Here is a 56,085-nt window from a genome sequence, read left to right on the forward strand (position 1 = left end):
CGTTGTCCTTGTGGGCCCCCCCGTGCTTGTTCTGCTCCCCCTTTTGGTTTTTTTCTTGTGGGTGGGGGGGGTTGGTCTGTGTGGCGGGGGGCCCCCGCCCCCTCGGGAGAGCTGAGTGTGGGTCAGTCGCCGACCGCCACCCGCTCGGGCTCTTCCTGAACCGGCTGGCCGGAGGACTTCGCGACCAGGACACTCGGCACGGCACGGCGGGTCCGCAGCCCGGTCAGCGTGATCAGCAGTCCGGCTGCCGCGATCGCGGTCACCACCACCAGGCCGGGCCGGAAGCTGTCGAGCACCTCCTGCGGAGAGCGGCCCGCGTCCCCGCCCGCCGTGATCACCGCGGTGACGACGGCCAGGAAGATCGCGCCGCCGACCTGGATCGAGGTGTTCAGCAGGCCGGAGACCATGCCCTGCTCATGGTCCTCCACCCCGTTGGTGGCCTGGATGTTGAGCGAGGGGAAGACCAGCGCGCAGGCCGCGCCGAGCAGCAGCATCGACGGCAGGATCACGGCGGCATAGGTCGGCGTGAGGTCGATCTGGACGAAGAGCGCGTACGCGATCACCAGCAGCGTGAAGCCGGCGGCTATCACGCGCGGTGTGCCGAAGCGGTCCACGACCGAGCCGATCTTCGTCGAGGAGAGCGCCACCAGAGCGCCCGCCGGAAGGAAGGCCAGCGCCGTCTGCAGCGCCGACCAGCCGAGCAGGGACTGCATGTACTGCGTGACGAGGAACTGGAAACCGACGTACGAGCCGAAGAAGAAGGCCGCGCCGAGGTTGGCGCGGATCTGGCTCCCCGAGCGCAGCACCCCCAGCCGGATCAGCGGGTGCGAGCTGCGCCGTTCGATGCTGACGAACACGGTGAGCAGCACGGCGACGGCGAGGAAGGACAGCAGGGTGCGCGCCGAGGCCCAGCCCACCTCGGGGGCCTGGACGACGGTGAAGACGAGCAGCAGCATCGAGGCCGTGCCGGTGACGGCGCCCGGCAGGTCGTACCCCTTCCCGGAGTCCTCACGGCTGCTCTGCGGGATCAGCTTGATGCCGGCCAGCAGCGCGATCAGGGCGATGGGCGCGGGCAGCAGCATGGTCAGCCGCCAGCTCACCTCGGTGAGCAGTCCGGAGAGGACCAGGCCCATCGAGAAGCCGGTGGCGGCGCAGGTGGTGTAGATGGCCAGCGCGCGGTTGCGCTGAGGGCCTTCCTTGAAGGTCGTGGTGATGATGGAGAGTCCGGCGGGCGCGGTGAACGCGGCACTCAGACCCTTGATGAAGCGACTGGCGATCAGCAGCGGACCGGAGTCGACCAGTCCGCCGAGCAGCGAGGCGAGCGCGAAGACGGCGAGCGCGATCAGGAAGACCCGGCGCCGGCCCAGGAGGTCGGCCGCACGGCCGCCGAGCAGTAGCAGGCCGCCGTATCCAAGGATGTAGCCGCTGACGATCCACTGCAGGGCCGAGGTGGTCAGATGGAGATCGGTCGCGATCGAGGGCAGGGCGACGCCGACCATGGAGACGTCGAGGGCGTCGAGGAACATCGCGGCGCAGAGCACGAGGAGAGTGCCCCACAGTCGCGGGCTCCAGCGCTCCTGCGCTGCGGGGACGTTGAGCGGAGAGGTCATGAGGAGGACAGTACATGCACATGCATTGAGTGCAAGCGCATTTAATTCCGATGCAACAAAGTGCGTCTTCTCTGCTAACGTGCGGTCATGGCGGCGAAGAAGTCCGAGCGAGTGCTCGTCGAGGAGTGGCGGGACGTCCTTGCGCTGCACGCCCGTACGATCTGCGAGCTCGACCGCGAGCTGCATCAGCACGGGCTCGGCGCCAGTGACTTCGAGGTCCTCGACGTACTCGCCGAAGAGACGTCGGACGGCGGCGACTGTTCCTTCCGCGTCCAGGAGCTGGCATCCCGGGTCCACCTGAGCCAGAGCGCGCTGTCGCGCCTGGTGGCGCGGCTGGAGAAGGACGGGCTGGTCACCCGCGGGATGTGCAGCGAGGACCGGCGGGGAGTGCGGGTCGCGCTCACCGACGCCGGACGGGCCCGCCATGCCGAGGTGCAGCCGCTGCAGCGCGCGGTGCTCTCCAGGATGCTGTCGGGCCCTTCCACGTAACGCCGAGCTCTTTCATGTAGAGCCGGGCCGTCCACGTACAGCCGGGCCCGTCCACGTAAAGCCGGGCCCGTCCACGTAAATCTCCGTGGGCTTCCGTACGAGGGGCTGGGACCGCTAGGACCAGGTGATGGCGGACAGCTCGCGCCACAGTCGCGCGAGCTCCGCGTCGCCGGTGACGGACACGGTGGTGAGCGGCAGCCGGTTCCACAGCGTCAGATAGAGCTGCTCCGCCGTCCCCCTCAACTCGCAGTCCGCGGGCCCCTTTTCGGTGCGCTCCATGCGTGGAGCCTCGGCCGACAGCCGTACCGTCCACACGTCGTCCGTGTCGCCGGCATGTACGCGCAGGACACGCGGCTCCTCAGTGCGCACCCGGCTCCGGGAGCGGGCGTGAAAGGCGCCGAGCAGCTCGTCGATCCCGTCCAACGCGAGGTCCGCGGCGACCGGCCCCGGCTTCCCGCCGAGCGCCGACTCGGCGTCCGTGCGGTGGACGGCCGTCTCGTGCGCCTGCCGCCTGGCCCAGAACGCCAACGGTGAGGGCGCGGGCAGAAAGCTCCAGCACTCCACATCCGCGGGCGCCTCGCTCAGCGCGGCCACCAGGAGACCGTGCCCCTCCCGGAACCACTCCAGCAACTCGTCGCCGTCGAGCTCGGGCTGGTCGTCGGCGGGCTGGAAGCTTGTGTAGCCCTCGGTGATGAAGGCGGTCGCCCAGCGGTGGACCATGCTGATGTGCCGGAGCAGATCCCGCACCTGCCAGCCGGGGCAGGTCGGCACGCTCGCTTCGGGGCCTGCCTCGGCTGCGGCCGCGGCCAGCAGTTGGCCCTCCCGGACAAGGGACTTGATCAGCTCAGCGGTCTCCATGCGGGAGATTGTGCCAGCGCGGCCCGACCGGCGGCAGGACCGTCGTACGGATACCGCGGCGCATCAATGCCACAGGAACCCCAGCAGGCACTCCTGTCAGAACCAGCACGGCGACAACGCCGAGCGGATCCGCCTGAGCGGGCAGCAGGAGTGCTCAGTCGGCTCGGGGTGCGGACGCGTTCCGGGCCGAGTACCCGATGAGCGCCGCGCCACCCGCCAGCGCCGCCACCGTCGTCATCGCCACCGGCAGCGAGAACCAGTCGGCGAGGAACCCGATCGCCGGCGGCCCCAGCAGCATCCCGCCATAGCCGAGCGTCGACGCGGCCGCGACCCCGCCGGGACCGGCGAGCGCGCCCGCCCTGGCCACCGCCACCGGGAAGATGTTCGCGAGCCCCAGACCGGTCACGGCGAAACCGAGCAATGCCAGCCACACCGTCGGCGCGAGCGCGCCCAGCAGCATGCCGGCTGCCGCCGTCGTGCCGCCCGCGACGAGCGTGCGGGTCTGGCCGAGCCGCTCCAGCAGGGCCGTGCCGGAGAGCCGGCCGGCCGTCATGGCCAGGGCGAAGAAGGAGTATCCGGCGGCGGCGATGCCCGGGTGGGCGTGCAGATCCTGCTCGAGGTGGAGCGCTCCCCAGTCGGCCATCGCCCCTTCCCCGTACGCCGTGCAGAGCGCGATCACGCCGAAGAGTACGACGAGTTGGCGCGTACGGCCCTGGAGGCGGCGCGGGCCCGGCACCGCCGTGGTGCGCTCGGTGACGGGTGCGGGACGGCGCAGCAGCACGCGCCCGGCGGCTGCCGTGACCAGCAGGCCGATGCCGGTGAGGCCGAGCAGATGAGCGGTGGGGGAGAGGCCGCCGGCGACCAGGCCGCCGAGGCCCGCGCCGATCATCCCGCCGAGGCTGAACGCGGCGTGGAAGCTGGGCATCACGGGCCGTCGCATCGCCGCGACGAGATCGACCGCGGCGCTGTTCATGGCGACATTGATCCCGCCGTACGCCGCACCGAAGACCAGCAGCACAAGACCGAGGGCGAGCGCCGAATGCGTCAGTGGCGGGAGCGCGATGCTCAGCGCCAGCAGTGCGCCATTGACGACCGTCACCGGATGGCTGCCGAAGCGGCGGCAGAGCCGCCCGGTGAGCGTCATCGTCACCACCGCGCCCGCCGACACTCCGAGCAGGGCGAGGCCCAGATCGCTCGCGGACGAGCCGGTCTGCTGCTTGATGGCGGGGATACGGACCACCCAGCCGGCGAAGATGAAGCCGTCGAGGGCGAAGAACACGGTCAGCGCGGTACGGAGGGGGGACAGGGAGGGTGGGGCGGTGTTTCCGCCAGGTCCCCCCGGTACGGCCGTCCGTAGTTTGTTTAGAAGCGGCACAAACTCAGGATAGGGGTCGGGCCCGATCCGTACAAGGCGGCTGCTCAGCCTCCGGATCATGGGAGACTCGCCTGCATGAACGGCAAGGCGATGACCACCAGGACGAGGCTGGAGAGAGGCCGCAGCGCGCTCGGCCCCGCGCTGGAACTGGTTCATACGGGCCGGGCGCCCACCCGCGCCGTGCTCACGGCCGAGCTCGGCGTCACCCGCGCCACCGCCGGCGCGGTGGCCGCCGAACTCGAAGCGCTCGGGCTGATCCGGGTCGACTCGCGCCCGGGCGCCGCCGCCGGCTCGCAGGGCCGGCCCTCGCACCGCCTCGCTGTCGACGACGCGGGCCCGGTCGTTCTCGCCGCGCAGGTGCACGCCGACGGATTCCGCGCCGCGCTCGTGGGGCTCGGCGGCCGTACGGTCGCGACCGCGCCCGGCTGCGTCACCGTCTCCGAAGACCCGGCGCAGGTGCTCGGCGAGGTCGTCGAAGCAGGCGCGGCCCTGCTGCGCGAGAGCGGTCGGCGGTGCGTGGGCGCGGGTCTCGCCGTGCCCTCCGCCGTCGCCGAACCGGAAGGCACCGCCCTCAACCCGCTGCACCTCGCCTGGCCGGCCGGGGCTCCCGTCCGCGACATCTTCGCCGAACGCGTCCGCGCGGCGGGCATCCAGGGCCCCGCCTTCACCGGCAACGATGTCAACCTCGCAGCGCTCGCCGAGCACCGCCACGGCGCGGGCCGTGGCGCTCAGCATCTGCTCTGCGTCGCCACCGGCCATCGCGGAGTCGGCGGCGCGCTCGTCCTCGACGGCCGTCTGCACACCGGCAGTTCGGGCCTCGCCCTCGAGGTCGGGCATCTCACGGTCAACCCCGAGGGCCGCCCCTGCCACTGCGGCGGCCGCGGCTGCCTCGACGTCGAGGCCGACCCGCTCGCCTTCCTCACCGCCGCGGGCCGCCGCCCGGGCCCCGAGGTCTCGCTGCTGCAGCAGTCCCGGGATCTGCTGCGCACGGAGTACGACGACCCGGCCGTACGGAACGCGGCCGAGGAGCTCATCGACCGGCTCGGCCTCGGGCTCGCCGGGCTCGTCAACATCCTCAACCCCGACCGCATCATCCTCGGCGGACTGCACCGCGAGCTGCTCGACGCCGATCCCGAACGGCTGCGCGCCGTGGTCGCCGACCGCAGCCTGTGGGGGCGCAGCGGCGGTGTGCCGATCCTCGCCTGCACGCTCGACCACAACAGCCTGGTGGGGGCGGCCGAGTTGGCGTGGCAGCCGGTACTCGACGACCCGCTGGGTGCGCTCAGCTGACGGCGGCCGGCGTATGGCCCGGCGGACTGTGCGTCGGCGTACCCGGCTCACACACGACGGCGGGCGGGGACGGGGGGCGGGCGTCGACCGGTCGGTACGGACGGCCTCCGCCGTTCGTCGGGGCCGGCTCAACGACCGGCCGACGGCGCGGGCGGCACCACCCGTCCGGGGGCACAATGGACACCTCTGAGTGCACTTTCGGGTAATCGACAACCTATGACCCATAAGCCCTCCGGCGCGGATCACCATGCGCACCGGCTTCAGGACCTGCGCCGCAGGTTTTACGCGTCTCCCATCGGCCTGGCCTGGGAGCGCGGCCGTGAGCTGGAGCTGATGCACCGCGCCATGGGTTTCGCCGCACTGGGCTTTCTGACACTCGTACCCCTTCTGGTCGTCGTCGCGGCGGCGGACCCGGCGAGTGGACAGGGCTTCGCCCGCTGGCTGGGCCAGGCACTGGGGGTCTCGGAGTCGTCCCTGGACGAGGTCGAGCGGCTGTTCGGCGTGCCTGGGCAGGCGCTCCAGCGCACGACCGCGTTCGGTCTCGCCGCCCTCACCGTCTTCGGCCTGACCTTCGGGTCGGCCGTTCAGACCGGCTACGAGAAGGTGTGGGATCTCCCGACGGCCCGCTGGCACACCATGTGGCGGCATGTCGTCTGGCTGGCCCTGCTCGTCGCCGCCAGCCTGGCCTTCGTCAGTGCGCCGCTGCCGGCCGACTCCGCCCCGGCCACGGTGTTCGGCGGCCTGGGAGACCTGATCGGCACGGTTCTGTTCTTCTGGCTTTCCCAGCGCGTGCTGCTCGGCGGCCGGGTCCGCTGGCGCGCCCTGCTGCCCGGTGCGGTGGCCACGGCCGTGGGGATGCTCGGCCTGCGGGTCTTCTCACAGCTTGTCTTCTCGCCGCTGATCGCCTCCAACGCCGTCACCTACGGCCCGTTCGGGACCGTGCTCGTCATCCAGTCCTGGCTCGTGGGTGTCGGCTTCGTCGTCTACGGGGGCGCGCTCGTGGGACGCCTCATTCACGAAGCGCGCGTACGCCGACGGATGGAACACGAGCTGGAAGACCTGACCTAGGACCGGTGGAGGGCGAAGGCGCGGGCCGGATTCCGTACGAGGATCCGGTCCATGACGTCCTTGCCGAGGGCCGGTTCGAGCCGCGGCCGCAGTCTGCGCAGCAGATACGGCATACCGGGGGTTTCCGGGGTCGTCGTGTCGCCGCCCAGCAACAGCTGACCGGCGTAACCCGCGTCCGCGAGCGCCGCCAGCTCGTCGGGCAGGCGCCAGTCCGTGCCGTGATGGGCCCGCGAGGGGCCGTCAAAGACGAGATAGGCACCCGTCGCTGCCGCGTCCCGCTGGCCGGCCAGGTCCGGAGAGCGGCCGAGATGGCCGAGGATCACGTGCTGCGGCAGAACCTCCAACGCGCCGCAGAGCAGATCGAGTACGTCCAGCGCTGCCGTGCCCAGTTCCAGATGGACGGCGATGGGCGCGCCCGTACGGTGATGGGCCAGGGCCGCGGCCGTCATGGTGAGCCGGGCATGCGCGTCGACGCCGTGGAAGGCGCCCGCCACCTTGATCAGACCGGCCCGGATCCCGGTACCGCCGATACCCTCGGTCACTTCGGCCGTGAAGAGTTCGGCAAGGTCCTCCGGGAGGCGGCCGAGCGTCTCAGGGGCGTAGTGCACGGCCTGATGGAGACCGGTGGCGGCCACCACATGGGCGCCGGTCGCGCGGGAGAGCGCTGCCAGCTCCTCGGGCCTGCGCCCCAGGCCGTACGGAGTCCACTGCACGACCGACCGGCCGCCGAGCTCGCGGAAGGCGCGCAGTCGCACGGCCGCGTCCGCCGGATCGTCCAGCTCCTGTCCCGGCAGCCGCGGGCTGCGCAGGAACAGATGATCGTGGGCGTCGCAGATTCCCAACCCGCCGGCCGGGATGTCGCCGAGCACGGTACGGACGAGGCTCACCACTGCTGCCCCCGCGGCAGCTCCGTACGGTGCGGGGCGGAGAGATGCAGAACCTGGAAGACGTCACCGATCGCCTCGGGCGCGTTCTCGGCCCACAGTGCGAAGTGCAGCAGCTCCCAGTGCCGCGGATCGATGGCGACGGCGGCCGCGACCACTCCGTCCGCGCGCGCCAGCTGTTGATGCGCGGCGAGCGCCTTCTCCACGGCGAAGGCGGGCCGCTCGTCCTCGCGTATCCGCACCCGACGACGCGTGGCGGACCGGGGCACGGCCCCGCCCCCCGGGCCCTCCTCGTACGCCAGTCCTGTCCAGTGCTGGACCACGGGACGTCCGAAGTCGTTGACGATGCCCTGGAATCCGGGGCCCCAGAGGAAGGAGTTCATGCCTTCCGGCGCGGTCCACAGGTAGAGCGGTGCGTACTGGTTGACCGGCGAGCCGTCGACGCGTTCGCGCATCAGATAGGCCTTCAGACCGAGGCCGGGAAAGTCGTCGAGCAGATGGCCCTTCGTCGCCACCCGCTTGCGGATGATCTCCATGTCGTAGTCGGCGGGCAGCGTGATCTCGTACTGCATGGCATGCATGAAGGGCTCCTCGGTATGCGGGGTCGGGCGGGGCGCTCGTCGGCGCGGACTTCCTTTAGGCGTCAGTGGTGTTACGAGGGGTGAGCAGCGCGAGCAGTCCGCCGACCGCTGCGTCGAAGGCGGCCGGAGAGCCGGATGCACGCGCCAGCACGTAGCCGCCCTGCACCGTCGCGACGATCGCCGCCGCCGTCCCGGCCGGATCGACCGGGGCCGTGAACTCGCCCGCGTCCAGGCCCTCCTGGACGATCCCGGCGAGGCGTCCGCGCAGCCAGTCGAGCGTCTCCTCGACCGGGGCGCGCAGCTCGTCGCTGGCGATGACGTCCGGGTCCATCGTGAGGCGGCCGACCGGGCAGCCGCGCAGTACATCGCGCTCGCGCAGCAGATACGCGTTGATCCGCTCGTACGCCGTGCCGTCGCCGCCGAGCGTCACTTCGGCGGTCGCGCGCATCTCCTGTGCGGTACGCCGGATCGCGGCCAGCGCCAGGTCGGGCTTGCCCGTGAAGTGGTGGTACATGCTGCCCTGGCCGGCGCCCGCCTGCTGCTGGATCGCCTTGGGGCTGGTGCCCACATAGCCGCGCTCCCACAGCAGCTCGCGGGTGGCCTCGATCAGCCGTTCAGGAGTGCTCATGAGCCCACTGTACATACTAGTAGGTACAGAAACCGGAGCGGCCCGGAGCAGCCGCGAAGGCCCCGCGTACTCCCCGGGTGGTACGTGCACTGCCGCTGGCCGTACGACGACGTGAGACCCGGTCGGCGGGAGCCTCGGAAGCGACGAGGAAACACGCACCACCATCGCCACTGAGGAGCTGAGCCGAGATGAACACGCTGGCCTACGACGGGCCCGGCCCGTGGATCCTGTTCTTCCCGCTGATCTGGGCGGCCGTCGTCATCGGCGTCGTCACCGTCATGCGCCGCACCGTATGGCGCGGCCGTCGCGGCCCCTGGCATCCGACCCGCGCGACGCACGGCGAGAGCTCGCCGATCGCGATGCTCGGCCGTCGCTTCGCCGCCGGCGAGATCGACGAGGAGGAGTACTGGCGGCGGCTGTCCGTCCTGGACGAGCAGTTCGGCCGTATCGGCAAGGACGGTGCGGCATGACGACAGTCAAGCCCTCTTCATTGGCCTTTCCGTCGAGCTGACGTCTCGCGGGGGTCCGAGCTGTAGACCTGGCGGCCCCTGGACGGAGCGTTGCCCGCCCGAGGCGTTTCTTCCGGATCTGAAACCAGGAAGCCGGCGGCGCTCGCCTCCCGGCAAGAGTGGACCCTGCACGGAATGCCGCGTGCATCCGACGTCCGGCCCGCGCAGCGGTGATCTTCAAGACAACGGCGGCTCGATACCCCCAACTTGAGGCGCATCTGCTGGAGCACCACCCGTGGAGGAACCCCGAGATGTGGCCGCGCGGTCCAGTACTCCGGCGACGGGCGTGATCGTCCGCTGCGGCTGAAGCCCCCTGTCGCCCGCACGCCGAAGCTGTGCTCATCCCCTGCCGAGCCAGGTCACGTCAGGCGGCCTGGCGCTCGGCGGACTGCTCGGCCGGGTGCCCGTCAAGGCGTCCGAGGGTGCGGGCGACACCGCCTTCGCCGTACCGGCGGTGCAGCTCCTGGCGGCCGCGCCGGCCGGTGTGCTGCCCGGCGGCCCGCGCCGCCCCGCACGCCTGGACGTACTGCGCGCCATCGCCACCGATGAGCGATTCCGAAGTGCCCGCCCCGGTCAGCGCGCAACAGCCGACCGGGCGGAGGCGCGTTGACGCGTCCCGTCCTGCGAACCCGCCGAACTCGCCGTACTCGGGAAGGGCTCGTCGGCCGTCGCCCCGTACACCACTGGATACGGCGGCAGAGCCACTGCGGGCGAAGGTGTGGAGAGCGTGAACCAGACGATTTTGCCCGTCTCGCCCTCGGGTCGTACGCCCCAGCTGTCACTCACCGCCGCGATCAGCCCGAGCCCGCGCCCGGAAGTGGCGAAGAGATCTGTGTCCCCTACGGTCGGAAGACGTGGATCGTTGTCATGGACGGAGACCGTGAGCCGGTCGAGCAGCAACTCGATCTCCACCGTGCACATCTTGTCCGGCTCGGCGTGCCGGTGAACATTGGTCAGCAACTCGGTGACGCCCAGCGCTGCCTGGTCGATCAAGGGATCGAGATGCCAGTAGCGCAATTGCGCCGAGAGAATTCTGCGGACCTGACCGATCCGCGACGGCAGGGCCTGGAGCTCCACCGTGCAGTGCCTGCTTGGCTGGCTGATCACGGCTGCGACTCCCCGAATGAGGTCCGGAAGAAGACGAGGATCCGATCCAGCAGTTGGCTGGCTGCTGATTTGTCCGGCGGGCTGGATCACAGCGTTACCGCCGGTGCACCCTGAGTGATGTGAGACAAGCGTGAACCACTGACCACGGCTCCGCAACTCGCAGCACCCGGGTGAGTGCTCTCAGCTCCGACGGCCACCGGCCCCGCGCACCGCTTCCAGGAAGCGCCCGGCCAGTGCCCGGCCCTCCGGCCTGCGGCTGCGCTGCCCCATCGTCAGCCGGTAGCGCTTGCCATTGAGCGTCGCCACCGTGCTCGCATCGTCGGCGAACCAGGGCTTACCAGCCCTGACCCCGCGGACGGGAGCGCTCTCGATCACCCGGCCGTAGCTGGTCAGGAGCGCCAGCGTGCCGTCCTTGATCAGCACTTGTCCGGCCCTCGTGAGCGAGCGCGGCCAGCGCTCGATCCGTACGCCTGTGGCGCTGAATTCGGTCTCTGTCATCCCCATCGTGCCTCTGCCCCCTTCGCACCGTTTCCTGTTGGCAGTCTGCACAACTACGGGCGCATGCACCAGTACGTGCGGTCGCACCGGCACAAGTCCCGGCCCACAAGTGACTCCTATGGACCCCCAAAGTGAACGTTTGTGCAGGTGGGGGGCTTACTGTTGCTAGTGGGGGCCGCATGTCGACAGGACGAGGAACGGCGCGCATGAGCACGAGTGAGAAGCCAGTGGCGGGAGAGGCGATCGCCACCATAGATGTGGATCGAAGCGATCCGGACTACCGGGCATGGCTGAAGGAGGCAGTGCGCAAGGTCCAGGCCGACGCCAACCGCTCCGCCGACACCCACCTGCTGCGATTCCCGCTGCCCGAGGAGTGGGGCATCGACCTCTACCTCAAGGACGAGTCCACCCATCCGACAGGCAGCCTCAAGCACCGGCTCGCCAGGTCGCTTTTCCTCTACGGACTGTGCAATGGCTGGATCCGGCCGGGCAAACCGGTCATCGAGGCGTCCAGCGGCTCGACCGCAGTCTCCGAGGCGTACTTCGCCAAGCTGATCGGCGTCCCGTTCATCGCCGTGATGCCGCGCACCACGAGCGCCGAGAAGTGCCGGCTGATCGAATTCCACGGCGGGCAGTGCCACTTCGTGGACGACTCGCGGAAGTTGTACCAGGAGTCGGCCGCACTCGCGGAACGGACCGGCGGCCACTACATGGACCAGTTCACCTACGCGGAGCGGGCCACCGACTGGCGCGGCAACAACAACATCGCCGAATCGATGTACCAGCAGCTGCAGTTGGAGCGCTACCCGGAGCCCGCCTGGATCGTCGCGACGGCCGGCACCGGCGGCACCTCGGCGACCATCGCCCGCTACGTCCACTACATGCAGCACGACACCCGCGTCTGTGTTCCCGACCCGGAGAACTCCTGCTTCTTCGAGGGCTGGACCCAGGGCGACCCGCTCGCCAGCAGCGACTGCGGCTCCCGTATCGAGGGCATCGGCCGGCCGCGTATGGAACCGAGCTTTGTGCCTGGAGCCATCGACCGGATGATGAAGGTGCCCGACGCGGCGAGCGTCGCCGCCGTACGCGCCCTGGACATGGCCATCGGCCGCAAGGCGGGCGGCTCCACCGGAACCGGCCTGTGGAGCGCGCTGAAGATCATCGCCGAGATGGTGGCCAACGGGCAGAAGGGCAGCGTGGTCACCCTGATATGCGACCCGGGCGACCGCTACCTCGACAAGTACTACTCCGACGCCTGGCTGGACGAACAGGGTCTCGACATCGCCCCGTACAGCGCGACGATCGAGGAGTTCCTCGCCACCGGCGTCTGGCCCGGCTGACCGCCGGGACCACTTCGCGGCTGACCACCCGGACCACTTCGCGGCTGACCACCCGGACCACTTCGCGGCTGACCACCCGGACTACTGCGCGGCGGACCGGGCGAGCCTTCGGTCCAGTCGGCGCACCGCGCCCCGGAACGAGGCGCCCAGGCCCGCCCGGCCCAGCCGCAGCACGATACGCATGAGTGCGGGGGCGTCCGCCGCGAAGGTCCACTGCACCCGGGTGCCGGTCGCGGTGGGCGTCAGCCGCCACTCCTCCAACAGGGCACGCAGACCTGGGGCGTTGGTCTCGTCGACGCGGTACGCGAAGCGATCCTCCGGCTCGGTCGCCATGATCGTCTCGGCGAAGAAGGTGCCGCCCCTGAGCCTGATCTCGCGGCCCGCGCCCCCGTCGGTGGGCGTGGCCGAGGTGACGGCGGAGAACCAGGACGGCCAGCCCGTCACATCCTCGGCGAGCGCCCGGTACACCGCTCCCGGCGAGGCCTTCACCTCGGCCGAGAAGACCAGACGCAGCGGGGCGGACTCGACGAAGTCGAGCTCCACGGGGCTCAGTCGGCGTGCCATGGGACCGTACCTCCAGCTGGGAGGGGTGGAGCGGGGCCCGCACACCATAGCTGGCGGGCCGTCAGTTGTCCGTAGCCGCTGCCGGTTTCACCGGCTTCCCGTGAGGCCCGCGAGCAGCCCGTCCAGCGCACGGCCGAACACCAGCCGGCCCACCCGGCGGACAAGCGGATCGAACAGCCGCGGCACCAGGCGGATCCGCAGCTCCTCCACCCAGACCACCACGGCGCCCGAACCCTCCGGGCGCACCTCGATCTCGGCCCAGCCGGTGATCACCCGGCCGCGCTTCTCCAGTCGAAGGCGTCCGCTCCCGCGCTCCCCGGGCGGCTCCCAGCGGACCACCTCCATCGGATCGTCGAAGCCGACGCGGCCCAGCCCGGTTCGCGCGACGAACACCGTCCCCACGCCCGAGCGATACGGCGAGGCCACAGTGATCGACGTCAGCGGCACCTGAGCGGTATGCGCGGGCCAGTCGGTGACGCGCGCCCAGACCTCCTCGGCGGGCCGCGGGACCACCCGCGTGATCCGGAAGACGGTCACCCGGCGTCAGCCGTCCTGCCCGTCGGCGCTCTCCGGACCGCCCGCCACGACCAGCCCCGGCAGATGCTCCGCGATCTGCTCGCGTGCCTCGGCCGACAGCCCCGCGTCCGTCACCAGCGTGTCGACCTCGGCCAGCCGCGCGAAGGAACTGAGGCCCACCGTCCCCCACTTGGTGTGGTCGGCGACCACCACCACGCGGCGCGCGGCCTGCACAAACCGGCGGTTCGTCTCGGCCTCCGCCAGATTCGGTGTGGAGAGCCCGGCCTCCACCGAGATTCCGTGCACGCCGAGGAAGAGCACATCGAAGTGGAGGGAGCGGATCGCCTGGTCGGCCACCGGCCCGACCAGCGAGTCGGAGGGCGTACGCACCCCGCCGGTGAGGACCACCGTGGCCGCACCCGGACGCTGATCGCCCGCCGCTCCCGCCCGCTGCGCCGCGTGGAACACATCCGCGACCCGCACCGAGTTGGTGACCACCGTCAGATCCGGCACCTCCAGCAGATGGTGCGCCAGGGCATAGGTCGTGGTCCCGCCGGAGAGCGCGATCGCGCTGCCGGGCACAGCCATCTTCGCCGCCGCCCGCGCGATGTCCTCCTTGGCGCTCAGCTCCAGCGCCGACTTGGCCTCGAACCCCGGCTCGTGCGTGCTCGCCTCGACCACCGGCACCGCGCCGCCGTGGACCTTCTCGACGACCCCCTGCCGGGCCAGGGCGTCCAGATCCCGGCGCACCGTCATATCGGAGACATTGAGCTTGCGGGTGAGCTCATTGACCCGCACTCCGCCGCGCCTGCGCACCTCGTCGAGGATCAGGGCACGCCGCTGCTCCGCGAGCAGGTTCTGGTTGTCGCTCACTGCCGGGGCCGGTCCTTCCATGTCGTCGTCCACCGTGTCGTACACCGCCTGTGGCCAAGGGTTTCTCATCCTCGCACGGGCTCGGCGGAACGGGCTCGGGGAGATTCCGTGAGAGCCGTGCGGCGAGCAGCCACGATCCGGGACTCTGGTACTGAACCGCCGCGCGACCGCGCGCTGACCGATCCTCCCATCGAGAGAGCGAGTCACAGAAGTGTCCCCAGGCACACCGGTCCCGCATGGCGGAGGACCCGCGCTCGAGCTGCTCGTCCACGGCGTCGGCGGAGCCACCCCGCAGGACATGCTCGGCGACCCCAGAACGGTCCGGATCACCGGTGACGAGAAGGCCGCGGTGTTCCGGCGCACCGAAGACGCGGAGGCGGAACTCCACCCCGAGCGCTACCAGGACCGGCCCATCCCGGAGGCGTACTGCTGGTCCAACCTCACCTCGGGCAACGGCGCACGGGCCCTGTGGCTGCTGCTGCTCCCCTTCATGGTCGTCAACCTCGCGCACTGGATGCGTCCCCGGGCCAAGGGCCGCCGAGGGACCACACGGCTGTACGGAGTGCTGGTTCGGTTCGTCGCACTCAGCCTCACCGTGCTCCTGACGGCTGCCGCCTGCGAGGTCGCACTCGACCTGGTGGCATGGCAGTGCGCGGGCTCGCCCGCATGTACCCGGGACAGGTCCTGGCTCGGCTTTCTGTCGAGCGCTCAGCACGGCTGGTGGTCGCAGCCCGGCCGACGCCTCTCGCTCGCCGCGGTGGTGCCGGCCGCACTCGTCGGCCTGCTCTGGTACCTCTCCAACCGCACCTGGAGCGCGTACGAGTCCCAGCGGCCGCCGACCGGCGAGGACGCGCTGGAAGGCGACGAGGCCACCGAGGAGGACGAGGAGGAGACCGAGGGGCCGAAGAAGGAGACCGTGCGGCCCGCCCTCGGCAGGCCGGGCTTCTGGTACGGCCGCCGGCTCGTCGCCCGGCTCCGCGCCGCGCACACCGCCGCCGGTTTTCTGACCGTGGCCGCCGCGGTCGCCGGGGCCGCCGCCCGCCACGACCGCGGCGCCGCCGGCGCCCTGCTGGAGGTCTGCGGCCGGCTCCTCGAGGCAACTCTCCTCGTGGGCGGACTGGCGGTGGTGTGGGTGGTCTTCCGCAGAGGCCGCAGCGAGAAGCGGCTCGACGCCCGCCTCGACCGTGCGGCCGTCCGCTATCTGCCCGGCGCCGCACTCGCGCTGCTCGGCCTCTCGGTGCTGTACGCCTCCTGGTCCCGCCCCGGCTGGGTCTCCACCGCCACCCTCCCCGGCGATGTCACCTTCCGCGTCATCGCACTCGCCCAGGGCGCCCTGGTCATCGCACTCGCCGTTGCCGCCTGCTTACTCCACCGCCGTGCGCGCCATGTGCGTGCGGCCCTGGCCGGCCTCGGCGGGCCCGCCGTCGCGATGCTCGCCTGCGCCCTTGGCGGGGTGATGACCGGCGGTGTGGCACAGCGCGTCGCGGACTGGCTGGACGGGCCCGGCACTCCGGGCATGGGCGGCGAAGGCTCCATCCCAGGGCCCCCGGTGCTGCTCAGCTGGCAGGCCTCCGTCATCCCGGTGCTGCTGATCGCCCTCTTGGTCCCGGCCGTCATCCTCGCCGTACGGACCTGGCTGGCCGCCCGCCGGCTCGCGGAGCCGGTCGAGGCGGACTACGCGGAAGGGCGCCCGGACGCCGTCCGTACGCGGCGGATAGCAGGCACTCGGGCCCGCGCCGCGCTCACCGACGTCGCCCCCTGGATCGTCGGCATCGTCTCCGGCGCCACCCTGCTTCTCGGCGCGGGCGCAGTCGCCGGCGCATGGGTGAGTGGCGAGGTGCCGGGCAAGGCGTTCGGCGACAGCCACGACTTCGTCGAATCCGCGGCGGAGGCGGCGCAGGCGATCGGCTCCTGGCTGATCGGCTTCGGCTTCATACTCTTCGTCACCTGGGGCCGCCGCGCCTACCGCGACGCCTCGGCCCGGCGCACCATCGGCATCCTCTGGGACGTCGGCACCTTCTGGCCGCGCGCCGCACACCCCTTCGCGCCCCCCTGCTACGCGGAGCGTGCCGTCCCCGATCTGACCTGGCGGATGTGCACATGGACCGCGGAGACCGGTGGACGGCGCCTCGTCATCTCAGGTCACTCGCAAGGCAGTGTGCTGGCCGCGGCAGCCGTCTGGCAGCTGCCGGCGGCCACCCGTCGCCGCGTGGCGCTGCTGACGTACGGATCCCCGCTGGAGCGGCTGTACGGGCGCTGGTTCCCCGCGTACTTCGGACCCGTCGCCCTCAGCGAGCTCCGCAGCGAGGTGCACTGCTGGCGCAATCTGTGGCGGCGCACCGACCCGATCGGCGGGCCGGTGAAGATCCCTGCCGAGGGCGACCATCCCGAGGTGGACCGGGATGCGCTCAAAGACCCTGTGGTGTACGGACGTTCGGCGCGCCATCCGCTGCCGGAACCGATCCTCGGGCACTCCGAGTACCAGGCCGACCCGGCCTTCGCGGCGGAACGCAGGGAACTCCTCGACCGGCTCAGCCCGGGCGTTCCCCGGCAGGCGCGGGGCGGTTCGGGGTAGCGCACGGCGTCACCCAGGGGTTCGGGGTAGCGCAGGGCATCACCCAGAAGTTCGGTGCGACTCAGGGCAGTTCCGGCAGATCCTCCGGGTAGAGCAGGGTCAGGTCGTCGGTGTTCGCCTCGGCGAGCGCCGCGACCCGGCCCGCGTGCCGCTCGACCATCGACTCGAAGGTCTGGCGCGCGGTACGGCCGTTGCCGAACGCGGGCCCCTTGGGCAGCGCGGTGAAGTACTTCAGCAGCGCCTCACCCGTGCCCGTGCCCAACCGGTACTCGTGGTCGTCGGCCTGCTGCTCCACGATCCGCAGCAGCTCCTCGGGCACATAGTCGCTGAAGGTGATGGTCCGTGAGAAGCGGGACGCCACACCGGGGTTGACCGAGAGGAACCGCTCCATCTCCGCGGTGTAGCCGGCGACGATCACCACCACCGCCTCCCGGTGGTCCTCCATCAGCTTCACCAGCGTGTCGATGGCCTCCTTGCCGAAGTCCCGACCGGAGTCCTCGGGGGACAGGGCGTAGGCCTCGTCGATGAAGAGCACCCCGCCGCGGGCCCGGTCGAATGCCTCCTGGGTACGGATCGCGGTGGAGCCGATGTGCTCGCCGACCAGGTCCACCCGGGAGACCTCGACGAGATGGCCACGCTCCAGCACTCCGAGCGAGGCCAGGATCTCGCCGTACAGCCGGGCCACGGTCGTCTTCCCGGTGCCGGGTGAGCCGGTGAAGACCAGATGGCGGCGGACGGAGGCGGCCTTCAGGCCCGCCTCCTGGCGGCGCCTGCCGACCTCGATCATGTTGGTGAGCGTGCGGACCTCGCGCTTGACGCTGTCCAGGCCGACCAGCGCGTCCAGTTCACCGAGGACGGCGCCGGAGGTGCGTACGGGCTCCGCGGTCGAGACCGGCTCGGCCTCGGCGGGGCGCTGTCCGGGGACCGCGGAGAGCAGCCCGGGGGACTGGGCCGCCGTCAGCACGGCCGTGGTCTGTTCGCCCTTGGACCGCACGCCGCTCTCATCACTGGTGCAGTCCTCGACGACCGGACCGTCGTCCTCGCCCAACTCGTAACCGCCACGCGCACAGCGCTCGGTCCGGCAGCGGCTCAGTGTCGTACGGCAGCCGTCCATCACATGGAAGCCATAGCCTCCGCTGCCCGTGACCCGGCAGCTGCGGAAGGTGCCCCGGCCCTCCGCCGAGACATAGAAACCGGCCTCGGCGGGCGACGTGACCGTGCAGCGCTCGATCACCGGATCGGCGCCCTTGGTGACGATCACGCCGGTCTGCGCGGTGTCGATCGTGCAGCCGTTCAACGTGCCGCCACTGCCGTGGTCGCGGAACCAGGCGCCGGTGGACGCTTCCCGGATCCGGCAGTCGTCGAGCTGCGCCGTAGCGCCGTCGCTCACCGACACCGCGGTGTTGCGGACCTGGGAGAGATCGCTGTCGACGACATCGACGCGTGAGCCGCGGTCGAGGACGAAGAGCGCGTCCGGGACGTCGTGGACGCGGCACGAGTCGAGGACGGCGGTCGCTCCGTCACTGACCCATACGGCCGGATAGTCGCCCGTACTGTCGTGGATCTCGCACTGGTTGGCGTCCACGCGCGTGCCCGGGTCCCAGACGGACAGGCCGTTGCGCCCGAATCGGCGCACCGTGGACCGGGTGAGCGTGAGTACGGACCGCGAGCGCAGATCGACAGCGTTCTCGGGGATCTCGTAGATGTCGCAGTCGGAAAGGGTCAGCACGGCGTCGGTGTCGAGGGTGATGCCGTCGGCCGAGGTGCGGTGCACGGTGGAGTCGGTGAGATGCGCCGAGGCGCGCGAGGCGATCTGCACGCCGGTGCCCTTCACCTCGTACACCTCGCAGCCGATGGCCTCGAGGCCACTGCCCTCGCCGGTGACGGACAGGCCCGCGCCCGAGGCGTGGTGCACCCGGCAGCGCTCCAGCCGTGGATGGGCGCCGCCGCGCACGGAGACGCCCGACTGGCCGGCCGCCACCACCTCACACTCCTCGAACACGCCGCCCGCGCCGTCCAGTACGGCGATTCCGACGCCCGCTGGATTGTCGACGGTGCAGCGGCGGACGGTGGGACGGGCCGCGCCGCGCACCTCCAGACCGGCCGCGGAGCGGGTGACGATCCGCAGATCGATCAGCTCGGGAGTGCCGTCCTCGACCAGGAGAGCGGGGGCGGCCGTGTCCTGCCCCTCCACATGGAGGTCCTGGACGGTGGCGGAGGCGCGCACGGTGAGCGGCACACCGTCGGCGGGCGCGATGCGCACCGAGCCGACCGCGCCCTCCGTGCCGCGCAGGGTGACCGCCCGCTGGACGATGAGGTTCTCGCGGTACGTCCCCGGGGCGACCGTGAGGATGTCGCCGTCGCCTGCGGCCTCCAGGGCTGCGGCGAGGGAGGGGTACTCGCCTGTGCGGCGCCGCCACCGCGATGTGCCGGTGTGCGTCACCTGGACCGTGCCCTGTGCCATCGTGCTGCTCTGCCCCCACCTCGTGATCCTGCTCCGCCGCGCCTCTGAGGGGGGCGCCCCCTGACCCCCGAGGGGGTCGCACCACCGTAGCGCGCGCGAGGCTCGGGAGTTGACGGGACGAGAACGGTCAGCTGCCCGCGCCCGTACGTCCCCAGTCCGGACCGGCCGCGGCCCAGGCCTGGTCCAGACGTGCGTATCTGCGTCGGACGAGCCGCCGGACGATCAGACGTCTGGCGCACGCGATGAGGCCCGCCGCGGTGAGTGCGGCGCCGATGCCCGCGAGGACGGCGTGCACCCGGGCGGTCGCCGCGTCCATGGGGCGGCTGACGACCCGGCCGGCACGGTCGGTCCAGATGGTGAAGGTGTCGCCGGCGCGCGCGGTCCGCAGCACGGTGGAGACCGTGCCGGTGTGCCGACTGCCGTCCACCGCCGTCCATTTCGCGATGATCGGCCGCCGTTTCTCATGGGCGGCCGAGGACTCGGGATCGTATGCGGCGGGCTTCGGCGCCGGAGCCGGTTTCAGCACCGTCGCGGTGACCGGATGACGCTGCTGGCGCTGGTTGCGCACCGCCTGCCGCAACGACTCGTCGGTCAGGCTGCCGGTGGCCCAGCCCGCGGCCGGCGCGGCGGTGAAGAGGAGGAGCGCGGCGATCAGCGCCACCCAGGCCTCGAAGAGATCGGTGGCACGGCGCAGGGGATTGTGCCGCCAGGCCCAGACTCCTTTGGCTGCTCGCACTCTCCCGCACCCCCTTCCGCGTCCGTCATAGCCCTGTACGGCACGGCATAAGCGCGGGTGACACAAAGAGAGAGGAACCTCACCCCTGCCATCGCTCCCGCCCCTCGCCCTTCACCCCCGTCGTCTGTCCAACGCGCCCGCGGGCACGCCGGGTTCCCGCGGGGAGGGCCGAACCGGCGGATCCAGTCCGGTCCGGGCTAGTCGACGACGGTCACGGCGTCGCCGACCCGGATGTAGCCGGTCCGCTCCGGCACGAGGCACTGTCCGAACACCAGGCGGTCGCCGAAGCGGCGGTGGCGGGCGAGAGTACGCAGCGGCTCCTTGCCTCGCTCGGCGGTGTGCTGGTCGGTGGTGGTGATGACACACCGGCCGCAGGGCCTGGCCACCCGGAAGGTGGCTTCGCCGATCGCGATCCGCTTCCAGTCGTCCTCGGCCCAGGGCGCCGCGCCGTCCACGACGACGTTCGGCCGGAACCGGTTCATGGGCAGCGGACCCTCGTCGGCATGATCACCCTGTGCGATGAGGGAGTTGAGCGCGTCGAGCGAGGCGAGGGTGGTGACGAGCAACGGATAGCCGTCGCCGAGATTGACCGTCTCTCCGGGGCGTGCGTACTCAGGGTCGATGGGGCGCCGGTGGGCCGGGTCGTCGAGATGGACGAGCCGCACTTCGGCGCCGAGGTAGTCGCTGAACCAGGCGTCCACCTGCCCGTCGACGGGCACCATCTCGACCTTGTCCTGGAAGATCTCCACCGTCGTGGTGCCCATCGGCTCCGGGACGGCGACACTCAGCGGTTCACGCCCGGGCGCGGTCAGCCGGATCCCGCCGTCCGGCAGTGTCTCGGCGCGGGCCAACGCCAGCCGCGGCTGCTGGCGTTGCGTGACCACCTTGGCCGAGGAGTCGATCAGCGTCCACCGACGGTCCCCGGCAAGGCCCCACGGCTCCACAGCCGCCTCGCCGGGTGCATACCCCGCCACCGATTTGACCGGGTGGACATGGATGGAACGGAGAACTGGGTTCGGCATGAAGCCATAGTGCCAGCCACCACTGACCTCCGGCCGGTCAGTAGCCCCGGCCCTGGTACGGACGGTTGTACGGGTCCTCGTACGCAGCGGGTGCCGGCGCGGGACGTGCAGCCGCGGGGCGCATCGCTTCGTAGCCGGTGGCCACCGGACGCTGCTGCGGCTGGGGCTGAGGGCCCGGGTAGCCGCGCGGCACGGCGGTCTGCTGAGGGATGTACGGCGCGGGCGCGTGCTGCAGCGGTACGGGCTGCTGCATCTGCTGCGGATAGCCGTAGGAGGGAGTGCCGTAGGAAGGGCCGGACTGCGAGGGAGCTGCCGGCAGTGCAGGCAGCGCCGCGGGGAGCGCCGGCAGATAGCTGTTGGCGGTGTAGCTGCCGGTGTCATACGCGGAAGGCACTCGGATCGGGGCGATCTGAGGCGTGCCCCGCTCCGCGACCAGGGAGTCGTAGATGGGGGTGTCGGGGAACGACGGAGCGGAGTAGTAACCGCCGCCGTAGGTGGCGCGGGGGGAGGTCATGGCACATAAGTTAAGCCCACGATGTGCTGGTTGGGGAGCCCGATAAGAGGGTTGTTTCGGTAGATGCGAGTGACCAGGGTTCCCCAATGCGAGCGAATCTGGGAAAAACGGTCGCCGGGAAACGTTCAGATCCTGTAAAGGGCGAGCTGAGAGCGGGTTACCGACGGGTCGGCAGGGGCGCCGGAGGCTCCCGGAGGATTAGGTTGGCCGCACGGTGAACTCTTCGGGCACCCCGACTCGCGATGGGGGCGAGCATGTCCATGCTTAAAGGAGCCAATACTCCGGTGTCGGCGCGGCAGGTCCGCGTCGAATTGGGATGGCGTACAGACCCCGGGGTGCCGGATGTCGATGCCTCGGCGCTCCTCCTGGCATCGGGGAAGGTCCGCTCCGACGCGGACTTCGTCTTCTACAACCAGCCGGCGCACGCCTCCGGCGCGGTACGCCATGAAGGGAAGCGGACCGCGGCGGGCGCCGTGACGGACGAGGTGTCGGTCGACCTCGCGCGCGTGGAGCCCGCGATCGAGCGGATCGTGCTGGCCGCGTCGGCCGACGGAGGCAGCTTCGGGCAGGTGCCGGGGCTGTACGTCAGGGTGCTCGACGCGGCGTCCGGCGCGGAGATCGCCCGGTACGAGAGCCAGGATGCGACGGTCGAGACGGCCTTCGTGCTCGGCGAGCTCTACCGGCGGCAGGGCGCCTGGAAGTTCCGGGCGGTGGGGCAGGGCTACAGCACCGGACTCGCGGGCCTCGCGACGGACTTCGGCATCACGGTCGACGAACCGCAGCAGCCGGCCCCGGTACCGGCCGCCCCACCGGCCCCCGTTGCCGCTCCGGCACCCGCCGCGCCCGTGACGCCCGCTGCGCCCTCGCTGCCGCCCCGTCCCGCTGCCGCGCCGTCCGCTCCCGTGCGTCTCACCAAGGTGACGCTGACAAAGGACACCCCGTCCGTCTCCCTCAGCAAGCAGGGCGGCACCTCCGGTGCCATGCGGGTCAACCTCAGCTGGCAGGTGCGCAAACAGTTCCAGGGCTGGGGCGCCAAGCTGGGTCGCGCCGTCGCCATGCACGGGGACCTCGACCTGGACCTGTGCGCGCTCTACGAACTCACCGACGGCCGCAAGGGGGTCGTCCAGGCACTCGGCAACGCCTTCGGGGCGCTCCAGCAGCCCCCGTACATCCACCTCGACGGCGACGACCGCACCGGTGGCACGTCCGGCGAGAACCTCACCATCAACCTGGACCACAAGGACCGGCTTCGCCGGGTCGTCATCTTTGTCACCATCTACGAAGGTGCGCGCAGTTTCGCCGACCTGGATGCGACCGTCACTCTCCAGCCGCAGAACGGCGCCGCCATCGACTTCTCGCTCGGTGAGTGCACTGTGCCGTCGACCGTCTGCGCGCTGGCGCTGATCACCAATACCGGCTCCGATCTCGTCGTCCAGCGCGAGGCCCGTTTCCTCGTGCCCGAGCGCGGCGTGAGCCCGCAGCGCACCATCGACTACGCCTACGGCTGGGGCATGAACTGGACACCCGGCAGGAAGTGACGTCTCCGGGCGACATCCCTGGCCGGTACCCCCCCGGTGGACGTCCCAATGGAGGTCGCTGGTGAGGGTCCCCGGTGATGATGTCAGCGGTCCGGCGCGGCCTCCGGACGGGCGTACGTACGCCCCTTCCAGGCCGCGCCGCGACCGCGGTAGTGCTGCACCGCCGAATCAACCGTCATCAGCAGATAGAGCAGAGCGGTGAACGGCAACAGGGGAGCGAGGAGCAGCGGCTGCCGGTAGTAGCGCAGCATCGGCAGATACGTCCCGGTCATCACCGCCCATGCCAGACCTCCGGCCCAGCCGGCGGCCGCGTCATGGGTCAACACACCGGCGCACAGCGCGGCGGGCGGCGCGAGATACACCAGCGCGAGCCCCACCACCGTTCCGGCAAGCAGCAGCGGACTGTGCAGCAGCTGTGCGTACGCGCTGCGCGACACCATCCGCCACAGGTCCGCCAGCCGCGGATACGGACGCACACTGTCCACCCGCTCCGCCAGCCCCAGCCAGATCCTGCCGCCGGTCCGCTGCACCGCCCGCGCCAGCGACACATCGTCGATCACCGCCTGCCGGATCGACTCCGGTACGCCCGCCCGCTCGGCGGCCTCCGCGCGCAGCAGCACACAGCCGCCCGCCGCGGCCGCCGTGCGTGCCGCCTGCCGGTTGACCCACCGGAAGGGATAGAGCTGCGCGAAGAAGTAGACGAACGCCGGCACGATCAGCCGCTCCCAGCCGCCGACGACCCGCAGCCGCGCCATCTGCGAGACAAGGTCCAGCTCGTTGGTACCGGCCGCGGCCACCAACTCACGCAGGCTGTCCGGCTCGTGTGCGATGTCGGCGTCGGTCAGCAGCAGATATTCGGGCTCGCGCGCCCGGGCGACCGCGATGCCGTGCCGCAGAGCCCACAGCTTCCCGGTCCAGCCGGGCTCCGGCTCGCCGGGGGAGACGACCCGCAGCGGCAGCCCGCCGTGCCGCTCGGCCAGTGCACGCGCCAGTTCCGGCGTGCCGTCCGTACTGCCGTCGTCGACGAGCAGGATCTCCGCCCGGCCGGGATAGTCCTGCGCAAGCAGCGAGGGCAGGCTGACCGGCAGCACCTCGGCCTCGTCCCTGGCGGGCACGACAATGACCACATCCGGCCAGAGTGACGGGGCCGCGCGCCGGGGCAGCCGCTGGTCCGTACGCCAGAAGAAGCCCTGGCCCAGCAGCAGCCATCCCCATGCGGCCAGCGATCCGAAGGCGATCCAGGCAAGGGCGCTCATTTGCCGCAGTCTGCCCCACCACGTCAGTACCGCAAGGGCAGTCGACTATGGTGACCGGGTGAAGATCGCGCTCATGGACTCCGGAATCGGCCTGCTGGCGGCCGCCGCCGCGGTACGTCGGCTGCGGCCCGACGCGGATCTCGTTCTCTCCTCCGACCCCGACGGCATGCCGTGGGGCCCGCGTACGCCGGAGGATGTCGCCGCCCACGCGCTCGCCGTCGCCCGCGCGGCCGCCGCACACCGCCCCGAGGCGCTGATCGTCGCCTGCAACACCGCATCGGTGCACGCCCTGCCCACGCTGCGCGCGGAGCTGGAGCCCGGTATACCCGTCATCGGCACGGTCCCCGCGATCAAACCGGCCTCGGCCGGCGGCGGCCCCGTCGCGATCTGGGCCACCCCTGCCACCACCGGCAGCCCCTACCAGCGCGGCCTCATCCGGGACTTCGCCGACTCGGTCGCCGTCACCGAGGTGCCCTGCCCCGGTCTCGCGGACGCCGTCCAGCAGGCTGACGAGGCTGCCATCGACCATGCCGTGGCCGCCGCGGCCGCCCTCACACCACGCGATGTAAGGGCCGTCGTCCTGGGCTGCACCCATTACGAGCTGGTCGCCGAACGTATCCGCGCCGCAGTACAGCCGCCCGGTCTGCCACCGGTGGTGCTGCACGGCTCGGCCGGGGCGGTCGCCGCCCAGGCGTTGCGCCGTATCGGCGAGCTGCCCGCCCCCGACGCCGAGCCGAGCTCCCGGCTCACGGTGCTGCTCAGCGGCCGGGATTCCGCCCTGCCCGACCAGGCCCTCAGCTATGCCGAGGGCCGCCTGCTCCAGGCCGTCAGCCCGGCGCTCTGACGGTCTCCGGGTGGTCCTCCGACGATCCCCGGGCCCGGCCGTTCCGACGAACCCGGGCCCTGCGCACGCCCGGTGCAGAGGCCCGGCCGCAGGCCCGATCCGTGCGGTTGATCCTTGTGGCCGAGACCATGCCCGGCAGACGGAACCTGAGTACGCTGCTAGCCATGAGGGACCACTTCCGCGACGAGGGGCACGCCGCAGAGCCCCTTCCCACGGTCTGGACCGGCCGTGCGACCAACCGTGCTCAGTGGCTGCTCGCAGCGGCAGGCGCCGCCTGCATGGCGCTCGGCATCGAACTCGCCGTCGACTCCTCCTGGACCTCGGGCATCGCCCCACTGCTGATGTCCGTGATCGGCTGTGTGGCAGCGGGTCTGCTGATCCTCTTCGGGACCCTCGCCTTTGTCCATGTGGCGGTCAAGGTCGACCGCGACGCGGTCGAGGTGCGGTGCGGTCATATCGGTCTGCCACGCCGGCGCATCCCGCTCGACCATGTGGTGGGCGCGGAGTTCGCTCCGAAGGTGACCCCGAGGCAGTGGGGCGGCTGGGGCTACCGCTGGCGTCCGGAGCAGGGCACCGCCGTTGTCGTACGCCGCGGCGAGGGCGTCGTCGTCATGCTGGGCGACGGCAGGACCTTCACGGTGACCGTGGACGACGCGGAGGCCGCCGTGCGAGCCATCCGCGACCGGCTCCTGCTCGCGGGGACCGACAAGACCGTCGAGGTCTGAGCCACCGCTCCCTCCGCGCTCCCTCCGTGTTCCCTCCGCGGGACGGCTAGAGCGTCCGGCTGTCCGCCGCCGCGTCCGCCCACCGGGCGGTGTGCGTACCGCGCTCCGCCGAGCCCTCGCCCGCCGTGTGCGCCGTCGCCAGCCCCGCGAGCAGCCCGGCACCCGCCGTCACCGGCGTGAAGCTCAGCGCGTTGCCGACGCTCGCCAGGACCGCCAGCGCGCTGAGCGCGGCTCCCGCGCTCAGCACGACCGGGGTGGAGCGCGGCGAGCGCCACAAGCCGTACAGCATCCAGCCGAACGCCGCACCCAGCAGCGCCACGCCCACCACACCCTGCTCGGCCGCCTGCTGCAGCGAGGCCGAGTGCGGCTTGCCGTCGGAGCCCAGCGACTGCTGTGCGGTGGTGCTGAGCTTGCCGAAGCGGTCGGGACCCACACCCCGTACCGGATCGTCCTTGGCGAGAGTGATCGCATCCCGCCACAGAGCCACCCGGTTCTGGGTGAGCTGGCCCTGCAGCGAGACCGTCAGCCCGTCCGGCAGGGTGTCCTCGGCCACACCCCACGAGGTGGCCACCACCAGACCGGTGGCGACGGCGAGGCCGACGAGCGCCACCGTCCGATGACGCATCCGGACCGCCGCGAGCGAGCAGAGCAGTATGCCGAGGGCCGCCGCGCACCCGGCGACGGAACCGAGCGCCAGTGCGGTGCAGGCGACGGCGAGAGCGAGCATTCGCAGCGCGAGGCGCAACGCGGCCGGACGGGCCGCAGCGGCGGCGCAGCAGGCTGCACCCGCACCGAGGACCAGCAGCGCCGCAGCCGCACCCGTGTGCCCCGGCTGGATGGGCGTCCCGGCGATCGCACCGGGCACACCCTGGCGTGAGGCGATCGCCAGGCCGAGTGCGGCGAGTGCGGCGGCCGAGGCGGCCGCGACCGGCAGGAGCGTGCCGCAGATACGGCCGCAGGCATATCCGGCGGCGACGGCGAACACGGCGAGCAGCACGCCCTCGGGCCGTGCCTCGCGTCCGGCCGCGCTGATCAGCGACCACACGGCGCAGCCGCTGAGGACGACGACGCCGGCGATATCGGTCGCGCTGCCGCGCTCCCGCGTGGCGGACCGGCCGTCCGGTGCAGCCATCCCGTCGACCCCCCGACCTGTGACGGGCCCTGCCGCAGCAGCCGAATCGCGTCGGGTGGCAGGGCTGGCGCACACGGTAACGGCAGAGGCAGGGGTTTGTGGATGGGTTGCGCAGGAACGTTGCGGCAGTCGGTGCCGGGGGCCCGTGGGGAGCCCGTGCGGCAATCGGTGCCGGGGCCCATGGCGAGCCGCTGCGGCAGTCGGTCCGCCGGTCGGCGCGAGAGCCGGCACACCGGTGTCGGTGCGTCGGCCGACGAGGACCGGACTGCCGGGGCACAGCCCAGCGCCGTAGACTCCGCCGGGTGAGCGCCACCATCACCACCGTCGACACCCGACAGCCCGCCCCCGCCGCCGGCCGACCGCTGCTGCGGCGCCTTCTGCGGCCGGGTGCCGCCGCGCTGTCCGGAGTGCTGCTCTTCGCGAGCTTCCCGCCACGTCCCCTGTGGTGGCTGGCGCTGCCCGGCCTCGCGCTGCTCGGCTGGACCCTGTACGGACGCCGGCTGCGGCCCGCGTTCGGCCTGGGCTACCTCACCGGCCTCGGCTTTCTGCTGCCGTTGCTCATCTGGACGGGCGAGGAGGTCGGCCCCGTGCCGTGGGTGGCGCTGGCCGCGGTGGAGGCGGTGTTCGTCGCCCTCGCCTGCATGGGGATCGCCGCGGTCTCCCGGCTCCCGGTGTGGCCGGTGTGGGGTGCGGCCGTATGGATCGTGAGCGAGGCTGCACGCGCGCGTGTGCCGTTCGGCGGCTTCCCCTGGGGCAAGATCGCCTTCGGACAGGCGGACGGCGTCTTCCTGCCGCTCGCGGCGCTGGGCGGGACACCTGTGCTGAGTTTCGCGGTCGTACTGTGCGGCTTCGGGCTGTACGAGACCGTCCGCCGGGTCCGTGCCCACCGGCGTACCGGCGAGCTGCCGCGCGGCGCCGCGGCCGCAGCGCTGCTCACCGTTCTCGTCCCGGTCACGGCGGCCCTCGCCGCCCTGCCGCTCGTCGACGACTCCGCCGAGGACGGCACCGCGAACGTTGCCGCGGTCCAGGGCAATGTGCCGCAGCTGGGGCTGGACTTCAACTCCCAGCGCCGCGCGGTCCTCGACAACCACGCCCGCCGCACCGAGGAGCTCGCCGCCGATGTGAAGGCGGGCAAGGTGGCCAAGCCGGACTTCGTCCTGTGGCCGGAGAACTCCTCGGACCTCGATCCGTACCGCAACGCCGACGCCAAGCTGGTCATCGACGAAGCGGTGAAGGCGATCGGCGTGCCGACCGTCGTCGGCGCGGTCGTCACTCCCGACACGGGCAATCTGCGCAACACCCTGATCGAATGGGACCCCACGCGCGGCCCTGTCGACACGTACGACAAGCGGCATGTCCAGCCGTTCGGTGAGTACATCCCGATGCGGTCCTTCGTACGCCTCTTCAGCTCCGACGTCGACCGGGTGCGGCGCGACTTCGGACCTGGGCACAAGGTGGGTGTCTTCGACCTGGCGGGCACCAAGGTCGGCATGGTCACCTGCTTCGAGGCGGCGTTCGACGACGCGGTGCGTGACACCGTCACCAGCGGAGCCCAGCTCATCTCCGTGCCGAGCAACAACGCCACCTTCGGCCGCAGCGAGATGACGTATCAGCAACTGGCGATGTCGCGGGTGCGGGCCGTCGAGCACGGGCGCTCCGTCGTCGTCCCCGTGACCAGCGGTGTCAGCGCCGTGATCATGCCGGACGGGAAGATCGTCCAGAAGACAAAGATGTTCACGGCGGGTGCGCTGGTCGCCGATGTGCCGCTGCGCTCCTCGCTCACGCCGGCGACTCGGCTCGGGACCTGGCCGGAAGGCATCCTGGTGCTGGTCGCGGCGGGCGGTGTGGGCTGGGTCGTGGCACGGGCGGTGCAGGCCGGGCGGCGGCGGAAGGCCGTACAGGGCACGGCCGTGCAGGGCACCGTCGAGCGGGGCACGGTCGACGCCGGTTAGGGTCGAGGCCATGGCAACCCCCGACTTCATCCGTGAGCTCCGGGCCACCGCAGGCCACCAGCTCCTCCTCCTGCCGGGCGTCAGCGCGGTCGTCTTCGACGACCAGGGGCGGGTGCTGCTGGGGAGGCGTGCCGACACCGGAAAATGGTCGCTCATCGGCGGGATTCCGGAGCCGGGGGAGCAGCCTGCGGTGACGGCCGTGCGCGAGGTGTACGAGGAGACCGCGGTGCGCTGTGTCGCGGAGCGGGTCGTGTTGGTCCAGGCCCTGCGGAAGCCGGTCACCTACCCCAACGGCGACCAGTGCCAGTTCATGGACATCAGCTTCCGCTGTCGCGCGGTGGGCGGCCGGGCACGCGTCAATGACGATGAGTCGCTCGAGGTGGGGTGGTTCTCCGTGGACGCGCTGCCGGAGCTCAAGGAGTTCTCGCTCTTCCGGATCAAGCAGGCTCTCACCGAGGGACCGGCATGGTTCCAACCCATCATCGAGCAGTGAAGTGTGGGCGCTGACCACATCGGTCGGGGCATGATCACTGCCTAGGGTGCGAAGCATGACCGCGCCCACCACACCAGGTCCCGCACCTCATCCCGACGCTTGTCCCGTCACCCTCGACCTCGGCGGCCGAACCGCACTCGTCACCGGCGCGGCGGGCGGCCTCGGCCGTGCGTGTGCGCTGCGGCTCGCGGCCGCCGGCGCGAAGGTCAGGGCCGTCGACCGCGACGCCGAGGGTCTCGACGCACTCGCCGCACACTCGTCGGGGCTGGCCGGGGTCGTCGAACCGGAGCTGCTGGACCTCACCGATCTCGACGCGGCGGAGGCGGCGGCCGCCGGGGCGGACATCCTCGTCAACAACGCCGGGCTGCAATTGGTCCGGCCCATCGAGGAATTCCCGCCGGACGTCTTCCACACCGTGCTCACGGTGATGCTGGAAGCACCCTTCCGGCTGATACGGGGTGCGTTGCCGCATATGTACGCGCAGGGCTGGGGCCGTATCGTCAATATCTCGTCCGTGCATGGGCTGCGTGCCTCTGCCTTCAAGTCCGCGTATGTGGCCGCCAAACACGGTCTCGAGGGACTCTCGAAGACCGCGGCCCTCGAGGGCGCTCCGCACGGGGTGACCTCCGTCTGCGTCAATCCCGGCTATGTGCGTACGCCACTGGTCGAGAAGCAGATAGCGGACCAGGCGGCGGCCCACTCGGTGGCCGAGGACCGGGTCCTCACCGATGTACTGCTCAAGGACTCCGCGATCAAGAGGCTGATCGAGCCGGAGGAGGTCGCCGAAGCGGTGCTGTATCTGTGCACACCGCAGGCATCCTTCATCACCGGCACCTCGCTCACCCTCGACGGCGGCTGGACCGCCCACTAGGGCGGGTTTGAGAAGTCCCGCCTGCCCCGCGACCCCTGGCACGCACACTCGCGATGTTGTCGGAGTCGCCCAAGTACGTCCAGTACGAGGGCGATCCTCCGCCTTGCGATTGCACGCACCAGACGCCGCAGGGCCCGCCCTGCGGGCGGACGGCGTTACTTCTCAAACACGCCCTTGGGCAACACGCCCTGGGGTCCTCCGCTTGTCCACAACGGCTTCGTTGTCCACAGGGCTGGTGCGAACGCCCGTACGGCAGGAATCCTGTGTTCATGTCCCACGATCAAGCCTCCTACCTGGAGCTCCTCGCACGCGGTGCCGACGCGGAGGCATACGACCGGCCGGCGCTGCTCGCCCGCGCGAGCGGCGCCGGGGCCGAGGCGCTCGCCTCCCTCGAGCACGCCAAACAGCTCGCGCTGCGGGTGCGTGCCGAGCTGGAGGGGCGGCGCCGCCGCGAGGCCGAGCTCTCCGCGCTCTTCGAGACCGCGCACGACCTGGCAGGTCTGCGTGATCTCGACGCCGTGCTGAGAGCAATCGTGCAGCGCGCCCGCTCGCTGCTGGGCACGGAAGTCGCCTATCTGAGCCTCAACGACCCGGCAGCGGGCGACACCTATATGCGGGTCACCGAGGGGTCGGTGTCGGCGCGCTTCCAGCAGCTGCGGCTGGGCATGGGAGAGGGGCTCGGCGGTCTCGTCGCCCAGACGGCCCGTCCGTATGTCACCGACAGCTATTTCGACGACGCGCGGTTCGAGCACACAAGGACGATCGACACGGCCGTGAGCGACGAGGGCCTGGTCGCCATCCTTGGAGTGCCGCTGATGCTCGGCAGCCAGGTCATCGGCGTGCTCTTCGCCGCCGACCGCCGCGCCAGGGTCTTCGAACGGGAACAGGTCGCGCTGCTCGGCTCCTTCGCCGCTCATGCCGCCGTCGCCATCGACACCGCGAACCTGCTGGCGGAGACCCGCTCGGCGCTCGCCGAGCTGGAGCGGGCCAACGAGATCATCCGCGACCACAGCGGCGTCATCGAGCGTGCCTCGGAGGTCCACGACCGGCTGACCGAGGTGGTGCTGCGAGGCGGAGGCGTCCATGATGTGGCCGCCGCGCTCTCCGAAGTCCTGGACGGAACGGTCGAGTTCACGGACACCGACCTCGAAGCCACCGGTGCCGACGGCCGGGCAGTGCGGCACGGGCAGGACTGGGTGGCCGCGGTATCGGCGGGCGGCGAGCTGCTGGGTGCCCTGGTGCTCCGCAACCATCCCGAGCTCGACCCCGTCGACCAGCGCACCATGGAGCGTGCGGCCATGGTCACCTCCCTGCTGCTGCTCGCCCGGCGCTCCGCCCACGACGCCGAACAGCGAGTACGGGGCGAACTGCTCGACGATCTCCTCGACGCACCGGACCGGGACCCCCGACTGCTGCGGGAACGGGCGGCGCGGCTGCAGGCCGACCTCGACGCACCGCATGTGGTGCTGGCCGCCCGGATCGACGGACCCGACTCGGGCACCTCGGGCACTTCCGACCGGGAGACCGCAGACCGCCGGAGCGCGGACCGGCAGCGACTGTGGTCCGCCGCCTCTCACCTGGCCGCGACCCGCTCGGGCCTGGCCGCAGCCCGTGACGGCGGCACCGTACTGCTGCTTCCGCTCGGCCCCGACGACAGCGCGGCCGACCTCGCCCGCCAGACCTCCAGACAACTGAGCGGAACGGTACGGGAGTCGGTCACCGTCGGCGCGTCCGCGCCCGTTCCGGCGCCCGCCGGCGATCCGAGCCCTATAGCCGGGGCGTACGCACAGGCGCGGCGCTGCCTCGACGCCCTGCGGCTGCTCGGCCGCTCAGGCCAGGGCGCGGCCGCGCAGGACCTGGGATTCCTCGGCCTGCTGCTGGCCGACCCCGGCGACATCGACGGTTTCGTACGGCGCACGATGGGCGAGGTCGTCGACTACGACCGGCGGCGCGGCACCGACCTGGTTCGTACGCTCGACGCGTACTTCGCGAGCGGTATGAGCCCGGCCCGTACCAAGGACGATCTGCACGTTCATGTGAACACGGTGGCTCAGCGCCTGGAACGCATAGGCCGGCTGCTCGGCCCCGACTGGCAGTCTCCGGCCAGGTCGTTGGAGATCCAGCTCGCGCTGCGGCTGCATGCGATGTCCGCGGCCGTCGCCCACTGAACGCGCCACCGCGCGGACCCCCTTCGGGGCCCGCGCGGTGTGTTCGATCCGTGCAGCCTTCGCCCGTCAGGCAGTCTGCGCATCCGCCGGCCGGGTCGCCGGGGTGCTCTCCACCGGCTCAGCCTCGACAGCGGCCAGATCGCGGTGCCGGGTCTCCCTCGCGCAGCCGATGGCCACCACGGTGAGCAGTGCCGCGGCGATGACGTACAGGGCGATGGGCGTCGACGAGTCGTAGTCGGCGAGCAGCGCGGTCGCGATCAACGGCGCGGGCGCACCGGCCGCGACGGAGGAGAACTGCGCTCCGATGGAGGCCCCGGAGTAGCGCATGCGCGTCGCGAACATCTCGGCGAAGAAGGCCGCTTGCGGCGCGTACATCGCTCCGTGCAGGACGAGTCCCACCGTGACGGCGAGCAGCAGACTGCCGAAGCTGCCCCGGTCGATGAGCGCGAAGAAGGGGAACATCCAGGCACCGACCCCGATCGCACCGATGAGATACACGGGCCTGCGCCCGATGCGGTCCGACAGAGCGCCCCACGCCGGGATCACCACGAAGTGCACGGCAGAGGCGATGAGTACGGCATTGAGTGCGGTCTGCTTGCTCAGCTCCACAGCGGTCGTCGCGTACACCAGGATGAACGCGGTGATCACGTAGTAACTGATGTTCTCCGCCATCCGCGCCCCCATGGCCACCAGCACGTCGCGCCAGTGATGCCGCAGCACAGAGACGAGCGGCATCTTCTCGACCTGGCCCGCTGCCGCCTTGCGCTCCTCGGCCTGCGCCAACGCCGCCTTGAAGACCGGTGATTCATCGACAGAGAGACGAATCCACAAACCGACGACCACCAGAACACCGGAGAGCAGGAACGGTATGCGCCAGCCCCACGAGGTGAACGCGGCGTCCGACAGCAGTGCGGTGAGCGCGGAGAGCACCCCAGTGGCGAGCAACTGCCCGGCAGGCGCGCCCGTCTGCGGCCACGAGGCCCAGAACCCGCGTCGCTCGGCGTCACCGTGCTCCGACACCAGCAGCACGGCCCCGCCCCACTCACCACCGAGTGCGAATCCCTGCACCAGCCGCAGCACGGTGAGCAGTACGGGCGCGGCGGTACCGACAGTTGCGTGCGTCGGCAGCAGCCCGATGGCGAAGGTCGCCCCGCCCATCAGCAGCAGACTCAGCACCAGCAGCTTCTTGCGGCCGAGCCGGTCGCCGTAGTGCCCGAAGACGAGCGCACCGAGCGGGCGGGCGGCGAACCCGACGGCGTACGTCAGGAACGACAGCAGGGTTCCGACGAGCGGGTCGGAGCCAGGAAAGAACAGCTTGTTGAAGACCAGCGCGGCGGCCGATCCGTAAAGGAAGAAGTCGTACCACTCGATGGTGGTGCCGATGAGGCTCGCGGCGACGATGCGCTTGAGTGAACTGGGAGCTGGTGGAGCGGTTGCGGGGGCGGCCATGGACACCACTTCCGGACAGTTGGCGGGGACGTTTCCGTGTCGCCACACCGTAGGAAGACGCAGGTCAGGGGCACATGTGGTGGGACACCACAGTTCGGAGGGTCAGTGTGCGCGCGAACACCATGATGGGAGTGCGGGGGCCACCACGGCGGCTGTGTCCCGCTGGGCCGGAGGCTGCGGCGCTCCCTCCGCCTGGTCCACGGCGTCGGCCGCGCGGCGCAGCCACTCCTCCGGACAGCCGGGGCCGGCCCGGCGCGACGCCATCAGTCGGCCCGTACGAAGCTGAGCAGCACACCGGTGCCGAGCCACGGCTCGACCCCACAGCACTCCCAGCCTGTGCCCTCAATGGCCCGGATCACTTCATCGACTCCGCGGTCCACCCGCTTGACGGCCCGTTTTCCGTACACCGGCCGGTTGAGGAAGAGCTGCACCGTGTGCGTCGTCTTCCCCGCTTCCCGCGCCCTGCGGGCCTCTCGGGCCAGGCTCCACAGGTGGCGCCGCTTCATGCTCGTCATGTGATACCTCCGTGTCGTCCCGGCGGGCCGGACCCGTGCCAGGTCCTCCCACTCGGCGTGATCGGCGACCGCGCACACCGCCGCGTTCCGGCTGGGCAGGTCGGTGGCGACCAGGACTTGACGGCCGTCGTGCCGCCGCGCCCATGCGCTCCAGGCGCCCGCGCTGCCTTCAACCCGGCCGACAACCGAGCCGCCGGCCTGGTGCTGCAGCCGGGCCCGGGGCGGTATCGCCTGCACGACCTCGTGCGGGTCCACGCCCGGAAGCTGGCCGACGCCCGGACGGGGATCCGCAGCGGTTCTCCGCGCGGGACGCGGCGCGGTGGCTGGACGAGGCGGGGGCGGACCTGGCGGACGTGTCAGGGTATGCGGCGGCGCACGGCGAGGACGTCCTGGCGACGCAGCTGGGTGTGGCGCTGCGGGACTACTTCCTCCACCACGATCGCTACGACGAGGGCCGCACGGCGCTGACGACGGCGCTGCAAGCCGCAGAGCGCATCGGGGACCCTGCGCTGCGGGCCCTGGTTGCGGGGTCGCACGGGCTGCTGGACTACCAGCAGGGCCGGAACGCGCAGGGTGGCGACTGGTTCCGGCAGGCGCTGAAGTCCGCCCGCGAGAGCGGCGACGAGACATTGGCGGCGCTGCCTCTGACCGGTCTGGCCATCCAGGACTACTCGCAGGGGCGGTACGACACGGTGGCGGCCACCATGAACGAGGTGCTGCCGCTCCTGGAACGGGCCGACGACCAGTGGGGAGTGTCGCTGGTGTTGGCGCTGCGGTCGATGAGCCGGTTCATGCAGGGTGAGGTGCACACATCGTTCGCCGACGCGCGTGAGGCGCTCGCCGCGGCAGAGCGCAACGGCCGCCCAATACCGGTCAGCCAGCGCCTGGTCTCCCTTGCGGACGGGCATGCGGCAATCGGCGAACGGGCAGAGGCGCGGTCGGTGCTGCTGCGCGGTGAGGTATTACTGCGGGAGGCCGGCGACCCGCTGCTGCTGGCGTTGACGTTGACACGGCTGGGGTCGGTCGCGGAGGACCTCGCGGAGGCGGAACGCCGCCATCGCCAGGCATTGGCGCTGCACGCAGGCATCTCGCGGCGTTCGGAGCCGCACCGCACGCGACTCGAGATGGAGATCCGGCGCCGCCTGGGTCAGTCGTACGCGGCGGCAGGAGCGCGGGCACGGGCCCGACGGGAGTTCCGTGCGGCACTGGCCGTGGAGCGAGCGGCGGAACACCCGGAGCTGCAGGAGGAGTTGCGGGCTTCGCTGGCGGAGGTGGACAGGGAGTGAGCCGGCGTCACCGGCGGGGCGCCGGGCGTCACCAACCGGGAACTTCGACGGTGCACAGCAGGTCGCGGTCGTCGTGCACGGTGTACGAGTACCAGTACTCGCCGTTCTTCCTGTGGTCGGCGCGCTGATCCGAAGGAGAAGCCCTAGGGTCGGAGAATGCGCATTGTCTCGCTGCTTCCCGCCGTCACCGACATCGTGGCCGAACTGGGCCTGATTGATGACCTGGTGGGCCGGACGCACGAGTGCGACTGGCCGCCCGCGGCGGTGGAGTCCGTACCGGTTGTCACTGCCGCGGAGTTCTCCGCTGATGCGCTCAGCAGCCGCGAAATCTCCGACGCGGTGGGCGGAGCGGCGCATTCGGGATCCTCGCTCTACACCCTTGACACCGAAGCACTTGCCGCTCTTGCCCCCGAGGTGGTCCTCACTCAGGACCTGTGCGACGTGTGCGCGGTGTCGTACAGCGGGGTGTCCCGGGCGGTGCGGGTGCTGGACGGCGGGCCCAGGGTGCTGAGTCTGGAGCCCCGGACCCTGGACGATGTGCTCGACTGTCTGGTCCGGGTGGGGGAGTTGCTGGGCGTACGCGAGCGTGCCGAGCGGCGGCGATCGGAGCTGCGCGAGCGGCTGGCGGCGGTGGGACGGCTGACCGCCCGGCTGCCGCGGCCCCGTGTGGTGGCCATCGAATGGCTCGATCCGCTTTGGCCTGCCGGGCACTGGGTTCCCGAGCAGATTGCCTGCGCCGGAGGGGAGGCGCTGTTGGCGTCGCCGGGCGAGCACACCAAGCCGATGCAGTGGGACGCTGTACGCGCCGCACGACCGGACGTCGTCCTCGTCCTGCCCTGCGGCTTCGCGCCCGAGCGCACCCTGGGGGAACGCGATCTGCTCACCGCGTTGCCGGGCTGGGACGAGCTACCCGCCGTACGCAACGGCGAGGTGTGGGTCCTCGATGGCCCGGCGTACTTCAACCGGCCGGGGCCCAGGGTGGTCCGCGGTGCGGAAGTCCTGGCCCATGTCCTGCACTCCGTCCGGGCGGGAGAGCCCGTGACACCGTTGGAAGCCCGACGACTGTGTGCTTCCGGGGAATGACCGGGCGGGACTACCAGGCTTAGCAGTGCGGCCCGTCTGCGACGGGATAGGGCACGAAGGTGCTGCTGTTCTCGTCGATGGTGAGCGGTCGGCCAAGAGGTGGCACGGCGCGTTGCGGGCAGTCGAGGCGTTCGCAGATCCGGCAGCCCATGCCGATGGGGGTGGCCGCGGAGGTGTTGTCGAGGTCGAGTCCGTCGGAGTAGACGAGCCGGGAGGCATGGCGGACCTCGCAGCCGAGGCCGATGGCGAACGTCTTGCCGGGCTCGCCCCATCCACCGCGGTGGCGGGTGACGGCGCGGGCAGTCCACAGGTAGCGCTGTCCGTCCGGCATGGCAGCGATCTGGACGTGGATCCGGCCGGGTGCGGCGAACGCCTCGTACACATTCCACAGCGGGCAGGTGCCGCCGGCCCGGGAGAAGTGGAAGCCGGTGGCGGACTGGCGCTTGGACATGTTGCCTGCCCGGTCGACCCGGACGAAGGAGAACGGCACACCGCGCAGGCGTGGCCGCTGAAGGGTACTGAGGCGATGGCAGACCGTCTCGTAGCCGAGGCCGAAGCGGTCGGTGAGGCGTTCGATGTCGTAACGGACCTCCTCAGCGGCACTGTGGAAGGCGCTGTACGGCAGGATCAGTGCGGCGGCGAAGTAGTTCGCGACACCGATCCGGGCGAGCGACCAGGTGGCGGAGCCCTCCGCGTAGTCCTCCGATGCGAGCGCGGACAGCTGGTCTCCGAACTCCAGCAGGGCGAGCTGGGTTGCCATGCGGAACGCCTGCTGGCCGGGGCGCAGTCGGTTGGACAGATGCAGCACCCGGGCGGCGGGGTCGAAGTGGTGCAGCCGGTCGGAATCCGTGGCCAAACGCACTCCATGCCGCTCGACGAGACGCGCGGAGAGCGCTTGCACCACCTCACCGGGGCGGACGCCGACACCACGGGCCAGTTCTTCGGCTGCGAGGTCGGTGTCATGGAGGTAGTTCTGCCGCCGGTAGAAGAACTCACGAATCTCCTCGTGCGGGGAGCGCGGCAGGGCCGGGTCCTCATTGCCGCGACCGTCGGCCGCCTCGGCCACCCGCTCGGCCAGGGCGTGGCTGCGCCGGCCGAGATCGAGCAGGACCGAGGCCACGGCCGGCATCCGGGATGCCAGTTCGGCGAGATCGGACGGCGACACCCGGGCAGCGGTGACCTCGTTCGCGAGCACTTCTCGCAGGTCGGCCACGAGTCTGCTGGTGTCACGCTCCGAGAAGAACCCCGGGTCGACGCCGAACGCCTCGGTCAGCCTCAGCAGCACCGGCACGGTGAGGGGCCGGGAGTCGTGCTCCATCTGGTTGAGGTAGCTGGGCGAGATTGCCAGGACGCGGGCCAGCTCCGCCTGGCTCATGCGCCGCTCCTCGCGCAGCCGCCGCAGCCGCGTTCCCGCGTACGTCTTGCTCATCCCGGCCCCTTCCGCCGCCCACAGCGTAAGCGCATAAGGCAGCTCGCGGATCTTTACAACCTTGGCAAGACAGCCAGTAAAGATTCGCAGAAGTTAGCAGACGGCCACGCTTGATGGCACTGAGTGCCACTGCCGGAGTCTGAGTGCGGCCCGCCGGACCCGGCGACCAAGCCGGCACTCCGAGCACGATTTCACGCCCTGACGTCGTACATCTCGGCTCCCGGCTCGCTCGCCCGGACGCATTGCTCACCGCTTCACCCACCGGGAGGGGCGGCGGGCCGCACCAAGGGAAGGTCACTCAGTGACATGCCTTACATGCTTCACAAGAACGATCTGATTTCACGCGACCCCGGGAGACGGTCATGGCGCAGGCAGGGACGACGACGGCGACGGCCGAGCAGCTGGCACAGCGATGGGCGACAGACCCGCGGTGGAAGGGCATCGAGCGCACCTACACCGCCGAGGAGGTCGTCCGGCTCGGCGGCAGCGTCCGTGAGGAGCACACCCTGGCCCGGCGCGGCGCCGAGCGGCTCTGGCGGCAGCTGCACGAGCAGGACTACATCCACGCGCTCGGCGCCCTGACCGGCGGCCAGGCTGTGCAGCAGGTGAAGGCCGGCCTGCAGGCCATCTATCTGTCGGGCTGGCAGGTCGCCGCCGACGCCAACCAGGCCGGTCACACCTACCCCGACCAGAGCCTGTACCCCGTCAACTCGGTGCCCCAGGTGGTGCGCCGGATCAACAACGCGCTGCTGCGCGCCGACCAGATCGCGACCGCCGAGGGCGGCGCGGACACCACGGACTGGCTTGCGCCGATCGTCGCCGACGCCGAGGCCGGCTTCGGCGGCCCGCTCAATGCCTTCGAGCTGACCAAGGCGATGATCGCCGCCGGTGCGGCCGGAATCCACTATGAGGACCAGCTGGCATCCGAGAAGAAGTGCGGCCACCTCGGCGGCAAGGTCCTCGTGCCCACCGCCCAGCACATCCGCACGCTCAACGCCGCCCGGCTGGCCGCGGACATCGCCGATGTGCCGACGCTGATTGTGGCTCGTACGGACGCGCTCGCCGCCAATCTGCTGACCAGCGATGTGGACGAGCGCGACGCGCAGTTCGTGACGGGGGAGCGCACCGCCGAGGGCTTCTACCGGGTGCAGAACGGCATGGCGCCGGTCATCGCTCGTGGTCTCGCCTACGCCCCGTACGCGGACCTCATCTGGGTCGAGACCGGCACCCCGGACCTGGCGCAGGCCCGCGAGTTCGCCGAGGCCATCCACGCCGAGCACCCCGACCAGATGCTGGCGTACAACTGCTCGCCGTCCTTCAACTGGAGGGCCGCCCTGGACGACGACCAGATCGCCAAGTTCCAGCGGGAGCTGGGCGCGATGGGCTACCGCTTCCAGTTCATCACCCTGGCCGGCTTCCACTCGCTCAACCACGGAATGTTCGACCTGGCCCGCGGCTACGCCGAGCACGGCATGACCGCCTATGTCGACCTGCAGGAGCGCGAGTTCGCCGCGCAGCAGCAGGGCTTCACCGCGGTCAAGCACCAGCGCGAGGTCGGCACCGGCTACTTCGACCTGGTCTCCACCGCCGTCAACCCCGCCTCCTCGACGACGGCGCTGAGCGGCTCCACCGAGGAAGAGCAGTTCCACTAAGCATCACAGGGAGGGCCGAGCCGGACCTCAACTCCCGGCTCGGCCCCGTCCAGTCAGCCCGTGTCCAGGTGAGCACCGTACGGCCCTTCCGTCCCGCACGCCCTCACCGCTCCGCTGAGGAGACCTGCATGTCAACCACTGCTCTGACCAGCACAGTCCAGGTCCTCGGTGCACCGGGTGACCGTCACGACGAGATCCTCACTCCCGCCGCGCTGGAGTTCATCGGCCGCCTCGACGCTGCCTTTGCCGGCCGGCGTTTCGAACTGCTCGCCGAGCGCCGACGCCGCACCGAGCGGATCGCCTCCGGTACCCCGCTCGACTTCTCGCGCGCCACCCCGGCCATCCGCACCGCCCCCGACTGGCGGGTCGCCCCGCCCGCGCCGGGCCTGACCGATCGCCGGGTGGAGATCACCGGCCCGCCCGAGCGGCGAATGACCGTCAACGCCCTCAACTCCGGCGCGAAGGTGTGGATGGCGGACTTCGAGGACGCCACCTCGCCCACCTGGGACAACATCATCGGCGGTCAGCTGAACCTGCTCGACGCCATCGAGCGCCGCATCGACTTCACCACACCGGAGGGCAAGGAGTACCGGCTCGGCGACGACCTGGCGACGATCATGGTCCGCCCACGGGGCTGGCACCTCACGGAGAAGCACCTCGTCGTCGACGGCCGCCCCGTCGCCGCGTCGCTCGTCGACTTCGGGCTGTATTTCTTCCACTGCGCACAGCGGCAGATCGAGGCCGGCCACGGCCCGTACTTCTATCTGCCCAAGCTGGAGAACCACTACGAAGCCCGCCTGTGGAACGACGTCTTCGTCCTCGCACAGGAACTGCTCGACATCCCCCGCGGCACCGTCCGCGCCACCGTCCTCATCGAGACCATCACCGCCGCGTTCGAGATGGAAGAGATCCTCCACGAGCTGCGCGAACACAGCGCCGGGCTCAACGCGGGCCGCTGGGACTACCTCTTCAGCCTGATCAAGAACCTTGGCCACCGCCCCGACTTCGTCCTCCCGGACCGGGCCAAGGTCACCATGACCGCGCCATTCATGCGCGCCTACACCGAACTGCTCGTACGCACCTGCCACAAGCGCGGCGCCCACGCCATCGGCGGCATGGCAGCCCACGTCCCCAGCCGCGACGCCCAGACCAACGAGGCGGCGCTCGCCAAGGTCCGGCTCGACAAGGAACGCGAGGCGGAGGACGGCTTCGACGGCTCCTGGGTCGCCCACCCCGGACTCGTGCCCGTCTGCCGTGACGTCTTCGACAGCGTCCTGGGCGACCGGCCCCACCAGATCGAGCGCACCCGCGACGACGTCGAGGTGACCGCCGACGACCTCGTTGCTGTCCGGCGCACCGCCGGACCGCCCACCTCCGAAGGCGTCCGCTCGAACATCGCCGTCGCCCTGCGTTACTTCGACGCCTGGCTGCGCGGCAGCGGCGCCGTCGCGCTGTACGGGCTGATGGAGGACGCGGCCACGGCAGAGATCGCCCGCTGCCAGATCTGGCAGTGGATACGCCACGGCCTCGTCGAGCGCGACACGGTGGTCGCGCTGCTGGACGACGAGATCGCCGCTCTCGGGGCGGAGTACCCCTGGGCCCGAGTGGACGAAGTCCGCGCGATCTTCGAACGCACCGCCCTGGCCAGGGACTTGCCGGCCTTCTTCACCGCCGACGCATACGCCCGCCACCTCGTTCGACGATCGGAAGTGCAGTCATGAACGGATCCCTCACCAGGGTCGGCGTGGTCGGCGGCGGCCAGATGGGGGCCGGCATAGCCGAGGTCTGCGCTCGCGCCGGGCTTGACACGGTGGTCTGCGAGGCGGATGCCACAGCGGCCCGCGGGGCCCGGGAACGTGTGGCGCTGTCCCTCGAACGCGCCGTCCAGCGCGGCAAGCTGGACCGGCTCTCCGCCGAAGACGCTCTGGCACGCCTTGTGTTCACCGGCAGCCTCGACGATCTGGCCGACCGGCAGCTCGTCGTCGAGGCCGTCGTCGAGAACGCCGACGCGAAGACCGAGGTCTTCGCGGCCCTGGACAAGGTCGTCGAGGATCCGGAGGCGATTCTGGCCACCAACACCTCGTCCATCCCGGTCATGCGCCTGGGCATGGCCACACACCGCGCCGACCGCGTCCTGGGACTGCACTTCTTCAACCCGGTGCCTGTCCTGCCGCTCGTGGAGGTCGTGGCATCTCTGCACACCGCACCCGAGGCGGTGACGGCAGTCGAGGAGTTCGCGACCGGCACGCTGGGCAAGACGGTGGTCCGCTCCCAGGACCGGGCCGGCTTCGTCGTCAACGCCCTGCTCATCCCGTATCTCCTCTCGGCGGTCCGCATGGCCGAGTCCGGCTTCGCCACCGCCGCCGACGTCGACGCGGGGATGGAGCTCGGCTGCGCCCATCCCATGGGGCCGCTCAAGCTGGCGGACCTGATCGGCCTGGACACTGTCGCGGCCATCGCGGAGTCGCTGTACGACGAGTTCAAGGAACCTCTCTACGCCCCGCCACCGCTGCTCCAGCGGATGGTCGAGGCGGGGCTGCTCGGCCGCAAGTCGGGCCGGGGGTTCCACACCTACGACCGGGGCTGAGGGGCCCGGGTTCGCCGCCGGGGCTGAGGGGCCCCGCGGCTGCTGCGGAGCGGGGCGCGGAGCGGTTTGACTGAGCTGCCCCGCGCCCTGCTGTGTTGCTCGTGCCTGAGCCACATGGCTCAGATCACCGTCCGGAATGTGAACAACTGTATTCGTACTCAAGGGCCGCCCTCTAGGCTGGCCGACGCAGCTGGTTCGTCCTGTCAGCCAGGCAGGAGCGTCGTAAGAGGGAACCCGGTGAAAATCCGGGACTGCCCCGCAGCGGTGAGCGGGAACGACCGCCGTCATACGCACTGGACCCGGCCGGGTCTGGGAAGCGACGGCCAGTAGGAGTCCGCCGGGAGACCGGCAGACGTGCCCGCGAGTCCGAAGACCTGCCCGTTGCCCGTACGCGACTCGATCGCGTGCGGAGATCCCGGTGACCTCGAGGGCGGGTCGGCGTACCTACCAGACGGACGGCCGCGCGCACGGCGCGAGACCGTGCCGTCCGGTTCGTCACCCCTTCGCGTTCTCTGCCCGTCGCCGGGTTCCACAGGAGACATACTCGCGAAGGAGAGTTCCGTGACCAGCTTGTCCACAGCCGCGGCAGCACGGGCCACCGTGTACGGCTACCCCCGTCAGGGCCAGAACCGTGAACTGAAGAAGGCCATCGAGGGCTACTGGAAGGGCCGCGTCACCGCCGCAGCCCTCCGGGAGACCGCCGCCGAGCTGCGCCGTGCCAACTGGCAGCAGCTCACCGAAGCCGGCATCCACGAGGTCCCGACCGGCGACTTCTCGTACTACGACCACGTCCTGGACACCAGCGTCATGGTCGGCGCGATCCCTGCCCGCCACCGTGCCGCCGTCGAGGCAGGCTCCCTGGACGGCTACTTCGCGATGGCACGCGGCACCCAGGACGTCGCGCCGCTGGAGATGACCAAGTGGTTCGACACCAACTACCACTACCTGGTCCCCGAACTCGGCCCCGACACCGTCTTCACCGCCGACTCCACCAAGCAGGTCGCCGAGCTCAAGGAAGCCATTGCGCTCGGTCACACCGCCCGGCCGGTGCTCGTCGGACCGGTCACCTATCTGCTGCTGGCCAAGCCCGCCCCCGGCGTTGCCGCCGACTTCGAGCCGATCACTCTGCTGGACCGACTGCTGCCGGTGTACGCCGAGGTGCTGTCCGACCTGCGGGCCGCCGGCGCCGAGTGGGTGCAGCTGGACGAACCCGCCCTTGTGCAGGACCGCACCCGCGCGGACCTGAACGCCGCGGCCCGTGCCTACCGCGACCTCGGTGGTCTCGACGACCGGCCCAAGCTGCTCGTCGCCTCCTACTTCGACCGGCTCGGTGAGGCCCTGCCCATCCTCGCCAAGGCCCCCGTCGACGGTCTCGCGCTGGACTTCACCGAAGCCGCCGCGGCCAATCTCGACGACCTGGCCGCGGTCGGCGGGCTGCCCGGCAAGCGCCTGGTCGCCGGAGTCGTCAACGGCCGCAACATCTGGATCAACGACTTCGAGAAGTCCCTGTCCACGCTGGGCACCCTGCTCGGCCTGGCCGGCCAGGTCGACGTCGCCGCCTCCTGCTCGCTGCTGCATGTCCCGCTCGACAGCTCCGCCGAGCGGGACATCGACCCGCAGATCGCCCGCTGGCTCGCCTTCGCCCGGCAGAAGACCGCCGAGATCGTCGCCCTCGCCCGCGGTCTCGCCCAGGGCACCGACACCATCGCAGCCGAACTCGCCGCCAACCGCGCCGATCTCAACTCCAGGGCGGGCTCGGCGATCACACGTGACCCGGCGGTGCGTGCCCGGGCAGCCGCGGTCACTGACACGGACGGCCGCCGCTCCCAGCCGTACCCCGAGCGGGCCGCCGCCCAGCGTGCCCACCTCGGCCTGCCGCTGCTGCCCACGACGACCATCGGCTCCTTCCCCCAGACGACCGAACTGCGCACCGCCCGGTCCGATCTGCGTGCGGGAAGGATCGACACCGCCGGCTACGAGGGGCGCATCGAGGCGGAGATCCGCGAGGTCATCTCCTTCCAGGAGAAGACCGGTATCGACGTCCTGGTGCACGGCGAGCCCGAACGCAACGACATGGTGCAGTATTTCGCCGAGCAGCTGACGGGGTATCTCGCCACTGAGCACGGCTGGGTCCAGTCGTACGGCACCCGCTACGTCCGCCCGCCGATCCTGGCCGGCGACATCTCACGCCCCGAACCGATGACGATCCGCTGGACGTCGTACGCCCAATCGCTCACCGACCGCCCCGTCAAGGGCATGCTCACCGGCCCCGTCACCATGCTCGCCTGGTCCTTCGTCCGCGACGATCAGCCGCTCGGCGACACCGCACGCCAGGTCGCCCTCGCCCTGCGCGACGAGGTCAACGACCTGGAGGCAGCGGGCAGTTCGGTGATCCAGGTCGACGAGCCCGCGCTGCGCGAAACCCTCCCGCTTCGGGCCGCCGACCACGGGGTGTACCTGGCCTGGGCGACGGAGGCGTTCCGCCTCGCCACAAGTGGCGTGCGCCCGGACACCCAGATCCACACCCATATGTGCTACGCCGAGTTCGGCGACATCGTCCAGGCCATCGACGACCTCGACGCCGACGTCATCAGCCTGGAGGCAGCCCGCTCCCACATGCAGGTCGCACGCGAACTCGCCGGTCACGGCTACCCGCGCGAGGCCGGCCCCGGCGTCTACGACATCCACTCCCCGCGCGTGCCCAGCGCTGACGAAGCAGCAGCCCTGCTCCGCAAAGGACTCAAAGCGATTCCGGCCGAACGTCTGTGGGTCAACCCGGACTGCGGCCTGAAGACCCGCGGCTGGGCGGAGACCAAGGCGTCCCTCGAGCACCTGGTTGCGGCGGCTCACGAGGTCAGGGCTGAGCTTCGGACTGAGGCTTCCTGACTCAAGGCGGGTGCCGGAGCGGGGGACCGATGGACCCCGCTCCGGCACCCGGACAGGGGGGTGACCGCCCAGGCGCCCCGTGCACGCCACACGACGAGCGATTGGGTGACACTCGTCCTGGGTCCACCTTCGGGTGCCGCCGCGGTCGCCGACCTGTTGTGACTTCTCCCACCTGCTCTTGCCGGAGCGAGGATGGCTTACCTACGTTCGGTCGCATGTCCTCCCATGGCCCCACCCTTCCTGGCGAACCGGACGAACCCGCCTCAGCGAGCAGGCCCGCGGCGGAGCGACCTGGCACCCCCGCACCGGTCGACTTCGCCGTCGACCTGGGCTCACACGAAATGCTCCGGCGGACTCACGTCCTGGCCGCTCTCGGCCCCGACTGGGACCCCGTCGCTGCACTGCGCGGTGAGGAAGAGGCGTACGAGCTGCTGTACTCCGGCCTCAGCGCGGAGCAGCAGCGCCTGTACGACGAGCTGGTCTCGGCCGGTGTGCTCCCGCGGAGAGGGGGCGGCCATGCTGCCGCTTGACCCGCAGGCCGACATCGGGCGCCGCGCCTGGGTGGCCTGTCCGAACTGCGACGACCGCCGCGGGTGCGCCACATGCGAGCAGGGGCGTACATGCTCCGAGCACTGGCGCTACCTGCTCTCCAACACCGGCAGCCTGCTCCACCTGCAGTGCCCGTCGTGCACCCACCTCTGGACACACGAGACCCATTTCGGCGCCACCCGCTCGCCCTGGGAGCGCATCACCCGCGGCCTGTGGCGACAGTGATCATTTAGTCATCGTGCACCATCTCGCCCCGAACGCCCGGCCCAGCGGCGCCAACGGGGCTTTGTCGTCCTTTCATGGCGCCGGCTGGTCGAGCGGACCATGGGCTGGATCATGCACGCCCGCCGGAACGTGCGACCCGTCGCACTGACTCTGCCGCAGCTGTCAGGAGAGCTGTTCGAGCAGTTCCTGCCGGTGTGCGGTGGCCCACGAGCCGAGATGGACGGGCTCTCGGCCGAGCAGGTCCTGGACCGTGCTGGTGGTGACGGCGGAGTAGTCCATGCGGCCCTCGTAGGTCTGTCGCGCCCAGATCAGCGTGCTCGCCGCGTACGCGGCGTCCATGTTGGCGGGCGCGGTGTTCAGCCCCGCATCGATCATGCGCTGCAGATCGTCCGGGGTCAGGACCAGCGCGGGGATCTCTCGTCCGAGGGCGGCGGAGAGGGCCTCGGCCACCTCGGCACCGTTGAGGAGATCGGCGGACAGGTAGTAATCCTTGCCCGCGTGCGTCTCGGGGCCTTCGGCCAGGACCTTGGCCACGACCGCTGCGATGTCGTCGCCGGCGATCCAGCCGACCTGTTTGTCGCCCATGGGCCACACCATCTGGCCGTCCCGCAGCCGGTTGATGCCCAGCAGGTTCTCCATGAACACGTGCGGATGCACATTCGCCCAGGCCAGCTTGGAGCCTGCGATGTAGCGCTCCACCAGTTCGTGCCACGCGAAGTGCGGGTCGGTGGAGCGTTTGTCGCTGAACACGCCCAGGTGCACCACGAAGCTGACGCCGGCGTCCTCGGCGGCATCCGCCAGGGTCTTGGTCTGGTGGTTCATCGCCGAGGTGTAGCCGGTCATCAGGAATACCCGCTCGATGCCCTCCAGCGCGCCGGGGAAGGTGTCGGGGTCATCGAGATCGATACGGACCGCATCCTTTCCCTCCTTGATCCACTGCTCGACGGTCGCCTTGCTGCGTGAAGCACGCACCGGGACCACTTGGCCGGGTGTCGCCTCCAGCGCCTTCACGACCGCCGCCCCGATGCGGCCGGTGGCCCCGAGGACCAGCACCCGCGGGGTGTCTGCGTTCGGCATCTGTCTCTCCTTGCCCTCATACGAAAGTAATCACTTCTGTATGACGCGATAGTGATTGCTGTCGTATGCTCTGTCAAGGCGACGCGAGACCGGAGGAAGAATTGTGCGCACCTGGGCCGAGAACGACCCCAAAGCGCGCCTGATGGCGCGCAAGCGCGAGGCGATCATCAATGCCGCCCTCGCGGCCTTCCTCGAAGAGGGGTACGGCGGAAGCTCGGTCAACCGCATCGCCGCGAGCGCAGGCGTGTCCATCACCACCCTGTACCGGCATTTCGAGAGCAAGGACGATCTCTTCGTTGCCGTCATCCAGGAGGCCTGCGACACCTCCGCGCGGGCCGCGGACCCGGACTGGCTGAAGCTGCCGCCCGTGGAAGGCCTGACGGAAGCGGGCTGTGAGCTTCTCCAACACATCCTGTCCGAGCAGCAGTTGGCGCTGTTCACGGTGGTGGCCCGGGACGCGCAGCGCTTTCCCGAGCTCGGCCGCCGCTACCAACAGGAGATCATCGGCGACCGTATAGCCCTGTTCACGCGACACCTGTCCCACTGGCCGACCGAGCTGCGCGCCAGGATCAGCGACCCCACACGGGCCGCGCACATCTTCTCCGCCCTCCTCCAGGCAGAGATCGTGGACACCGCCCTGCTCGGCGGACCGGTCCCCGACACGGCCGCCATCCGAATCCGCTCCCACCAGGCCGCGAACGACCTGCTGGCCCTTGCCGAGGCCGGACGGCTGTGAGCCGACGACGGAATCACCGCGAGCGCGAGCCGCAGACGGTCGCCGGGCTGGTGTAGGAGCCGTGCGACAGCGTGCGTTGACGCGATCGTGAACAACTGACGAAGAGTCAGATGCCATGCCGACTGGTCCCTTTGGCCACCATCACCGACCAACGTCGTTCGCCCGCGTACTCGGAGCGCAAGGTGGCGTGCAGGACGTCCAGGTCGGTGCCGGTGGCCACCCGTGGCCCGGTCTGCCGTGTGCTGTATTCCGGTCGCGTCGTCGATGATCTCCGACGCACGCGGTTGAGCACCGCGACGTCGGCCGGCCGGCGGGTCTGCGCACCCGCCTGGAGTTTCCGGGTCCCGTTCCCGGCGTCCGGTTACTGGGAGTCCGGGCTGTCCTCCTACGCTGCGAGGAGATCCGCCCAGCAGGTGATCCCGCCGGTATGGGCGCGTATGCCATAGCGTGCCGACAGAGCGGTGACAATGGCGATTCCCCGGCCGTGCTCGTCCGGGGCAGCCCACTGCCTGGCTGGGAGCGCGCTTCCCGCGTCGGTGACTTCGACGCGCAAGGCTCTGCGTTCGTCGACGCGGACCCACGACAAACGCACCGTCGCCGGTGGCAGGGCGTGGACGAGCGCATTGGTCAGCAGCTCCGAGACCACCACGAGCGCATCCATGGTGACGTCCGGGGAGAGGCCCCACTCCGCGAGCACCGCGCGGACACGTCCGCGTACGACCGAGACAGCCCCCGGGGTATGCGGCACGGGACAGAAATGTTCGACTGCCTCGCGGGCCACCGTGCTGAGCTGAGCCGCCATGTGCCCTCCTCGGCGTAGCGCTGCCGGCGGGACGCCGACCTCAACGCACGCTAGGGAGCGATGTGAGGCCGGTCAATCAACAGCGGTCGGCATTACCGAACGGTCTACGTGGATCCTGAAAAATCCCCCTTTATGCGCCATCCGAGACCGGCAAAGGCGGGCATAGAATCGCTTTATGGCCGGTCCGGTCCAGTCCATCGAACGGGCGGCGGCAATTCTGCGCCTGCTCGCGGGCGGCCCGCGTCGGCTAGGACTGGGCGAGGTGGCCGCGTCGCTGGGCCTGGCGAAGGGCACCGCCCACGGCATTCTGCGCACCTTGCAGCACGTAGATTTCGTGGAGCAGGACGCGGCCACGGGAAAGTACCAGCTCGGGGCGGCGCTGCTCCACCTCGGCACCAGTTACCTCGACGTCAACGAGTTGCGGTCGCGCTCCATCAACTGGGCCGACGCCCTGGCCGCCCGCAGCGGGGAGGCAGTCCGCCTGGGCACCCCCCTGGAGGGCAGGGTGCTCATCGTCCACCACGTCTTCCGGCCGGACGACACGCTCCAGACCCTGGACGTGGGCGCGCTGCTGCCGCTGCACGCCTCCTCGCTCGGCAAGGTCCTGCTGGCCTTCGGCACCGCGACCGTGGAGGCGGCGCTCGACGCCGGGCTGGATGCGTACACCCGGCACACCCTGGTCGTCCCGGAGGAGCTCAGCCGAGCACTCGCCGAGATCCGGGAGATCGGATGGGCGGCCGAGGTTCAGGAGATGAGCATGGGTGAGGCCGGAGTCGCCGCGCCCATCCGGGGGCACGGGGGTCTCGTGGTGGGCTCCATCGGTGTGTCCGGCCCGATCGAGCGGGTCTGTGATGCCCAGGGCCGGCCTCAGCTGGCCCTGATCACCCTGCTCCGTGAGGCCGCACGGGCGATCTCCAGAGACCTGGGGGCGGCCCGCTGGTAGGTCCTCCCACCACCGAATCCTCGACGCATCGGAAGGCGGTCCGGATCATGGTTGAACGGTATGTGATGTCCATTGACCAGGGCACCACCTCCACCCGTTGCATCCTGTTCGACCACCGTGGGCGGTTGGTGTCGGTGGCCCAGCGCGAGCACCAGCAGTATTTCCCGAGGCCCGGCTGGGTCGAGCACGACGCCGTCGAGATCTGGCGCAATCTGCGGCGCGTTGTGCCCGAGGCCCTGTCCGGCGTCGGCGCCGCCGGTGGAGAGGTCTCCGCCCTGGGTATCGCGAACCAGCGCGAGACCACGGTGCTCTGGGACCGACGGACAGGCACCCCGCTGGGGAGAGCGATCGTCTGGCAGGACACCCGCACCGCTCCGCTCGTCGAGGACCTGAGCAACGACCCCGGCGACGACTTCTTCCTGGACCGCTGCTGCCTGCCGCCCTCGACCTATTTCTCCGCGCCACGGATCCGCTGGCTGTTCGACCACGTCGCGGGGCTGGAACAGCGAGCCCAGGACGGCGAGGTGCTGTTCGGCACGATGGAGACCTGGCTGATCTGGAACCTCACCGGCGGGACGGCCGGCGGTCAGCACATCACCGACGCCACCAACGCCAGTCGCACGATGCTCATGAACATGCGCACGCTCACCTGGGACGAGGAACTGCTGGGGTTCTTCGGGGTCCCCCGCGCCATGCTGCCCGAGATCCGGTCCTCGGCGGAAAGCTACGGTGAGGACCGCTCGGTCCTACCGGGCATCCGCATCGCGAGCGCGCTCGGCGATCAGCAGGCTGCACTCTTCGGGCAGACGTGCTTCTCCCCGGGCGAGGCGAAGTGCACGTACGGGACCGGCAGCTTCCTGATGCAGAACACCGGCACTGACGTTGTACGGTCCCGGAACGGGCTTCTCACCACCGTCGCGTACAAGATCGCCGACCAGCCCGCGGTCTACGCGCTGGAAGGCCCGATCGCCGTCACCGGCTCGCTGGTCCAGTGGTTCCGTGACCGTCTGGGACTGATCAGCAGCGCGCCGGAGATCGAGACCCTCGCGCGCACCGTCGAGGACAACGGCGGCTGCTACATCGTCCCGGCGTTCTCCGGTCTCTTCGCGCCCCACTGGCGCAGCGACGCACGCGGTGTCATCGTCGGCCTCACCTCGTACATCACCAAGGGGCACCTGGCCCGAGCTGCGCTGGAAGCCACCGGCTGGCAGACGCGTGAGGTCGTCGACGCCATGAACGCCGACTCCTCGCTGACCCTGAATGAGCTCAAGGTCGACGGCGGCATGACATCCGACAACCTGCTCATGCAGATCCTGGCCGACGTCCTCGACGTGCCCGTGGTGCGGCCCATGGTCGCCGAGACCGTCTCGCTGGGCGCCGCCTACGCCGCCGGGCTGGCCGTCGGCTACTGGTCGGACCTGGAAGTCCTGCGCCGCAACTGGCACCGGGCGGGCCAGTGGCTGCCCGACATGGACTCCGCGCGGCGCGAATCGGAATACGAGAACTGGCAGCGGGCCGTCGAGCGATCGCTGGGGTGGATCCAACCGTCGACCCGCCCTTGATGCGCAAGCCATTACGCATTGTGACCGAGGCTCAGTTGTGCAGCGACCCCGCTCCGATGCCTCGCGCGGAGCGCCGCCGGTGCCGGTGCCGGCGTGGTCAAGCCCTGCCGTGTGCCTTCTGCGAGAGGTGCGACAGCGAGTCGAGGGCCACGGCGGCGAGCAGCACACCACCGGTGATCACGGATTGCATCGGCGTCGGGATGCCCAGCAGAACCATTCCCGACGCGATGGACTGGATGACGAGTATGCCGAGCAGGACGGACCAGGTTGTACCTCGGCCGCCGAACAGGCTGACGCCGCCGATGACGGCTGCGGCGACGGCGTTGATCAGCAGGATGCTGGAGCCCGAGGTCTGGCCCACCGCGGCGACGCGTGAGGCCAGGAAGAGCCCGCCGACAGCGGCCAGTGTCCCGGACACCATGAACGCCGAGATCCGCAACCACACCACGCTGATGCCGGCTCGGCGGGCTGCCTCGGCGCCCCCGCCGATGGAGAAGATCTTCCGCCCGTAGAACGTACGGCGAAGGACGAAGTCGAGGCCGACGACGAAGGCCAGGAAGATCAGAAGAGCGAGCGGCAGGCCCTGGAAGCGGTTCAGGATGTAGGCGGCGGCGAACGCGACCAGTGCCACCGCGCCCGTGCGCACGGCGATGACACTGAGCGGCCGGGACCGCACGCCGGCGGCCCTGCGGCGGCGTGCGTCCCGGTAGGACGCGAGGAAGAACGCGGCCACGCTGAGCGCCGCCAGCCCGTACGCGACTGCCGCGTCGTGGAAGTAGTAACTGGTCAGCGCGTGGATCAGGCCCTGCTCGTGGAGGTTGATGGTGCCGCTCGAGCCGAGGATGTAGAGCATGAGGCCGTTCCAGGCCAGCAGCCCCGCCAGGGTGACGACGAACGCCGGTATGCCGATCCTGGCCGAGAAGAATCCCTGAACGGCTCCGATCGCCGCCCCGACGAGCATGGCGGCGACGATCGCCAGCCACTCCGGCAGGTCGTTGTGCACGTTCAGTACGGCGAACACCGCCGCCGTGAGCCCGCTGACGGAGGCGACCGACAGGTCCACCTCGCCGAGCAGCAGCACGAAGGCGATGCCGAGGGCGATCATGCCCGTGCCGACGATGTCCACGCTGAGGTTGGACAGGTTGCGGGGCGACAGGAACTGCTGGTGAAGGCTCTGGAAAACGGTCCAGAGCACGACGACGCAGATGATGCCGGGCAGCGATCCGAGTTCGCCGCTGCGCAGCTTGCGGGTGAAATCGCCGACGTAGCTCCTGAAACCGGTCTCGCCGCCCGCTGCCCGGCGCTCGTCGACGGCTGTGGGCACGGCACCGGCCGAATCGCCGCCCGCCCCGGTGGGACCGAGATTCTCGGATGCCCGTGTCCTGTTCACATCGCTCCCTCCCACGCCCGGTCGCGATGGGTTAGGGCGTTGTCGGTGGCGCCGGTGATGGAGGAGACGATCTGCTCCTGGGACGTGGTCGGCACGCTGAAGAAACCATTGTTGCGACCGAGGTGCAGCACCGCGACCCGGTCCGCGACGGCCTTGACGTCACCCAGGTTGTGGGTGACGAGGAGAACGCCGACCCCGCGTTCGCGCAGCCGGTCGATCAGGTCGAGGAAATGGATGGTCTGCCTGACGCCCAGCGCAGCGGTTGGTTCATCGAGGATGAGCATCTTGGGTTCGCTGAGAAGAGCGCGCGCGATCGCGACCGTCTGGCGTTGGCCCGCGGAGAGGGAGGCGACGGGGACGCGGACGCTGGGGATACGTATGGAGAGGGTGTCCAGCAGGTCCAGTTCCCCGGCCCGGCGCTCCATGGACACCTCGTCGAGGATTCCGGTCCTGCCGATCTCGTGGCCGAGGAAGAGGTTGCCGACGACATCGAGGGTTTCGCACAACGCGAGGTCCTGGTAGACGCCGGCGATGCCCAGGTCTTGGGCATCGCGGGGGCGAGTGATCCGGACGGGACGGCCGTTCCACTCGATGACACCCTCGTCGGCGGAGGCGACGCCGGTGATCACCTTGATGAGGGTGGACTTGCCCGCGCCGTTGTCGCCCACCAGGGCGACGACTTCTCCGGCATGGATCTCCAGCTCGACGTCCGTGAGTGCCCAGACAGCGCCGAACCGTTTGCTGACTCCGCGCAGCGCCAGCAGGGGTGTGCTCCGCACATGAACCACCTCCTTTGTCCGTCCCGTCTCTCCCGGCCGGTTGATGCCGCACGACGTGCGGGAGGTGCGGCGTCGGGCGGCCTATCCGGTGAGTCCGGCCTTCCGGCAGGCGGCTTCGATCGTCGGAGTGCAGATCTGGCTGACCGTGTAGAGACCGCTCTTGACGAGCGTGTCCTTGATCGTGCCGACGGTTACGGGGACGAGGGGGCCCAGGACGGCCGGAATGTCCTTGCTTGTGTCATTGCTGACACGGTCCGTCGCGATGGTGTCGAGCTTCTCGCCACGGCCCAGGGCGACGGCCATCTCGGCGGCGGCGTTGGCCTCTGCTTCGAAGGACTTGTAGACGGTGACGTACTGCTCGCCCTTGACGATCCGCCGCACGGCCGAGAGGTCGGCGTCCTGGCCGGTGACGGGCGGCAGCGGCCTGATACCGGCGGCCTTGAGCGCGGTGACCGCGCCACCCGCGAGCCCGTCGTTGGCCGACAGAACGCCGTCGATCCTGTCCGCGCCCAGCTCGGCGATGGCGGCCGACATGTTCCTGAACGCGTTCTCCGGAATCCACTCGGCGGTGTAGTACGACCTGCCGATCTTCGTCTTGCCCTTGAGCGCGGAGAGTGCGCCCCTCATCAGGTCTCTCGTGTTCGGGTCGGTGGGGTCACCGTTCATCATCACGATCTGGCCGCCGCGTGCCTTGGGACCCATCGCTTTGAGGAGCTCCTCGGCCTGGATCCTGCCGATCTCCTCCGAGTCGTAGCCGGAGTAGGCCGAGATGGGGCCCTCGGCGAGGCGGTCGTAGGAGACCACCGGGACGTGCGCGTCGCGGGCCCTGGTGATCGAGGAGCGGAGCGCCTTGTCGTCGACGGGATCCAGGATCAGGACCTTGGCACCGTCCGCGATCATGGATTCGATCTGCTGCTGCTGAGTGGCCACGTCCGCCGAGGCATAGGCGTGGGTCACCCTGCAGTCGGGGCACAGCGCCTTGACCTTCTCCACGATCAGGGGCTTGTCGGCGGTCGCCCAGCGAGCGGTGTGAGTGTCCGGGAGCAGCAGCCCGATCGTGAAGCCGCCCTTGCCGGAGGTTCTCCCGCCCGCGTCCTCGCCTGCCTCGCCGACCGCCCCGCAGGCAGCGAGACCGGCGAGCGTGCACGCCGCTGTCACGGCGACGACAGCACGACGTCTCATGAGGCTGTGCACCGTCTGGAGCCGAACCGACATAACCCCCAATGTATGAGAAAACCTGAAACAGTGACGGCCGGACGATGCGGCAGGCCCCGCGCGGAGGCAGAGCGATCACGACCCGCAGGTCGCGCGGATCGCGGGTGAAGTGCCGTGTTCCTTCGTACAGACACCGGGGCCGTCGGCGGCGGGATCCGGCGCGTAGTGGCCGCCGGACGCGGCGCGCAGCTCTACGCAGCACCGGCCCGGGCGGGGGGCCAGAACCGCGTCGATCCCGGTGGCCTCCAGTCCGGTGAGGAAGGCGTGGTTGATCCCGCACACCAGCTCGGGGGAGCGGGCGGCGAGGGGGTGGAAGGGGAAGTTGACCAGCCGCAGCTCGGTGGGGGCTTCGCGGTGGGGCTCGAAGCCGTGCTGCTCCAGCATGGCCTCGCTGAGGGTGAGGGAGCGTTCGGGTCCCAGCCGGCCCGGACGGCTGCGGGCGCGTTCGGCGGCTCCTAGTTCCTCGCCCCGGTGGCGGGCCGTGCGGAGCGCGGCAGACCGCCCGTCCTCACCCGGCAGAGGCACTGACGGCCCGTCCGATCTTGATCCAACGGCCGATCATCACCGCCGATGATGGAACGGCGGTGATGGCACGGACACCGGAGTCGGTCCGGTCGGTCCTGCCGTAGCTCCGGCCCGACGCCCGACGGGGCCCCAGGCCGGCAGCCGTCCCCACGCCGCCGAGGAACGGCCGGGTCGAGATGCGGCGGATCCCCGGCAGCGCGTAGCTTATTTAGGTAAGGCTTACCTCGCCCACTGTCGCGCGGCCAGTCCCTGCGCAGCCCTACCTGGAACGGCCATGTCCGATTCGCAGATCGCTCTGCTCGGTGCTGTCGCCGGGTTCACCATTTATCTCGGCTTGCCCATCGGCCGCCTGCGCAGTCCCGCATCCCGGCTGAGGGCGGGGCTCAACGCGGTTGCCATCGGCATCCTGCTCTTCCTGCTCTGGGACGTCCTCAGTGCAGCCTGGGAGCCCACCGACGCCGCGCTGAGCGAGAATCACTGGGCAACAGCGGCCACCGGCGGCTCGGTGCTCACCGCCGGCCTCGCCGTCGGCCTGTGCGGCCTTGTGTACTACGACCGCTGGAGTGTGCGCCGCCGGGCTTCCGCCGCGGCTTCGTCCCGGAGCCCGGGGGCGGCAACCGCAACCGAACTGGTCCACCCGGCCCGCTCGCGAGCCGCAAGCCTCGCCTTCATGATCGCCACTGGCATCGGCCTGCACAACTTCGCGGAAGGCCTGGCCATCGGCAACTCCGCCGCGCGGGGCGAGATCTCACTGGCCGTCCTGCTGGTCATCGGTTTCGGCCTGCACAACGCGACCGAGGGCTTCGGCATCGTCGCCCCGCTGGCCGCCGAGGGAGAGCGACCCTCGTGGGGCACCCTTGCACTGCTCGGCCTGATCGGCGGCGGTCCCACCTTCGTGGGCACCTTGGTCGGCCA

The 56,085-nt window shown here is 70.6% G+C and carries 52 protein-coding genes, 1 pseudogene and 1 riboswitch (1 of these 54 only partly in view); of the genes and pseudogenes, 27 read left to right on the forward strand and 26 right to left on the reverse strand.

The annotated features are described in order from the left end of the window. Positions 1-122 precede the first annotated feature (122 nt). Positions 123-1,610, reverse strand: a complete 1,488-nt coding sequence (locus tag ACFWDI_RS34690) for an MFS transporter (RefSeq protein ID WP_385310228.1) — start codon at positions 1,608-1,610, stop codon at positions 123-125. A gap of 87 nt (positions 1,611-1,697) precedes the next feature. Between ACFWDI_RS34690 and ACFWDI_RS34695 the strand changes: the two genes are divergently transcribed. Next, complete coding sequence (locus ACFWDI_RS34695) at positions 1,698-2,099, forward strand: MarR family transcriptional regulator (protein ID WP_327321874.1); 402 nt, start codon at positions 1,698-1,700, stop codon at positions 2,097-2,099. A gap of 114 nt (positions 2,100-2,213) precedes the next feature. Here ACFWDI_RS34695 and ACFWDI_RS34700 read toward each other — a convergent pair whose 3' ends face one another. Next, positions 2,214-2,957, reverse strand: a complete 744-nt coding sequence (locus tag ACFWDI_RS34700) for a maleylpyruvate isomerase family mycothiol-dependent enzyme (protein ID WP_385310230.1) — start codon at positions 2,955-2,957, stop codon at positions 2,214-2,216. Positions 2,958-3,111: 154 nt separating this feature from the next. Continuing rightward, positions 3,112-4,332: an MFS transporter gene (locus ACFWDI_RS34705; protein ID WP_385310232.1), complete on the reverse strand. Its 1,221-nt coding sequence runs from the start codon at positions 4,330-4,332 to the stop codon at positions 3,112-3,114. 75 nt (positions 4,333-4,407) lie between these two features. On the opposite strand from ACFWDI_RS34705, the gene ACFWDI_RS34710 reads away from it, so the two are divergent. Both ACFWDI_RS34710 and ACFWDI_RS34715 read left to right on the forward strand, forming a co-directional pair. Further along, complete coding sequence (locus ACFWDI_RS34710) at positions 4,408-5,622, forward strand: ROK family protein (protein ID WP_385310234.1); 1,215 nt, start codon at positions 4,408-4,410, stop codon at positions 5,620-5,622. 216 nt (positions 5,623-5,838) lie between these two features. Beyond that, positions 5,839-6,690 carry a YhjD/YihY/BrkB family envelope integrity protein gene (locus ACFWDI_RS34715; protein ID WP_385310236.1) on the forward strand — a complete coding sequence of 284 codons (852 nt, stop codon included), beginning with the start codon at positions 5,839-5,841 and terminating at the stop codon, positions 6,688-6,690. Here the strand turns inward: ACFWDI_RS34715 and ACFWDI_RS34720 are convergent. From ACFWDI_RS34720 to ACFWDI_RS34730, 3 genes are read right to left on the reverse strand one after another with little or no spacing between them, the layout of a single operon-like run. Beyond that, the gene (locus ACFWDI_RS34720) at positions 6,687-7,580 is read right to left on the reverse strand and encodes a phosphotriesterase (RefSeq protein ID WP_385310237.1); all 894 of its coding nucleotides are present in this window, start codon (positions 7,578-7,580) and stop codon (positions 6,687-6,689) included. The genes ACFWDI_RS34715 and ACFWDI_RS34720 overlap by 4 nt on opposite strands. Next, positions 7,574-8,155 carry a DUF4865 family protein gene (locus ACFWDI_RS34725; RefSeq protein WP_385310239.1) on the reverse strand — a complete coding sequence of 194 codons (582 nt, stop codon included), beginning with the start codon at positions 8,153-8,155 and terminating at the stop codon, positions 7,574-7,576. The genes ACFWDI_RS34720 and ACFWDI_RS34725 overlap by 7 nt, the downstream gene beginning before the upstream one ends. A gap of 55 nt (positions 8,156-8,210) precedes the next feature. Further along, entirely contained in the window at positions 8,211-8,783 is a 573-nt protein-coding gene (locus ACFWDI_RS34730) for a TetR/AcrR family transcriptional regulator (RefSeq protein WP_385310241.1), read from the reverse strand. 188 nt (positions 8,784-8,971) lie between these two features. Here ACFWDI_RS34730 and ACFWDI_RS34735 point away from each other — a divergent pair, with 188 nt between their 5' ends. Then, positions 8,972-9,253, forward strand: coding sequence for an SHOCT domain-containing protein (locus ACFWDI_RS34735; RefSeq protein WP_385310242.1), 282 nt, complete (start codon positions 8,972-8,974; stop codon positions 9,251-9,253). A 439-nt stretch (positions 9,254-9,692) separates the two neighbouring features. Then, positions 9,693-9,902, forward strand: coding sequence for a hypothetical protein (locus tag ACFWDI_RS34740; RefSeq protein ID WP_385310244.1), 210 nt, complete (start codon positions 9,693-9,695; stop codon positions 9,900-9,902). On the opposite strand, the gene ACFWDI_RS34745 is transcribed toward ACFWDI_RS34740, so the two are convergent. Next, positions 9,866-10,399 carry an ATP-binding protein gene (locus ACFWDI_RS34745; protein WP_385310246.1) on the reverse strand — a complete coding sequence of 178 codons (534 nt, stop codon included), beginning with the start codon at positions 10,397-10,399 and terminating at the stop codon, positions 9,866-9,868. The genes ACFWDI_RS34740 and ACFWDI_RS34745 overlap by 37 nt on opposite strands. 180 nt (positions 10,400-10,579) lie before the next feature. After that, the gene (locus ACFWDI_RS34750) at positions 10,580-10,903 is read right to left on the reverse strand and encodes a hypothetical protein (protein ID WP_362692896.1); all 324 of its coding nucleotides are present in this window, start codon (positions 10,901-10,903) and stop codon (positions 10,580-10,582) included. A 200-nt stretch (positions 10,904-11,103) separates the two neighbouring features. Between ACFWDI_RS34750 and ACFWDI_RS34755 the strand changes: the two genes are divergently transcribed. After that, a complete protein-coding gene (locus tag ACFWDI_RS34755; RefSeq protein WP_385310249.1) occupies positions 11,104-12,237 on the forward strand; it encodes a PLP-dependent cysteine synthase family protein in 1,134 nt (377 codons plus the stop codon). An 81-nt stretch (positions 12,238-12,318) separates the two neighbouring features. Here the strand turns inward: ACFWDI_RS34755 and ACFWDI_RS34760 are convergent, their stop codons facing one another. From ACFWDI_RS34760 to ACFWDI_RS34770, 3 genes are all read right to left on the reverse strand, one after another. Beyond that, positions 12,319-12,801: an SRPBCC family protein gene (locus ACFWDI_RS34760; protein ID WP_385310251.1), complete on the reverse strand. Its 483-nt coding sequence runs from the start codon at positions 12,799-12,801 to the stop codon at positions 12,319-12,321. A gap of 87 nt (positions 12,802-12,888) precedes the next feature. Further along, positions 12,889-13,338, reverse strand: a complete 450-nt coding sequence (locus tag ACFWDI_RS34765; RefSeq protein ID WP_385310253.1) for an SRPBCC family protein — start codon at positions 13,336-13,338, stop codon at positions 12,889-12,891. A 6-nt stretch (positions 13,339-13,344) separates the two neighbouring features. Next, positions 13,345-14,190, reverse strand: coding sequence for a DeoR/GlpR family DNA-binding transcription regulator (locus tag ACFWDI_RS34770; protein ID WP_385310332.1), 846 nt, complete (start codon positions 14,188-14,190; stop codon positions 13,345-13,347). Between the two features lie 211 nt (positions 14,191-14,401). On the opposite strand from ACFWDI_RS34770, the gene ACFWDI_RS34775 reads away from it, so the two are divergent. After that, the gene (locus tag ACFWDI_RS34775; RefSeq protein ID WP_385310255.1) at positions 14,402-16,765 is read left to right on the forward strand and encodes a hypothetical protein; all 2,364 of its coding nucleotides are present in this window, start codon (positions 14,402-14,404) and stop codon (positions 16,763-16,765) included. A gap of 61 nt (positions 16,766-16,826) precedes the next feature. Here the strand turns inward: ACFWDI_RS34775 and ACFWDI_RS34780 are convergent, their stop codons facing one another. The 4 genes from ACFWDI_RS34780 to ACFWDI_RS34795 form a co-directional block, all read right to left on the reverse strand. Further along, positions 16,827-19,229, reverse strand: coding sequence for a right-handed parallel beta-helix repeat-containing protein (locus tag ACFWDI_RS34780; protein ID WP_385310257.1), 2,403 nt, complete (start codon positions 19,227-19,229; stop codon positions 16,827-16,829). Between the two features lie 127 nt (positions 19,230-19,356). Next, the gene (locus ACFWDI_RS34785) at positions 19,357-19,965 is read right to left on the reverse strand and encodes a hypothetical protein (RefSeq protein ID WP_385310259.1); all 609 of its coding nucleotides are present in this window, start codon (positions 19,963-19,965) and stop codon (positions 19,357-19,359) included. A gap of 197 nt (positions 19,966-20,162) precedes the next feature. Further along, on the reverse strand, positions 20,163-20,987 hold the full coding sequence (locus ACFWDI_RS34790; protein WP_385310260.1) for an MOSC domain-containing protein: 825 nt from the start codon (positions 20,985-20,987) through the stop codon (positions 20,163-20,165). Positions 20,988-21,024: 37 nt separating this feature from the next. Then, complete coding sequence (locus ACFWDI_RS34795; RefSeq protein WP_385310262.1) at positions 21,025-21,501, reverse strand: DUF6643 family protein; 477 nt, start codon at positions 21,499-21,501, stop codon at positions 21,025-21,027. Positions 21,502-21,743: 242 nt separating this feature from the next. Here ACFWDI_RS34795 and ACFWDI_RS34800 point away from each other — a divergent pair, with 242 nt between their 5' ends. Beyond that, a complete protein-coding gene (locus tag ACFWDI_RS34800) occupies positions 21,744-23,039 on the forward strand; it encodes a TerD family protein (RefSeq protein ID WP_385310264.1) in 1,296 nt (431 codons plus the stop codon). Positions 23,040-23,122: 83 nt separating this feature from the next. Here the strand turns inward: ACFWDI_RS34800 and ACFWDI_RS34805 are convergent, their stop codons facing one another. Next, on the reverse strand, positions 23,123-24,295 hold the full coding sequence (locus ACFWDI_RS34805; RefSeq protein ID WP_385310266.1) for a glycosyltransferase: 1,173 nt from the start codon (positions 24,293-24,295) through the stop codon (positions 23,123-23,125). Positions 24,296-24,353: 58 nt separating this feature from the next. Between ACFWDI_RS34805 and ACFWDI_RS34810 the strand changes: the two genes are divergently transcribed. Further along, positions 24,354-25,139, forward strand: coding sequence for a glutamate racemase (locus tag ACFWDI_RS34810; protein ID WP_385310268.1), 786 nt, complete (start codon positions 24,354-24,356; stop codon positions 25,137-25,139). A gap of 164 nt (positions 25,140-25,303) precedes the next feature. Continuing rightward, the gene (locus tag ACFWDI_RS34815; RefSeq protein WP_385310270.1) at positions 25,304-25,864 is read left to right on the forward strand and encodes a hypothetical protein; all 561 of its coding nucleotides are present in this window, start codon (positions 25,304-25,306) and stop codon (positions 25,862-25,864) included. 46 nt (positions 25,865-25,910) lie between these two features. Here ACFWDI_RS34815 and ACFWDI_RS34820 read toward each other — a convergent pair whose 3' ends face one another. Beyond that, a complete protein-coding gene (locus ACFWDI_RS34820; protein ID WP_385310271.1) occupies positions 25,911-26,996 on the reverse strand; it encodes an O-antigen ligase family protein in 1,086 nt (361 codons plus the stop codon). Between the two features lie 302 nt (positions 26,997-27,298). On the opposite strand from ACFWDI_RS34820, the gene lnt reads away from it, so the two are divergent. The 4 genes from lnt (at position 27,299) to ACFWDI_RS34840 (ending at position 32,480) form a co-directional block, all read left to right on the forward strand. Next, positions 27,299-28,948 carry an apolipoprotein N-acyltransferase gene (lnt, locus tag ACFWDI_RS34825; RefSeq protein WP_385310273.1) on the forward strand — a complete coding sequence of 550 codons (1,650 nt, stop codon included), beginning with the start codon at positions 27,299-27,301 and terminating at the stop codon, positions 28,946-28,948. 10 nt (positions 28,949-28,958) lie between these two features. After that, on the forward strand, positions 28,959-29,441 hold the full coding sequence (locus ACFWDI_RS34830) for an NUDIX domain-containing protein (RefSeq protein WP_385310275.1): 483 nt from the start codon (positions 28,959-28,961) through the stop codon (positions 29,439-29,441). 55 nt (positions 29,442-29,496) lie between these two features. Next, a complete protein-coding gene (locus ACFWDI_RS34835; protein WP_385310277.1) occupies positions 29,497-30,312 on the forward strand; it encodes a 3-hydroxybutyrate dehydrogenase in 816 nt (271 codons plus the stop codon). A 269-nt stretch (positions 30,313-30,581) separates the two neighbouring features. Further along, positions 30,582-32,480: a helix-turn-helix domain-containing protein gene (locus tag ACFWDI_RS34840; RefSeq protein WP_385310279.1), complete on the forward strand. Its 1,899-nt coding sequence runs from the start codon at positions 30,582-30,584 to the stop codon at positions 32,478-32,480. 66 nt (positions 32,481-32,546) lie between these two features. Here the strand turns inward: ACFWDI_RS34840 and ACFWDI_RS34845 are convergent, their stop codons facing one another. Together ACFWDI_RS34845 and ACFWDI_RS34850 are read right to left on the reverse strand one after the other, a co-directional pair. Further along, positions 32,547-33,929 carry an MFS transporter gene (locus ACFWDI_RS34845; RefSeq protein WP_385310280.1) on the reverse strand — a complete coding sequence of 461 codons (1,383 nt, stop codon included), beginning with the start codon at positions 33,927-33,929 and terminating at the stop codon, positions 32,547-32,549. Between the two features lie 263 nt (positions 33,930-34,192). Beyond that, positions 34,193-34,699: a hypothetical protein gene (locus ACFWDI_RS34850; RefSeq protein ID WP_385310281.1), complete on the reverse strand. Its 507-nt coding sequence runs from the start codon at positions 34,697-34,699 to the stop codon at positions 34,193-34,195. Between the two features lie 98 nt (positions 34,700-34,797). On the opposite strand from ACFWDI_RS34850, the gene ACFWDI_RS34855 reads away from it, so the two are divergent. Both ACFWDI_RS34855 and ACFWDI_RS34860 read left to right on the forward strand, forming a co-directional pair. Further along, the gene (locus ACFWDI_RS34855) at positions 34,798-35,730 is read left to right on the forward strand and encodes a hypothetical protein (protein ID WP_385310283.1); all 933 of its coding nucleotides are present in this window, start codon (positions 34,798-34,800) and stop codon (positions 35,728-35,730) included. A gap of 156 nt (positions 35,731-35,886) precedes the next feature. Continuing rightward, the gene (locus ACFWDI_RS34860; protein ID WP_385310285.1) at positions 35,887-36,813 is read left to right on the forward strand and encodes a cobalamin-binding protein; all 927 of its coding nucleotides are present in this window, start codon (positions 35,887-35,889) and stop codon (positions 36,811-36,813) included. 19 nt (positions 36,814-36,832) lie between these two features. Here ACFWDI_RS34860 and ACFWDI_RS34865 read toward each other — a convergent pair whose 3' ends face one another. Continuing rightward, a complete protein-coding gene (locus ACFWDI_RS34865; protein ID WP_385310287.1) occupies positions 36,833-38,242 on the reverse strand; it encodes a short-chain fatty acyl-CoA regulator family protein in 1,410 nt (469 codons plus the stop codon). Between the two features lie 362 nt (positions 38,243-38,604). Between ACFWDI_RS34865 and aceA the strand changes: the two genes are divergently transcribed. The 6 genes from aceA (at position 38,605) to ACFWDI_RS34895 (ending at position 46,141) form a co-directional block, all read left to right on the forward strand. Next, positions 38,605-39,894 carry an isocitrate lyase gene (gene aceA, locus ACFWDI_RS34870; protein WP_385310289.1) on the forward strand — a complete coding sequence of 430 codons (1,290 nt, stop codon included), beginning with the start codon at positions 38,605-38,607 and terminating at the stop codon, positions 39,892-39,894. Positions 39,895-40,022: 128 nt separating this feature from the next. Further along, positions 40,023-41,615, forward strand: a complete 1,593-nt coding sequence (aceB, locus tag ACFWDI_RS34875; protein WP_385310292.1) for a malate synthase A — start codon at positions 40,023-40,025, stop codon at positions 41,613-41,615. Then, a complete protein-coding gene (locus tag ACFWDI_RS34880) occupies positions 41,612-42,481 on the forward strand; it encodes a 3-hydroxybutyryl-CoA dehydrogenase (RefSeq protein ID WP_385310294.1) in 870 nt (289 codons plus the stop codon). Before aceB ends, ACFWDI_RS34880 begins: the two co-directional genes overlap by 4 nt. 174 nt (positions 42,482-42,655) lie before the next feature. Next, a riboswitch (cobalamin riboswitch) is annotated at positions 42,656-42,878 on the forward strand. Between the two features lie 164 nt (positions 42,879-43,042). Further along, positions 43,043-45,367: a 5-methyltetrahydropteroyltriglutamate--homocysteine S-methyltransferase gene (gene metE / locus ACFWDI_RS34885; RefSeq protein WP_385310296.1), complete on the forward strand. Its 2,325-nt coding sequence runs from the start codon at positions 43,043-43,045 to the stop codon at positions 45,365-45,367. A gap of 215 nt (positions 45,368-45,582) precedes the next feature. Continuing rightward, positions 45,583-45,897, forward strand: coding sequence for a DUF6400 family protein (locus ACFWDI_RS34890; protein WP_385310298.1), 315 nt, complete (start codon positions 45,583-45,585; stop codon positions 45,895-45,897). Then, positions 45,884-46,141: a hypothetical protein gene (locus ACFWDI_RS34895; protein ID WP_385310300.1), complete on the forward strand. Its 258-nt coding sequence runs from the start codon at positions 45,884-45,886 to the stop codon at positions 46,139-46,141. Before ACFWDI_RS34890 ends, ACFWDI_RS34895 begins: the two co-directional genes overlap by 14 nt. A 162-nt stretch (positions 46,142-46,303) precedes the next feature. On the opposite strand, the gene ACFWDI_RS34900 is transcribed toward ACFWDI_RS34895, so the two are convergent. Continuing rightward, complete coding sequence (locus ACFWDI_RS34900) at positions 46,304-47,218, reverse strand: NmrA family NAD(P)-binding protein (protein WP_385310302.1); 915 nt, start codon at positions 47,216-47,218, stop codon at positions 46,304-46,306. Between the two features lie 103 nt (positions 47,219-47,321). On the opposite strand from ACFWDI_RS34900, the gene ACFWDI_RS34905 reads away from it, so the two are divergent. Continuing rightward, positions 47,322-47,954, forward strand: a complete 633-nt coding sequence (locus ACFWDI_RS34905) for a TetR/AcrR family transcriptional regulator (protein WP_385310304.1) — start codon at positions 47,322-47,324, stop codon at positions 47,952-47,954. 385 nt (positions 47,955-48,339) lie between these two features. On the opposite strand, the gene ACFWDI_RS34910 is transcribed toward ACFWDI_RS34905, so the two are convergent. Beyond that, positions 48,340-48,756 carry an ATP-binding protein gene (locus ACFWDI_RS34910; RefSeq protein ID WP_385310306.1) on the reverse strand — a complete coding sequence of 139 codons (417 nt, stop codon included), beginning with the start codon at positions 48,754-48,756 and terminating at the stop codon, positions 48,340-48,342. Between the two features lie 175 nt (positions 48,757-48,931). Here ACFWDI_RS34910 and ACFWDI_RS34915 point away from each other — a divergent pair, with 175 nt between their 5' ends. Both ACFWDI_RS34915 and glpK read left to right on the forward strand, forming a co-directional pair. Continuing rightward, complete coding sequence (locus tag ACFWDI_RS34915) at positions 48,932-49,699, forward strand: IclR family transcriptional regulator (RefSeq protein WP_385310308.1); 768 nt, start codon at positions 48,932-48,934, stop codon at positions 49,697-49,699. A 47-nt stretch (positions 49,700-49,746) separates the two neighbouring features. Continuing rightward, on the forward strand, positions 49,747-51,261 hold the full coding sequence (glpK, locus tag ACFWDI_RS34920) for a glycerol kinase GlpK (RefSeq protein ID WP_385310310.1): 1,515 nt from the start codon (positions 49,747-49,749) through the stop codon (positions 51,259-51,261). A 97-nt stretch (positions 51,262-51,358) separates the two neighbouring features. Here the strand turns inward: glpK and ACFWDI_RS34925 are convergent, their stop codons facing one another. The 4 genes from ACFWDI_RS34925 to ACFWDI_RS34940 all read right to left on the reverse strand — a co-directional run bounded on the left by ACFWDI_RS34925 (position 51,359) and on the right by ACFWDI_RS34940 (position 55,170). Then, on the reverse strand, positions 51,359-52,651 hold the full coding sequence (locus ACFWDI_RS34925; protein ID WP_385310312.1) for a sugar ABC transporter permease: 1,293 nt from the start codon (positions 52,649-52,651) through the stop codon (positions 51,359-51,361). Then, on the reverse strand, positions 52,648-53,439 hold the full coding sequence (locus ACFWDI_RS34930; RefSeq protein WP_385310314.1) for an ATP-binding cassette domain-containing protein: 792 nt from the start codon (positions 53,437-53,439) through the stop codon (positions 52,648-52,650). Before ACFWDI_RS34930 ends, ACFWDI_RS34925 begins: the two co-directional genes overlap by 4 nt. A 72-nt stretch (positions 53,440-53,511) precedes the next feature. Beyond that, entirely contained in the window at positions 53,512-54,612 is a 1,101-nt protein-coding gene (locus ACFWDI_RS34935; protein ID WP_385310316.1) for a sugar ABC transporter substrate-binding protein, read from the reverse strand. 108 nt (positions 54,613-54,720) lie between these two features. Further along, the gene (locus ACFWDI_RS34940) at positions 54,721-55,170 is read right to left on the reverse strand and encodes a hypothetical protein (RefSeq protein ID WP_385310318.1); all 450 of its coding nucleotides are present in this window, start codon (positions 55,168-55,170) and stop codon (positions 54,721-54,723) included. On the opposite strand from ACFWDI_RS34940, the pseudogene ACFWDI_RS34945 reads away from it, so the two are divergent. Both ACFWDI_RS34945 and ACFWDI_RS34950 read left to right on the forward strand, forming a co-directional pair. After that, positions 55,167-55,274, forward strand: a pseudogene (locus tag ACFWDI_RS34945) (arsenate reductase family protein); the annotation flags it as partial. The gene ACFWDI_RS34940 and the pseudogene ACFWDI_RS34945 sit on opposite strands and share 4 nt — an antisense overlap. A gap of 170 nt (positions 55,275-55,444) precedes the next feature. Continuing rightward, positions 55,445-56,085, forward strand: partial view of a ZIP family metal transporter gene (locus ACFWDI_RS34950; protein WP_385310320.1) — the 5' portion only. Its footprint extends 190 nt past the window's final position; only the first 641 of its 831 coding nucleotides appear in the window; its start codon is at positions 55,445-55,447; the stop codon falls past the right edge of the window.

It is taken from the genome of Streptomyces sp. NPDC060064, from assembly GCF_042736455.1.
GTDB lineage: Bacteria > Actinomycetota > Actinomycetes > Streptomycetales > Streptomycetaceae > Streptomyces.

Coding starts and splice junctions, on each gene's coding strand:
- ACFWDI_RS34880 (WP_385310294.1), top strand. CDS start 41,612: ATGAACGGATCCCTCACCAGGGTCGGCGTGGTCGGCGGCGGCCAGATG.
- ACFWDI_RS34750 (WP_362692896.1), bottom strand. CDS start 10,903: ATGGGGATGACAGAGACCGAATTCAGCGCCACAGGCGTACGGATCGAG.
- ACFWDI_RS34895 (WP_385310300.1), top strand. CDS start 45,884: ATGCTGCCGCTTGACCCGCAGGCCGACATCGGGCGCCGCGCCTGGGTG.
- ACFWDI_RS34730 (WP_385310241.1), bottom strand. CDS start 8,783: ATGAGCACTCCTGAACGGCTGATCGAGGCCACCCGCGAGCTGCTGTGG.
- ACFWDI_RS34830 (WP_385310275.1), top strand. CDS start 28,959: ATGGCAACCCCCGACTTCATCCGTGAGCTCCGGGCCACCGCAGGCCAC.
- ACFWDI_RS34755 (WP_385310249.1), top strand. CDS start 11,104: ATGAGCACGAGTGAGAAGCCAGTGGCGGGAGAGGCGATCGCCACCATA.
- ACFWDI_RS34805 (WP_385310266.1), bottom strand. CDS start 24,295: ATGAGCGCCCTTGCCTGGATCGCCTTCGGATCGCTGGCCGCATGGGGA.
- aceA (WP_385310289.1), top strand. CDS start 38,605: ATGGCGCAGGCAGGGACGACGACGGCGACGGCCGAGCAGCTGGCACAG.
- ACFWDI_RS34695 (WP_327321874.1), top strand. CDS start 1,698: ATGGCGGCGAAGAAGTCCGAGCGAGTGCTCGTCGAGGAGTGGCGGGAC.
- ACFWDI_RS34820 (WP_385310271.1), bottom strand. CDS start 26,996: ATGGCTGCACCGGACGGCCGGTCCGCCACGCGGGAGCGCGGCAGCGCG.
- ACFWDI_RS34815 (WP_385310270.1), top strand. CDS start 25,304: ATGAGGGACCACTTCCGCGACGAGGGGCACGCCGCAGAGCCCCTTCCC.
- ACFWDI_RS34915 (WP_385310308.1), top strand. CDS start 48,932: ATGGCCGGTCCGGTCCAGTCCATCGAACGGGCGGCGGCAATTCTGCGC.
- ACFWDI_RS34890 (WP_385310298.1), top strand. CDS start 45,583: ATGTCCTCCCATGGCCCCACCCTTCCTGGCGAACCGGACGAACCCGCC.
- ACFWDI_RS34760 (WP_385310251.1), bottom strand. CDS start 12,801: ATGGCACGCCGACTGAGCCCCGTGGAGCTCGACTTCGTCGAGTCCGCC.
- ACFWDI_RS34800 (WP_385310264.1), top strand. CDS start 21,744: ATGGGGGCGAGCATGTCCATGCTTAAAGGAGCCAATACTCCGGTGTCG.
- ACFWDI_RS34795 (WP_385310262.1), bottom strand. CDS start 21,501: ATGACCTCCCCCCGCGCCACCTACGGCGGCGGTTACTACTCCGCTCCG.
- ACFWDI_RS34910 (WP_385310306.1), bottom strand. CDS start 48,756: ATGGCGGCTCAGCTCAGCACGGTGGCCCGCGAGGCAGTCGAACATTTC.
- ACFWDI_RS34860 (WP_385310285.1), top strand. CDS start 35,887: ATGCGCATTGTCTCGCTGCTTCCCGCCGTCACCGACATCGTGGCCGAA.
- glpK (WP_385310310.1), top strand. CDS start 49,747: ATGGTTGAACGGTATGTGATGTCCATTGACCAGGGCACCACCTCCACC.
- ACFWDI_RS34935 (WP_385310316.1), bottom strand. CDS start 54,612: ATGAGACGTCGTGCTGTCGTCGCCGTGACAGCGGCGTGCACGCTCGCC.
- ACFWDI_RS34790 (WP_385310260.1), bottom strand. CDS start 20,987: ATGCCGAACCCAGTTCTCCGTTCCATCCATGTCCACCCGGTCAAATCG.
- ACFWDI_RS34865 (WP_385310287.1), bottom strand. CDS start 38,242: ATGAGCAAGACGTACGCGGGAACGCGGCTGCGGCGGCTGCGCGAGGAG.
- ACFWDI_RS34715 (WP_385310236.1), top strand. CDS start 5,839: ATGACCCATAAGCCCTCCGGCGCGGATCACCATGCGCACCGGCTTCAG.
- ACFWDI_RS34845 (WP_385310280.1), bottom strand. CDS start 33,929: ATGGCCGCCCCCGCAACCGCTCCACCAGCTCCCAGTTCACTCAAGCGC.
- ACFWDI_RS34835 (WP_385310277.1), top strand. CDS start 29,497: ATGACCGCGCCCACCACACCAGGTCCCGCACCTCATCCCGACGCTTGT.
- aceB (WP_385310292.1), top strand. CDS start 40,023: ATGTCAACCACTGCTCTGACCAGCACAGTCCAGGTCCTCGGTGCACCG.
- ACFWDI_RS34690 (WP_385310228.1), bottom strand. CDS start 1,610: ATGACCTCTCCGCTCAACGTCCCCGCAGCGCAGGAGCGCTGGAGCCCG.
- ACFWDI_RS34725 (WP_385310239.1), bottom strand. CDS start 8,155: ATGCATGCCATGCAGTACGAGATCACGCTGCCCGCCGACTACGACATG.
- ACFWDI_RS34710 (WP_385310234.1), top strand. CDS start 4,408: ATGAACGGCAAGGCGATGACCACCAGGACGAGGCTGGAGAGAGGCCGC.
- ACFWDI_RS34735 (WP_385310242.1), top strand. CDS start 8,972: ATGAACACGCTGGCCTACGACGGGCCCGGCCCGTGGATCCTGTTCTTC.
- ACFWDI_RS34840 (WP_385310279.1), top strand. CDS start 30,582: ATGTCCCACGATCAAGCCTCCTACCTGGAGCTCCTCGCACGCGGTGCC.
- ACFWDI_RS34700 (WP_385310230.1), bottom strand. CDS start 2,957: ATGGAGACCGCTGAGCTGATCAAGTCCCTTGTCCGGGAGGGCCAACTG.
- ACFWDI_RS34900 (WP_385310302.1), bottom strand. CDS start 47,218: ATGCCGAACGCAGACACCCCGCGGGTGCTGGTCCTCGGGGCCACCGGC.
- ACFWDI_RS34780 (WP_385310257.1), bottom strand. CDS start 19,229: ATGGCACAGGGCACGGTCCAGGTGACGCACACCGGCACATCGCGGTGG.